The organism is Wolbachia endosymbiont of Protocalliphora sialia, from assembly GCF_053891855.1.
The window spans coordinates 1-57,671 of sequence record NZ_JAIUJX010000002.1; the positions used below are offsets into that span (position 1 = coordinate 1).

General features: G+C 34.1%; 54 protein-coding genes, 1 tRNA gene and 3 pseudogenes (1 of these 58 running past the window's edge). 40 read left to right on the forward strand and 18 right to left on the reverse strand.

Annotated elements, in window-relative coordinates:
- The first annotated feature begins 197 nt into the window (after nucleotides 1-197).
- From LB100_RS00955 to LB100_RS01010, 12 genes and pseudogenes are all read left to right on the forward strand, one after another.
- Complete coding sequence (locus tag LB100_RS00955) at nucleotides 198-1,616, forward strand: carboxypeptidase (protein WP_456201051.1); 1,419 nt, start codon at nucleotides 198-200, stop codon at nucleotides 1,614-1,616.
- A 20-nt stretch (nucleotides 1,617-1,636) separates the two neighbouring features.
- Nucleotides 1,637-2,704, forward strand: a complete 1,068-nt coding sequence (locus LB100_RS00960; protein WP_007302210.1) for a rod shape-determining protein — start codon at nucleotides 1,637-1,639, stop codon at nucleotides 2,702-2,704.
- 220 nt (nucleotides 2,705-2,924) lie between these two features.
- Complete coding sequence (gene mnmA / locus LB100_RS00965) at nucleotides 2,925-4,037, forward strand: tRNA 2-thiouridine(34) synthase MnmA (protein ID WP_456201053.1); 1,113 nt, start codon at nucleotides 2,925-2,927, stop codon at nucleotides 4,035-4,037.
- A 112-nt stretch (nucleotides 4,038-4,149) separates the two neighbouring features.
- On the forward strand, nucleotides 4,150-5,406 hold the full coding sequence (locus tag LB100_RS00970; protein ID WP_456201055.1) for a WD1261 family protein: 1,257 nt from the start codon (nucleotides 4,150-4,152) through the stop codon (nucleotides 5,404-5,406).
- 80 nt (nucleotides 5,407-5,486) lie between these two features.
- Nucleotides 5,487-5,993, forward strand: a complete 507-nt coding sequence (gene ppa / locus LB100_RS00975) for an inorganic diphosphatase (RefSeq protein ID WP_264336379.1) — start codon at nucleotides 5,487-5,489, stop codon at nucleotides 5,991-5,993.
- Nucleotides 5,994-6,323: 330 nt separating this feature from the next.
- Nucleotides 6,324-6,414 (forward strand) — tRNA-Ser (locus LB100_RS00980).
- A 118-nt stretch (nucleotides 6,415-6,532) separates the two neighbouring features.
- Entirely contained in the window at nucleotides 6,533-7,660 is a 1,128-nt protein-coding gene (locus LB100_RS00985; protein WP_143689898.1) for a SurA N-terminal domain-containing protein, read from the forward strand.
- 33 nt (nucleotides 7,661-7,693) lie between these two features.
- Nucleotides 7,694-8,323: a ferredoxin reductase domain-containing protein gene (locus LB100_RS00990; RefSeq protein WP_017532354.1), complete on the forward strand. Its 630-nt coding sequence runs from the start codon at nucleotides 7,694-7,696 to the stop codon at nucleotides 8,321-8,323.
- On the forward strand, nucleotides 8,307-8,834 hold the full coding sequence (locus LB100_RS00995) for a 5-formyltetrahydrofolate cyclo-ligase (RefSeq protein ID WP_264336377.1): 528 nt from the start codon (nucleotides 8,307-8,309) through the stop codon (nucleotides 8,832-8,834). Before LB100_RS00990 ends, LB100_RS00995 begins: the two co-directional genes overlap by 17 nt.
- A 120-nt stretch (nucleotides 8,835-8,954) precedes the next feature.
- Nucleotides 8,955-9,296 (forward strand): annotated as a pseudogene (locus LB100_RS01000) (IS4 family transposase); the annotation flags it as partial.
- Between the two features lie 87 nt (nucleotides 9,297-9,383).
- Nucleotides 9,384-10,132 (forward strand): annotated as a pseudogene (locus LB100_RS01005) (IS5 family transposase).
- Nucleotides 10,133-10,247: 115 nt separating this feature from the next.
- Complete coding sequence (locus LB100_RS01010; RefSeq protein WP_456201057.1) at nucleotides 10,248-10,649, forward strand: hypothetical protein; 402 nt, start codon at nucleotides 10,248-10,250, stop codon at nucleotides 10,647-10,649.
- On the opposite strand, the gene trhO is transcribed toward LB100_RS01010, so the two are convergent.
- On the reverse strand, nucleotides 10,646-11,491 hold the full coding sequence (gene trhO / locus LB100_RS01015; protein ID WP_456201059.1) for an oxygen-dependent tRNA uridine(34) hydroxylase TrhO: 846 nt from the start codon (nucleotides 11,489-11,491) through the stop codon (nucleotides 10,646-10,648). The two genes, LB100_RS01010 and trhO, sit on opposite strands and share 4 nt — an antisense overlap.
- A gap of 130 nt (nucleotides 11,492-11,621) precedes the next feature.
- Between trhO and LB100_RS01020 the strand changes: the two genes are divergently transcribed.
- Nucleotides 11,622-13,220: an ABC transporter permease gene (locus tag LB100_RS01020; protein ID WP_264330844.1), complete on the forward strand. Its 1,599-nt coding sequence runs from the start codon at nucleotides 11,622-11,624 to the stop codon at nucleotides 13,218-13,220.
- A 202-nt stretch (nucleotides 13,221-13,422) separates the two neighbouring features.
- On the opposite strand, the gene apaG is transcribed toward LB100_RS01020, so the two are convergent.
- The gene (apaG, locus tag LB100_RS01025) at nucleotides 13,423-13,827 is read right to left on the reverse strand and encodes a Co2+/Mg2+ efflux protein ApaG (RefSeq protein WP_039950787.1); all 405 of its coding nucleotides are present in this window, start codon (nucleotides 13,825-13,827) and stop codon (nucleotides 13,423-13,425) included.
- Nucleotides 13,828-13,933: 106 nt separating this feature from the next.
- On the opposite strand from apaG, the gene LB100_RS01030 reads away from it, so the two are divergent.
- Nucleotides 13,934-15,010, forward strand: coding sequence for a 5-(carboxyamino)imidazole ribonucleotide synthase (locus LB100_RS01030; RefSeq protein WP_017532205.1), 1,077 nt, complete (start codon nucleotides 13,934-13,936; stop codon nucleotides 15,008-15,010).
- Between the two features lies 1 nt (nucleotide 15,011).
- Here the strand turns inward: LB100_RS01030 and LB100_RS01035 are convergent, their stop codons facing one another.
- Nucleotides 15,012-16,034 carry an aspartate-semialdehyde dehydrogenase gene (locus LB100_RS01035; protein WP_143689894.1) on the reverse strand — a complete coding sequence of 341 codons (1,023 nt, stop codon included), beginning with the start codon at nucleotides 16,032-16,034 and terminating at the stop codon, nucleotides 15,012-15,014.
- 138 nt (nucleotides 16,035-16,172) lie between these two features.
- Here LB100_RS01035 and LB100_RS01040 point away from each other — a divergent pair, with 138 nt between their 5' ends.
- The gene (locus LB100_RS01040) at nucleotides 16,173-16,598 is read left to right on the forward strand and encodes a hypothetical protein (protein ID WP_264336372.1); all 426 of its coding nucleotides are present in this window, start codon (nucleotides 16,173-16,175) and stop codon (nucleotides 16,596-16,598) included.
- A 28-nt stretch (nucleotides 16,599-16,626) separates the two neighbouring features.
- On the opposite strand, the gene LB100_RS01045 is transcribed toward LB100_RS01040, so the two are convergent.
- The 3 genes and pseudogenes from LB100_RS01045 to LB100_RS01055 form a co-directional block, all read right to left on the reverse strand.
- The gene (locus LB100_RS01045) at nucleotides 16,627-17,913 is read right to left on the reverse strand and encodes an APC family permease (protein ID WP_456201061.1); all 1,287 of its coding nucleotides are present in this window, start codon (nucleotides 17,911-17,913) and stop codon (nucleotides 16,627-16,629) included.
- A 70-nt stretch (nucleotides 17,914-17,983) separates the two neighbouring features.
- Nucleotides 17,984-19,258, reverse strand: coding sequence for an APC family permease (locus LB100_RS01050; RefSeq protein ID WP_264336370.1), 1,275 nt, complete (start codon nucleotides 19,256-19,258; stop codon nucleotides 17,984-17,986).
- Nucleotides 19,259-19,679: 421 nt separating this feature from the next.
- Nucleotides 19,680-20,057 (reverse strand): annotated as a pseudogene (locus tag LB100_RS01055) (IS110 family transposase); the annotation flags it as partial.
- A gap of 56 nt (nucleotides 20,058-20,113) precedes the next feature.
- On the opposite strand from LB100_RS01055, the gene LB100_RS01060 reads away from it, so the two are divergent.
- Nucleotides 20,114-21,265, forward strand: coding sequence for a hypothetical protein (locus LB100_RS01060; protein ID WP_456201062.1), 1,152 nt, complete (start codon nucleotides 20,114-20,116; stop codon nucleotides 21,263-21,265).
- A 311-nt stretch (nucleotides 21,266-21,576) separates the two neighbouring features.
- A complete protein-coding gene (gene surE, locus LB100_RS01065) occupies nucleotides 21,577-22,347 on the forward strand; it encodes a 5'/3'-nucleotidase SurE (RefSeq protein ID WP_264719703.1) in 771 nt (256 codons plus the stop codon).
- On the opposite strand, the gene hisS is transcribed toward surE, so the two are convergent.
- Together hisS and LB100_RS01075 are read right to left on the reverse strand one after the other, a co-directional pair.
- Nucleotides 22,344-23,567: a histidine--tRNA ligase gene (hisS, locus tag LB100_RS01070; protein WP_264336367.1), complete on the reverse strand. Its 1,224-nt coding sequence runs from the start codon at nucleotides 23,565-23,567 to the stop codon at nucleotides 22,344-22,346. The genes surE and hisS overlap by 4 nt on opposite strands.
- Nucleotides 23,564-24,136 (reverse strand): NifU family protein, encoded by a 573-nt coding sequence (locus tag LB100_RS01075; protein WP_006015115.1) that lies wholly within the window; start codon nucleotides 24,134-24,136, stop codon nucleotides 23,564-23,566. Before LB100_RS01075 ends, hisS begins: the two co-directional genes overlap by 4 nt.
- Before the next feature lie 169 nt (nucleotides 24,137-24,305).
- Between LB100_RS01075 and LB100_RS01080 the strand changes: the two genes are divergently transcribed.
- The 14 genes from LB100_RS01080 to LB100_RS01145 all read left to right on the forward strand — a co-directional run bounded on the left by LB100_RS01080 (nucleotide 24,306) and on the right by LB100_RS01145 (nucleotide 40,865).
- Nucleotides 24,306-24,557, forward strand: a complete 252-nt coding sequence (locus tag LB100_RS01080) for a DnaJ domain-containing protein (RefSeq protein WP_236607909.1) — start codon at nucleotides 24,306-24,308, stop codon at nucleotides 24,555-24,557.
- A gap of 95 nt (nucleotides 24,558-24,652) precedes the next feature.
- On the forward strand, nucleotides 24,653-25,819 hold the full coding sequence (locus tag LB100_RS01085; protein WP_456201064.1) for an ankyrin repeat domain-containing protein: 1,167 nt from the start codon (nucleotides 24,653-24,655) through the stop codon (nucleotides 25,817-25,819).
- Nucleotides 25,820-26,077: 258 nt separating this feature from the next.
- Nucleotides 26,078-27,259 (forward strand): ankyrin repeat domain-containing protein, encoded by a 1,182-nt coding sequence (locus LB100_RS01090; RefSeq protein ID WP_264719706.1) that lies wholly within the window; start codon nucleotides 26,078-26,080, stop codon nucleotides 27,257-27,259.
- A gap of 254 nt (nucleotides 27,260-27,513) precedes the next feature.
- Entirely contained in the window at nucleotides 27,514-29,133 is a 1,620-nt protein-coding gene (locus LB100_RS01095; protein WP_456201066.1) for an ankyrin repeat domain-containing protein, read from the forward strand.
- 130 nt (nucleotides 29,134-29,263) lie between these two features.
- A complete protein-coding gene (locus LB100_RS01100) occupies nucleotides 29,264-30,490 on the forward strand; it encodes a cytochrome b (protein WP_211907500.1) in 1,227 nt (408 codons plus the stop codon).
- Nucleotides 30,490-31,251 carry a cytochrome c1 gene (locus LB100_RS01105; protein ID WP_264336362.1) on the forward strand — a complete coding sequence of 254 codons (762 nt, stop codon included), beginning with the start codon at nucleotides 30,490-30,492 and terminating at the stop codon, nucleotides 31,249-31,251. Before LB100_RS01100 ends, LB100_RS01105 begins: the two co-directional genes overlap by 1 nt.
- A gap of 86 nt (nucleotides 31,252-31,337) precedes the next feature.
- Complete coding sequence (gene uvrB / locus LB100_RS01110; protein WP_264330858.1) at nucleotides 31,338-33,272, forward strand: excinuclease ABC subunit UvrB; 1,935 nt, start codon at nucleotides 31,338-31,340, stop codon at nucleotides 33,270-33,272.
- A 1,109-nt stretch (nucleotides 33,273-34,381) separates the two neighbouring features.
- On the forward strand, nucleotides 34,382-35,578 hold the full coding sequence (locus tag LB100_RS01115) for an MFS transporter (RefSeq protein WP_264336360.1): 1,197 nt from the start codon (nucleotides 34,382-34,384) through the stop codon (nucleotides 35,576-35,578).
- Nucleotides 35,579-35,616: 38 nt separating this feature from the next.
- On the forward strand, nucleotides 35,617-35,916 hold the full coding sequence (locus tag LB100_RS01120; RefSeq protein ID WP_063630779.1) for an integration host factor subunit alpha: 300 nt from the start codon (nucleotides 35,617-35,619) through the stop codon (nucleotides 35,914-35,916).
- Entirely contained in the window at nucleotides 35,913-36,239 is a 327-nt protein-coding gene (locus LB100_RS01125) for a MerR family transcriptional regulator (RefSeq protein ID WP_010402982.1), read from the forward strand. Before LB100_RS01120 ends, LB100_RS01125 begins: the two co-directional genes overlap by 4 nt.
- Before the next feature lie 52 nt (nucleotides 36,240-36,291).
- Complete coding sequence (locus LB100_RS01130) at nucleotides 36,292-36,882, forward strand: murein hydrolase activator EnvC family protein (protein WP_264336359.1); 591 nt, start codon at nucleotides 36,292-36,294, stop codon at nucleotides 36,880-36,882.
- Nucleotides 36,883-36,886: 4 nt separating this feature from the next.
- Entirely contained in the window at nucleotides 36,887-39,346 is a 2,460-nt protein-coding gene (gene leuS / locus LB100_RS01135) for a leucine--tRNA ligase (RefSeq protein WP_456201069.1), read from the forward strand.
- A 120-nt stretch (nucleotides 39,347-39,466) separates the two neighbouring features.
- Nucleotides 39,467-40,024, forward strand: a complete 558-nt coding sequence (locus LB100_RS01140; protein ID WP_456201071.1) for a hypothetical protein — start codon at nucleotides 39,467-39,469, stop codon at nucleotides 40,022-40,024.
- 103 nt (nucleotides 40,025-40,127) lie between these two features.
- Nucleotides 40,128-40,865, forward strand: coding sequence for a cell envelope biogenesis protein OmpA (locus LB100_RS01145; protein ID WP_456201073.1), 738 nt, complete (start codon nucleotides 40,128-40,130; stop codon nucleotides 40,863-40,865).
- 99 nt (nucleotides 40,866-40,964) lie between these two features.
- Here LB100_RS01145 and folD read toward each other — a convergent pair whose 3' ends face one another.
- The 6 genes from folD to ndk form a co-directional block, all read right to left on the reverse strand.
- Entirely contained in the window at nucleotides 40,965-41,852 is an 888-nt protein-coding gene (gene folD, locus LB100_RS01150; RefSeq protein WP_264719715.1) for a bifunctional methylenetetrahydrofolate dehydrogenase/methenyltetrahydrofolate cyclohydrolase FolD, read from the reverse strand.
- Nucleotides 41,836-42,411 carry a UbiX family flavin prenyltransferase gene (locus LB100_RS01155; protein ID WP_264336354.1) on the reverse strand — a complete coding sequence of 192 codons (576 nt, stop codon included), beginning with the start codon at nucleotides 42,409-42,411 and terminating at the stop codon, nucleotides 41,836-41,838. Before LB100_RS01155 ends, folD begins: the two co-directional genes overlap by 17 nt.
- Complete coding sequence (locus LB100_RS01160) at nucleotides 42,404-42,661, reverse strand: DUF2312 domain-containing protein (protein WP_006014634.1); 258 nt, start codon at nucleotides 42,659-42,661, stop codon at nucleotides 42,404-42,406. Before LB100_RS01160 ends, LB100_RS01155 begins: the two co-directional genes overlap by 8 nt.
- Before the next feature lie 9 nt (nucleotides 42,662-42,670).
- Entirely contained in the window at nucleotides 42,671-43,948 is a 1,278-nt protein-coding gene (locus LB100_RS01165) for an HlyC/CorC family transporter (RefSeq protein WP_456201076.1), read from the reverse strand.
- Nucleotides 43,949-44,016: 68 nt separating this feature from the next.
- Nucleotides 44,017-45,195 (reverse strand): aspartate aminotransferase family protein, encoded by a 1,179-nt coding sequence (locus LB100_RS01170; protein WP_416647821.1) that lies wholly within the window; start codon nucleotides 45,193-45,195, stop codon nucleotides 44,017-44,019.
- A 122-nt stretch (nucleotides 45,196-45,317) separates the two neighbouring features.
- Nucleotides 45,318-45,737, reverse strand: a complete 420-nt coding sequence (ndk, locus tag LB100_RS01175; protein WP_456201078.1) for a nucleoside-diphosphate kinase — start codon at nucleotides 45,735-45,737, stop codon at nucleotides 45,318-45,320.
- A gap of 114 nt (nucleotides 45,738-45,851) precedes the next feature.
- Between ndk and LB100_RS01180 the strand changes: the two genes are divergently transcribed.
- From LB100_RS01180 to LB100_RS01190, 3 genes are all read left to right on the forward strand, one after another.
- Complete coding sequence (locus tag LB100_RS01180) at nucleotides 45,852-46,676, forward strand: hypothetical protein (RefSeq protein WP_264336351.1); 825 nt, start codon at nucleotides 45,852-45,854, stop codon at nucleotides 46,674-46,676.
- Complete coding sequence (hemH, locus tag LB100_RS01185) at nucleotides 46,673-47,626, forward strand: ferrochelatase (RefSeq protein ID WP_264336350.1); 954 nt, start codon at nucleotides 46,673-46,675, stop codon at nucleotides 47,624-47,626. The genes LB100_RS01180 and hemH overlap by 4 nt, the downstream gene beginning before the upstream one ends.
- 61 nt (nucleotides 47,627-47,687) lie before the next feature.
- A complete protein-coding gene (locus LB100_RS01190; protein WP_456201081.1) occupies nucleotides 47,688-48,488 on the forward strand; it encodes a hypothetical protein in 801 nt (266 codons plus the stop codon).
- On the opposite strand, the gene gshA is transcribed toward LB100_RS01190, so the two are convergent.
- Nucleotides 48,485-49,639 (reverse strand): glutamate--cysteine ligase, encoded by a 1,155-nt coding sequence (gene gshA, locus LB100_RS01195; RefSeq protein WP_264336348.1) that lies wholly within the window; start codon nucleotides 49,637-49,639, stop codon nucleotides 48,485-48,487. The two genes, LB100_RS01190 and gshA, sit on opposite strands and share 4 nt — an antisense overlap.
- 82 nt (nucleotides 49,640-49,721) lie before the next feature.
- On the opposite strand from gshA, the gene hslV reads away from it, so the two are divergent.
- Together hslV and hslU are read left to right on the forward strand one after the other, a co-directional pair.
- Nucleotides 49,722-50,276, forward strand: a complete 555-nt coding sequence (hslV, locus tag LB100_RS01200) for an ATP-dependent protease subunit HslV (protein ID WP_026092657.1) — start codon at nucleotides 49,722-49,724, stop codon at nucleotides 50,274-50,276.
- 1 nt (nucleotide 50,277) lies between these two features.
- Nucleotides 50,278-51,729 (forward strand): ATP-dependent protease ATPase subunit HslU, encoded by a 1,452-nt coding sequence (hslU, locus tag LB100_RS01205; protein WP_264330724.1) that lies wholly within the window; start codon nucleotides 50,278-50,280, stop codon nucleotides 51,727-51,729.
- Between the two features lie 70 nt (nucleotides 51,730-51,799).
- Here the strand turns inward: hslU and LB100_RS01210 are convergent, their stop codons facing one another.
- Together LB100_RS01210 and LB100_RS01215 are read right to left on the reverse strand one after the other, a co-directional pair.
- Nucleotides 51,800-52,681, reverse strand: coding sequence for an FKBP-type peptidyl-prolyl cis-trans isomerase (locus LB100_RS01210; protein ID WP_264719718.1), 882 nt, complete (start codon nucleotides 52,679-52,681; stop codon nucleotides 51,800-51,802).
- Nucleotides 52,674-53,456 carry a polyprenyl synthetase family protein gene (locus tag LB100_RS01215; RefSeq protein ID WP_006014603.1) on the reverse strand — a complete coding sequence of 261 codons (783 nt, stop codon included), beginning with the start codon at nucleotides 53,454-53,456 and terminating at the stop codon, nucleotides 52,674-52,676. The genes LB100_RS01210 and LB100_RS01215 overlap by 8 nt, the downstream gene beginning before the upstream one ends.
- Nucleotides 53,457-53,583: 127 nt before the next feature.
- Between LB100_RS01215 and acpP the strand changes: the two genes are divergently transcribed.
- The 4 genes from acpP (at nucleotide 53,584) to thyX (ending at nucleotide 57,469) form a co-directional block, all read left to right on the forward strand.
- On the forward strand, nucleotides 53,584-53,844 hold the full coding sequence (acpP, locus tag LB100_RS01220; RefSeq protein ID WP_108784289.1) for an acyl carrier protein: 261 nt from the start codon (nucleotides 53,584-53,586) through the stop codon (nucleotides 53,842-53,844).
- Between the two features lie 6 nt (nucleotides 53,845-53,850).
- Complete coding sequence (gene fabF / locus LB100_RS01225) at nucleotides 53,851-55,122, forward strand: beta-ketoacyl-ACP synthase II (protein ID WP_456201084.1); 1,272 nt, start codon at nucleotides 53,851-53,853, stop codon at nucleotides 55,120-55,122.
- A 228-nt stretch (nucleotides 55,123-55,350) separates the two neighbouring features.
- Nucleotides 55,351-56,637 (forward strand): UDP-N-acetylglucosamine 1-carboxyvinyltransferase, encoded by a 1,287-nt coding sequence (gene murA, locus LB100_RS01230; protein WP_456201086.1) that lies wholly within the window; start codon nucleotides 55,351-55,353, stop codon nucleotides 56,635-56,637.
- Nucleotides 56,630-57,469 carry an FAD-dependent thymidylate synthase gene (gene thyX, locus LB100_RS01235; RefSeq protein WP_456201088.1) on the forward strand — a complete coding sequence of 280 codons (840 nt, stop codon included), beginning with the start codon at nucleotides 56,630-56,632 and terminating at the stop codon, nucleotides 57,467-57,469. The genes murA and thyX overlap by 8 nt, the downstream gene beginning before the upstream one ends.
- Nucleotides 57,470-57,493: 24 nt before the next feature.
- On the opposite strand, the gene LB100_RS01240 is transcribed toward thyX, so the two are convergent.
- Nucleotides 57,494-57,671, reverse strand: the 3' portion of a protein-coding gene (locus LB100_RS01240; RefSeq protein ID WP_456201089.1) for a hypothetical protein. 992 nt of this gene lie beyond the right edge of the window; only the last 178 of its 1,170 coding nucleotides appear in the window; the start codon falls outside the window, past its right edge; the stop codon is at nucleotides 57,494-57,496.

The window sequence follows — 57,671 nt, forward strand, 5'->3', positions numbered from 1 at the left end:
AAGAGTTTCTTTTTGGTTTTACAGATTTCGTCTGTTCAGGCTTTCAATTAACTTTCTGATAAGATGCTCAGTTCTTAGCAATGAGGTACAATAAAAGAATAAAATACAATTTTTTATTGTACTTTAAGCAAATATACTTTTAACTTTATTATTAATCTATTACGATATTAAGCAGATGTTTCAAAGCAATGATAAAAATGGAATCTTATAAGTTTTTAGAGGAAGTATTAGATAAGGTAAGGAATATCGAAAACATACTAGAACTAGTAAGTAAAAGCCAATTGAATGTAGAGGACAAAGTTGAACAAATGTGTCTTCTAGGGGAAATCAAACATGAAATTATCTCTCATAATGCAATAAAAGAATCATTAGCAAATGCTCTTAGCAACAAGAAGAGTGCGAACACTCAGCAGCTAAAGTTAATAGAGAAAATACATAAAAGCAATAGTGCTATTCCTGTTGATTTAGTAAAATCTTTGCTCAAAGCTAAGATTGAATGCCAAAACTTACGGAAGATAGCTAATTCTGAAATCAGTAATTTAGAAAAGCTGAAAGAACGCTTTGCTGATCTAATCAAACTCGCTCGTGAAGTAGCTTCTATAAAATCGCAGCAATTAAAGTGCTCAAAATATGACTCACTGCTTGCTGATTATGACTCTAACATCACAGAAAAGAATATAAAGGAAATATTTCCTAAATTAGGCAAATTTTTTAGTGAAAATGTAGAGAAAGTAATTCAAAAGCAGAAGAAGGATAAGGTTACTAATATACAAAAAGTTACGGTTCAGAGACAGATTGAACTTAGTTCCTTATTCTTACAGCAAATGAGTGTTACACCAAATGAGATTTCCATTTCTTATTACGATCCTATCGATTATGATGAATCTGACCTTTGTTATGGTTTATTTTTACTTTTACGGCATACTGGTCATGCAATTCATCAAAAATGTTTAGCGCAAAATTCTATAAAGAGCTCAATTACTAAACATATTATGTATGAAACTCAAGGATTATTCATGGAAAGGATCATTGGAACATCCAGAGAATTTATTGAGTTCATTCAACCACACATAAAGGAGAAACTTTCTACAAAAGGCAAAATTAATAGTAGCGTTGAAAATTTGTATTTGATTTTCAATAAAGTAAATCTTTCATCTTTTTTGAAGAATGCAGATGAATTTAGTTTATTGGCTCACATTATGCTAAGAACTAAATTAGAACAAGATCTAATAAATGGTACGTTAGAAGTTAAAGATCTACACGATAAATGGCTGGAAGGTATGAAGCATTACAAGATTTCAGTAAAAGCTAAAAATGAGCTAGACACTTATTTTCAAGATGAGTATTGGATAAGTGGTGTTATAGGCTACTTTCCTATTAAAGTCATAGCGTTAATCGCTGCTGTGCAGTTTTTTTCTTTCATTAAGAAAAATCATTACGAATTTTTAGATTCTATAGTAAAAGGAGATTTCAGTTTACTTATCGATTGGTTCTCTAAAAATGTATATAGTGCAAATTATGGCTTTTTGGAACAGCTAAAAAAGGTAACAGGTAGGGATTTAGATATTGAGTGCTACACTAGTTACTTATCTGAAAAGTATAATTTGTCTCAATAAATGGTTTTCTTGAGTTGTGTATGAGTTTTGTTCAGAATTTAATCAGAAATTTTTTTACTTTCAAAGGTTTATTTGCTAGCGATATTGCTATAGATCTTGGTACTGCAAATACTTTAGTTTATCAGAAAAGTCAGGGGATAGTGCTTGATGAACCCTCAGTTGTAGCAAGAGTAAAAGAAAAAGGAAGTTACGTTCCTTATGCTTTTGGCAAAAAAGCTAAGATGATGCTCGGAAAAACACCCGGAGAAATAGAAGCGATAAGACCCTTGAAAGACGGAGTTATTGCTGATTTTAAAAGCGCGGAAGAAATGTTAAAATATTTCATACGCAGCGCAAACACAAGATTCACTGTTAATAAGCCTAGTATTATCATATGTGTTCCATCTGGATCTACCCCAGTTGAAAGGCGTGCTATACAAGATGCAGCAGAAAGTGCTGGTGCAAATGAAGTATTCTTAATTGAAGAACCAATGGCTGCAGCAATTGGGGCTGGACTTCCAGTTACCGAACCTGAAGGTTCTATGATTGTTGACATAGGAGGTGGTACAACTGAAGTTGCAATTATTTCTTTAGGTGGAATTGTTTATTCACGTTCTGCCAGAGTAGGTGGTGATATTATGGATGAGGCAATAAAGTCATACATTCGTGAAAATCATAAGTTATTGATTGGCGAAACAACTGCTGAAAAAATTAAGAAAAACGTCGGTTCAGCCAGTCTGCCAGTTGAAAACAACAAAGAGGGAATGATAATTAAAGGCAGGGATTTAGTGAGTGGTATGCCAAAAGAAATGCTTTTATCAGAATATCAAGTTGCAGAGAGCCTAATAGAGCCTGTACATCAGATAATTTCTGCTATTAGAACTGCACTGGAGAGTACTCCACCTGAACTTTCTTCTGATATAGTTGATAGAGGAATAATTTTATCTGGTGGAGGTGGGTTATTGCGCAACTTGAGTAAAGTTATTAGTGAAACAACAAAATTACCAGTTCGTGTTGCAGATGATCCACTTTGTTGTGTTGCCCTGGGTAGCGGAAAAGTACTTGAAAACATGGACTATTTTGGCCATGTTTTATTCAAGCAAGATTAAATTGTTTTTGAAGATCGAATTGTTTTTATGGAATTATGTAATATAAATGAGATCCCAGTGTCACGCATCAAGTAATTTAAAGGCAACTTCCAGCAGGAAGGGGTGTCATCCCAGCGCTTGACACTGGAACTTGACTACAAATAAGTACGCTGTTTCGATGAAATTGTGTAATAGAAACTGGATTCCAGTGCTTGACACCAGGTTTGTGTTTATAAATTATATGCTAAAAGAATTTGAAATTGAACCTTTATTAAAAGATAAAGCTCCGCATCAAACTAAGGCTATTGTTGCAATGTCCGGGGGAGTTGATAGCTCCGTTGCTGCAGCACTGCTGTATAACCTTGGGTACGAAGTGATAGGTGTGACTCTTCAGCTATATGGCACTGATGGCAATGCTAATGCAAGAAAAGGTGCATGCTGCGCTGGACAAGATATTTATGACGCCAAACGCGTAGCTGAAAGTGTTGGCTTTCCTCATTATATTTTAAATTACGAAGAAACCTTTAAAAAGGAAGTAATAGAAGATTTTGCGAATACTTACATGCGTGGGGAAACCCCCATACCATGTGTAAGATGTAACCAAACAGTAAAATTCCGTGATCTATTGCAAGTCACAAAAAATCTTGGTGCGGATGTGCTCGTAACAGGACATTACGTAAGAAGATTAGAAGAAAATGGTGAGGTGAAGTTGTGCAGAAGTATTGATAAAAGTAAAGATCAAAGTTATTTTTTGTTTGCTACAACTGAGGAGCAGTTAAAGCTTTTGCGATTTCCACTAGGTGGGTTCTATAAAAGTGATATAAGAAAATTAGCAAAATATTTTAGCTTACAAATCTCTGAAAAGCCGGATAGTCAAGATATATGCTTTGTTTCCGAAAGCTATAGTAAAACAATAGCTAAATTAGCTCCACAATCTGTACAGAAAGGTAAAATAGTAGATATTCATGGAAAAGTGCTAGGTGAGCACAGCGGCATAGTAAATTTTACAGTGGGGCAGAGAAGAGGCCTCTGCATTGCACACAGTGAGCCTCTTTATGTAGTAAGAATTAATACAGAAAATAATGAAGTTGTAGTAGGCCCGATCAATGCTCTAATGCAAAAAAAGATATTGGTCAAAGAGTTAAATTGGTTAGAACAACCAAAAGAAGGCATGGAAGTAACTGTGAAGCTCAGGTCATCACATGCAGGAAGCTCAGCGACAATATATTCAACTGACGAAAAGAACAAAGCCTGTGTAATTTTAAACGACGATTACTTTGGCATCAGTCCAGGTCAAGCCTGTGTAGCATATAAGGGCGAACAAGTTATCGGTGGAGGGTGGATATGCTCCTAACTTGGTGGTTTAATTTTTTAATGCAGAATGTAAACATACAATAAAATTTATTGCTGTTTTATCCTATATTCTTTATACTATAAAGATAATTATTATATTGTGGACTAGAAGGATGGTTAAAGAAATTGAGGAGCTAATAAAAATTGTTGGTAAAGGCAATTTATTAGAGGCCTTGTTTATTTTTTTAGGCAATTTTCAACATGCTAACTTACATCATTGCATGGATTACAGAAATCATATAGGTCTATCCGAATTCATTAATAAAAAAGAACAAGAGCCATTAGATAAATATTTTAACTTAAAATTTAGTCTACAAGGGTTGTTCTTAATTTATACTCAAGCTTATAAAATTTTAAGCGGAAGTAATAATCCGAGCACTCAAGATATCATAGATGAAATATATAAAGTTATTAAGGAGTCTGAGTTAGGTAAAGACATACACGAAATAGTAGATGGAAGAAAATTAGATTTACTTAACGCTTTGGCAAATCCAAAGAGAGAATCAATATTTAAAACAGTAGAAGATTTTGAAAGCAAGGTACTAATTAGTGTTAGAAAGTTACTAAGTGAAGAAAATGCATTAAACGAATATGACAGAGAATTTGCATTAAATAAATGCATTATTGACTTATATTATTCTATTCATCAAGACATAAAAGTAGACAGTGGTGTAGTATTGTTATTTTCTATACTTGGTAACTATCATAAACTTTCTGAATATCACAAAGAGTCTATAAAAAAGGAAAATTTACCAATAATAGATAACATGGTTGTTCTCACATATATAGTGAATTTAGCTGTATTACTGCAAAGTATTAATTTGAAAGATCAAAATAGAGCCATTAAATATACCCTGGATTGTGGAAAGATAGGTACTCTAAACAGAACATTCAATATATCGGCGTCTGCACGTTATAATGATCAAGGTTTTTTATTCTTGAAAAGAGTTGGACCAATTTTGAAACAGCTGTTAAAGGAGCAAAATAGCAATAAGTTTGAAGAGAGGATAATAAACAACACACATTATTCAGCACCGCAAGAAGAGAATGAATGTAGGCCAAATTTCATCCTCAGCAAGCAAAATCACAAAAATACATTCTGTAAACTTATTTTAGGTATGTTTGTATTGTCTGTTGGGTTATATGTTGCTGATTATTTCCTTATGGAGCAAAAATTATTTAATCCAATAAAAGGTGTCCTACCACAGGATAATTTTGCTAATCTAGTAATTGCTGCAATGCTTACTATCGTAATAGTATATGCCTTATCTCAATTATTGAAACCACCACAGGAACCACCACTTTCAACAGTCGATGGTGCAATTATTAATGATCTTACAAATGGTCCTATACAGTCCAGGCGTTCATGAATCTCTACTTATAAATGATAAATGTAGCACTTTTAAAGTGTATGCTATATAATATCTTCTCTTGAATAATGAGGTAATCCATGGATTTAAGCAAAATAACAACAAAACCAGATGCAATAAGTGTAGTAATTGAAATAAGTGCAAATGCTGAGCCTGTAAAGTATGAATTTAATAAAGAGCTTGGGTTGTTACAAGTTGACAGATTTTTGTCTACCTCAATGACTTATCCTTGCAATTATGGGTTTATACCAAATACCTGCGCAGGTGATGGTGACCCTGCGGATGTTTTGGTGCTAACTCAATTTCCTTTAGCGCCTGGAGTTTTGATATCGGTGCGTCCAGTAGGTGCATTACTTACCAAAGACGAGAAAGGAGAGGATGAAAAAATATTAGCTGTACCTATCTCCAGTGTTGACAGCTATTATGAGAATATAAAAAACTATTCTGATTTATCTAAAAACTTACTAGATAAAATAGCTCATTTCTTTTCTCATTATAAAGATTTAGAAAAGGGAAAAACGGTGACAGTTGGAGAATGGGCTAATGTGGAAAAAGCAAAAGAAATCATTGAAAAAAGTAGAAATTAGTTTGCGTTGATTTAGCCTTAAATTACAGTTATTCGGAAAAATGTTGTTGTTTTTAATGGGTAAATATTGGTATCCGTTCAGGATAGCGGTAAGGTAGTATAACCATAGAGTAAAAGTGAGTTTACAACAAATGGTGTCATCCCAGTGCTTGACACTGGGATCCAGTCCTTTCGCACAAAAAACGTTGTAAAGTAACTTAGTTGGATCTAAGTGTCAGCTACTCTGATGACAAGACAGGTTTCAATATTTGCATGCATCTGAACAGATACAAATATTGCAATTAAAAGCATTAGACAGGCAGTAAAGGTCTTGATATTATAGTAATAATTTGGAAGGGTGGCCGAGTGGCTGAAGGCGGCGGTTTGCTAAACCGTTATACGATTGAAAAGTCGTATCGAGGGTTCGAATCCCTCTCCTTCCGTATATTATTGTTTAGGTATTCATTACAGTAATTTCACCCTCTTTTTTAATTATTAAAAAGTTAGCTAGCGTTTATTCAGTATTTATTATAGAATTAGTTATTAGCTAAATAATTTTATATGCATAAAATACTAATTTTGATATTAATAATGCTGCCGCTTAGGTTACTTGCAACTGAGATTGAAATTGTTGCAGATGTAAATGGTGAGCCAATTTCAAATTTAGATATCGAAAGACGTATAAACTTCATAAATTCATTGCTTGGCACTCAGAAGATTAATCAAAAAGAGGTAAAATCTCAAATTCTAAGACAGTTAATAGACGAAATTATCATTGTCAGCGAAGCACAGAAGATGAATATAGAATTGAGTAACGAGGAGTTAAATAATGCTGTCACGTTATTCTTAACTCAAAGTTTAAAACTTAAGGCTGATGAAGTTGATCAATACGTAAAAAAGCATAATATAGATCTCAATACCCTAAAAAAACAAGTAAAGTGTCAGCTACTGTGGAACAAGATTATTGAAGTAGGAGTTGTACCGCTTATTAATATCAGCGATCAAGAAGTGGATGATGCAAGAAAGCAAAAAGAGAAGTCAGATTACCTTATTACGTTTCAGGAGTTCATAATTCCCGATCAGAAGATAGCTGAAGACTTAGTAAAAAAATTACGTACCAGTAATAATCCAGAATCTTCAATAAAGATGCGCAAAGCAACAGTTAATTTAAGTCAGCTAAAAGGTACTCTCAAGGACGTTTTGGAAAGATTAGAAATCAGTGATGTAGCAGGTCCGGTTAGTTTAAGCGAAGGTTACTCTGTTATAAAAGTCATAGATAAGGTACAGCTCGATCATACACTGCTGAAAAGTACTTTAAAACTGAAACAGGTTGTAGTTGAAGGTTCAGAAAGTTTACTCTCTAATTTTAAGGAGCAAAAGGTCAGTTGTTTAAATTTTGAAAAGTTAGCAGATGATTTCAAGTTGCCAAGCGTAAAAGAGTTTGAAATAAAAATGCGAAATTTAAATCCTGATTTACAGATTTTATTTAGTAAAACAAATATGAATGAAATAGTAGAATTAAGAGAAAATAGCACTGCAAAGTTGATGATGTTATGTGATATCAAAAATAATGCAATGGATATAGAAGCAATCAAACAGGAAATGTATCAACAAAAGATTATGATACAAAGCAACCTGTTATTGGATAATATGCGTAAAAATGCAGCTGTTAGTTATCAGTTTAATTGAAGTTAGAGAGGTTTTCTACTCCATAAAAAGTTTATGAAGAATATAATGCTCATTGGCGGTGGAGTTGGAAATGCAGTGTTATTTTCGATAGGCAAAGCTTGTCTTGAAAACAATCATAAGGTTTTATATTTCGCTGGCTATAAGAAATTAAGTGATGTATTTAAACGAGCACTGATAGAACGTGCATCAAACGTGACAGTTTGGGCATGTGAAGAAAGATTGATAGAAACAAGCAGAGAACAGGATAAATCCTTTCATGGTAATATAGTTGATGCAATAATCTCATATCAGCAAGGAAAGTTAGGTAAAATTACTATTAGTTTAAACACTATAGATAAAATCATCACTATTGGTTCTGATAAAATGATGAAAGCTATAAATGAAGCTAGAAAAACAATTTTAAAACCATACCTAAAACCAAATCACGTAGCAATATCATCTGTTAACTCTCCTATGCAGTGCATGATGAAAGAAATCTGCGCTCAATGTATTCAGCAACACATAAATAAGGAAACAGGAGAAATAAGTTTTGTTTATAGTTGCAGTAATCAAGACCAGGATATGGAGCTTGTTGACTTTGATTTTTTAAGTGAGCGCTTGAAGCAAAATAGTTTACAAGAAAAGCTCACTGCAAAATGGATAGAACATGTTCAAAGACACTAAACAGCACAAAGAGGAACTAAGGAAGCAATATAGAACCATAAGAAAAGATATTGATGAAAGTTATTCTAATTATGCAGCAAATTCTCTTATTAATCTTTTTAGTCAAAACTTAAGTTGCGTTAAAGGTAAAACAATAGCAGCGTACATTCCAACAGACGGAGAAATTAATGTTGTGCCTTTGATGCATCGTTTGCTTGATTTAGATTATAAAATAGCAATTCCTAATAAAAATAAGTTATTAAAATTTGAGGAATGGAATAAAGCAGATGAAGATATAATACCCGATACAATCATTACTCCTGTTATTGCTTTTGATGATCATTTTAATAGGTTAGGTTTTGGCGGTGGTTGGTATGATGAAATGATAAAAAAATTACGGCCACTTGGAAAAATATTTATAGGTGTAGCCTATGAGAAGCAATATTGTAAAAATTTACCTGTGGAAAAACACGATCAAAAATTGGATATTATAATTACTGAGATGTGTGTTAGATTGAAAATGGAAAAGTAGGGATCTATTCGGGAACGTTTAAAAAAGGATAGGCATCAAGTTAAGGAAATAAAGGTATGAAGAAGATAGGATAAGAAGATATAAAATTCTCTCGGATATATTTTAGTGAGAGAACTAATGATGAATAAAATAACTTGCTTATCAAATTACCTCAACAAATTTTTTAATGAAATGGCAAATAATTGAAACAGAAAAGGAAGAGAAAATTGAGTAATTGATGATTCATAAAAGCTATAATTTTGGGTAATATAGGGGTTACAAACTGCAGCATAGATACAATGTGTCGATTATTAAATGAAGAATCTGTGATAATAACGAAACAGGGTTTAGATTTCAGGTTTACTAAAGAAGCAGTAGAATTTATGAAAAGAATGTACAATGGCTTTATTTTAAAATACCCTGCAAATTGATTGTAGAATCTTGCAGCAATTTAAAAGCGTCAAGTTATTGGATAGTAGCTTTGCCTAAGAACCTGTTAAGAATCTTGGAGAGATGAGGTAAAATAGGCATAGATTTAAGAAAGAGGTATATCTATGCAAAACAAGTGATATAAGTCGAAAGCAATTTGAAAAAATCAGAGCAATTTTAGAAAATAGTAGAAAGAGAACAAAACCAAGAAAACTTGACTTATATCATGTGTTTTATGGAGTGCTATACGTCCTAAAAAGTGACTGCCAGTAGACCAAAGAACTTTCCAAGGTATATATTACTATTTTCAAGCTTGGAATAAAAAGAATGGAGAGGAATCAAGTTTACTAGTTAAAAAAAATTAGTTGGAGAGCAACAATGGTCGAAAAGAGAAAACCAGTTTCTGTATAATTGATGCCCAAAGTGTTAAAAATACAGATACCGCTGAAAGTAAAGGCTATGATGCTGGTAAAAAGATTTCAGGCATAAAACGCCATATTGCAGTTGATACCCAGGGTTTACCACATGCAATTTATGTAACAACAGCAGACACAACTGATCGCAGCAGTGCTATGAAAATGGTTGAAAGTGCGCAAGAAAATCTCTCTGAGGTCAAAAATGTACTTGTTGATGCAGGTTACACCGGAGAAAAATTTGCAACTCAAATAAAAGATATTATCGGTGCAACTGTTGAGGTTATAAAGCGCAATGAGTTATATTCTTTTGTTGTGCTTCCAAAGAGATGGGTTGTCGAACGCTCTTTCGCTTGGTTAGAAAAATGTAGACGATTGTGGAAAAATTGTGAGCGTAAACTTAATACTAGCCTACAGATGATTGTTCTCTCCTTCGTTTCTCTCCTAATTACGAAGATTTTAAACAGGTTCTTATAGCGCTTTAGTCCCACCTATAGTAGTAAGATTATCTACTTATTATTGTATGGGAATTTACCAATTATTAAGATAATCAGTGTAGTAAAAACATATTCTAATAGTATGGAAAAATAAAATGACATTTGAACAATCTATAAAAAATGGCGTTATAAATTTACATAATTTGCGTAGCAAAACAATAGGTGAGCTTATCGATTGTTTAAAAACAAGAGACGATATCAAAGAATTTGCTTTTCAAGGTGATGATACTGATCATAGTATACAATATAGGAAAGGTAGAAATATTAGTAATAATATGAAACTTAGGTGTATAGGTGCAGCAATTGGTTTAGTTGCTGGTCTAGTTGCAGCATGTTATTTAGGGCAAGAAACTTTAACTCTTATCGGTGTTTCTGGTGTAGTGTTGATTGCATTTGCTATAGTTGGTGCGTTACTTGGAGCTGGAGCGGGTTATGTTGTAGGTAAATGCCTTGATAAAATTAAGGTTACAAATATGCAAAGAGAAATAAATTGTTAAAGGTTCGTGTTGTATTCTGAATTTCTTTCAATACTTAAAGGTTTACAATCAGAGCAAACTACCTGGCCACGTGGAACTGATTTCAGCTCATCAGTTGAAACTTTACTTGAGCAGAATATGCATTTTATTTTATCACTTGGGGCGAGTGAGTGATCAACAGCAATTCTATCATCAAAAACAAAACACTCGCCTTCCCAATTACCACTTTTATTACCAGTTTTTTCAAGATAGGAAAGAATACCGCCTTTAAGATGGTAAACATCTTTAAATCCAAGGCTTTTCATATATGCTGTAGATTTCTCACATCTGATTCCACCAGTACAGTACATAGCTACTTTCAGGTCTTTACTCTCAGAAAATGACTCTGCCCACTGAGGAAAATCGCGAAAACGTTGAGTATGTGGGTTAATTGCATTTTTAAACTTGCCTAGTTTTACTTCGTACTCGTTTCGTGTGTCTATTACTAAAACATCAGGTTGAGAGATAAAATCATCCCAATGTTCTGGATCAACGTACTGGCCTCTAACGGAAGTACCGAGATTACTTACACCAAGATTCACAATTTCTCTTTTTAATCTCACTTTCATCTTACTAAATGGTTGATATTCTGCCGAGCTCTCTTTCCAAGTAAGACCTTTTAGCCTGTCATCAGAACGTAGAAAATCAAGTATTTTATCAATTGCGTTTCTTTCTCCAGATACAGTTGCATTAATACCCTCTTCTGCAAGGAGTATAGTGCCTTTTAATTCAACGTTGTCGCATGCAACTTTTATTTCGTCTTTCATGTCATAATAATTAGAGAGTTTTACAAAATGATAGAAAGTTGCAATGACAAAACTCATAATTAATTAGTTTATCGATTTAAAACATAATATATAAAATTATGAAGATATTCAATAGGACGGCTGTTAATTACTGGATATCTTTAGTTTTTGCATATAACATTTCAATATCAAATATAGATTCAAGTTAATGTTTCTGAGAGTATTTAAAAATATATTCTTGTTTTTAGTAAGTGTATTATTTGTCTGCCCTATACTATCGTTAATATCGATTCTATTTACAGAATCAGCAAACTCTGGATGGGTAATTAGTAGACTTTTTCCTGAATATATACTCAATACGTTGATTTTGATGGTAGGAGTGGGGTTAATATCCTTTATATTTGGAGTAATTCCAGCTTGGCTTACTACATTTTTTTCGTTTCCCGGAAGTAGAATTTTTGAGATTGCCTTATTCTTTCCGATATCAATTCCTGGATATATAGTATCGTTTGTTTATGTAAACACGTTAGAGTTTTCAGGTCCAATTCAGAGCTTGTTAAGAGATACTTTTCAATTGAGCAAAGGTAACTATTGGTTTCCCGAGATCAAATCCCTAGGTGGTGGAATACTAGTAATGGGATTTAGTCTATATCCATACGTTTATATGTTGGTCCGCTCAAGTCTAAAGAGCGTTAGTAACTCAGTCACTATTGCATCAACACTTGGGTTCTCCTCATTACAGAGTCTGTTTTCTGTCATCATACCCTCCATACGTCCATCAATTATAGCTGGGTTATCCTTGGTACTAATGGAAGTAATTACAGATTTCGGCACACCACAGTTTCTTGCTATCGATACTTTCACGACAGGAATATACCGTACTTGGTTTTTATTGCATGACAAATATTCAACTACTGTTTTGGCAGTTGCAGAACTGATTTTCGTTGCAACACTAATAGTTATCGAGAAAAAACTACAAAAAAGAGAAATATCTTACTCTTCAATCAATACTAATGCAGATTATCACAATAAACGTAGTATAAACGGTTCTATATCGTTGATCTTTTCTTATCTTATGTGTTTATTGCCGATATTAATAGGCTTTATTTTACCAATGATTCCACTTATATATTGGAGCATAGAGAAAGGCTTTTTCATATACGAAGCAAGATTTTATAATATAATAACAAACAGTATTAGTTTATCATTTATTACCGCGCTAATCTCGATCAGCATTGCAATAATTATTGGATATACAGCACGTAAAAATAAGGTAATAAGCAATATAGCACGTCTCATTTCTCTTGGATATGCAATTCCAAATGCAATTATTGCAATTAGCATAATAATGTTTTTAAGCAGAATATCTTCTTTCATTACTCAATATATTGTAGAAATTAGCTTGGTAGGAACTATTGGCGCATTAGTTTACTCATATTTATTTCGTTTTTTTGCTATATCTTTCAAGGCGATAGAGTCGGGACTCAAAAAAACACCAAATGAAATTGAATGGACTGCATATACTATGGGTCATGGGCCTATTTCCACGTGCCTGAATATTCATATTCCCCTTATCAAGAAAAGCATACTATCGGGATTTCTGCTCGTGTTTATGGATACGGTAAAAGAACTCACGGCAACACTAATTATCAGACCATTTAATTTTGAAACTATATCAACTAGAGTATATGAACTTGTCAGCGATGAGCGTTACAGAGAAGCTGCCCCATTTTCGTTAATGATAGTTATTATAGGTTTAACCTCTACAATAATCTTATTCACACTTGATGATAAGAATCAAAAATAAACTATTTTGCATCTGTTCAGCAGAGTAACAAAATAAGATAGACGAAAAAAGACAACTATAGAAGCAAATGGTCAGTGCTTTCGTGTTTATCAACTTAGTTGGATCTCAGTATCAGCTACTCGGATGACATTATGGAAGCTCAAATGACAAAACAAGAAGAATTGGTTTCAGATGCACTTGAACAAATACACTATCTTGATAATCAATGAGGTCTAGTGTTAACGTATGGACTGTCTAAGGAAAAGGGTGGTATCATAACATCAAAGGTTTTTATGCTCTCTTCGTTCAGAAATTCATATTTACCCTGCATTATTCCTGATGGTGTATTTAAGTATGTTCCACTTGTATATTTGAATACCTCTCCAGATTTTATTACAGGTTGTTCTCCAATAACACCAACTCCGGCAATTTCATTTATTTTGCCCTTATGATCTATTATTTGCCAATAGCGACTTAATAATTGAATGGTTGATGAGCTTTTGTTTTTTATCTTAACATTATACATCCATACGTAACAATTTTCATAAGGAATGGATTGCTCTTCAATGTAAATTGGCAAAACTGTAACTTCAACAGAATTAGTAATAAGTGTGTATTTCATGGTCATCGTAAAGTGTTCATGATAAAAGTTTAACACACTTCAATTATACACTTTTTTCATAGATTTTCCAAGCATATTATCGTACTCTAACTAGGAAATATTAATCTACATGATGAACAAAACAGATCCACTGGATAAAAAAGTGATAGGAATAATAGGAAGTGGGCAATTAGGTAAAATGACTGCTATCGCTGCAATAAAACTTGGGCACAAAACGCATATTTTTGCCAGTACTAAAAACGATCCAGCTTGTTCTGTTGCTGATGATTTAACAATAGCAGACTTCTGTGATAAGAGGGCACTTGAATCTTTTGCACAGAGTGTGGATTTAGTCACTATTGAGTCTGAAAATATTCCATGTAGTGCAATTGATATTGTGTCACAGCATACAGATTTTTATCCAGGTAAAAAGGCGTTACACATTTCGCAAAATAGGCTGAGAGAGAAAGATTTTATTAGAGATTTAAGCATAAAAACTGCTGATTACAAAAGTATACAAAATTATAATCAGCTACTAGAAAGTAGTGAAACTTTTAGCTATCCAGTGAGGCTAAAAACAACAGAAATGGGTTATGATGGAAAAGGACAATATGTGATTGAAAATGATTCTGAACTGAAGCAATTTGCTTCCTTCGATTGGAATAAAGAGTACATTCTTGAAGCAAGTGTTGATTTACTGAAAGAGGTTTCAATAGTCGTTGCAAGAGATAAAAACGGTAAAGTAGCTTTTTTTCCTATAGCAGAGAATCACCACGTTGACGGAATACTTAATACTTCAATAGCACCAGCTAAAATAGATAATAAATTAGCCCAAGAGGTACAAAAAACTGCAGAGAAAATAGCAACTGCACTTGATGTAGTAGGAATTCTAGCTATTGAATTTTTCATCACTCAAAATCATGAATTACTAGTTAATGAACTGGCCCCAAGACCCCACAATTCTTGCCACTGGAGCTTGGATGCATGCAACGTTAGTCAATTCGAGCAGCTAGTTAGGATAATATGCGGTCTATCTATGCAGGAAGTAGTATTACGCTTTCCTTGCATGACAAAAAATATAATAGGTAATGATATATATAATTCTCACAAATATTTGAGCAACGAAAAAGCTAGTTTAACCATATATGGGAAAAAAGAGGTTAGGGACAAGCGTAAAATGGGACATGTCAATATAGATTTAAGTTATTGAGCTATAAATGCTCTTTGATCAAGATCTCCAAGATCTGCACTATATTTAGTGCTGCACCTTTGCGTAGATTATCAGCTACTATCCACATATTTAATCCGTGTTTAACGGTATCGTCTTGTCTAATACGCGATATGTATACGGCATCCTCTTGCACAACATCAACCTGAGTCATATATCCACCATCTTCGCGCTTATCTTGCACTAAAACTCCATCGTCTTCACTGAGCATTTCACGAGCTTCTTCTTCAGTTATATGCTGATCAAATTCTACATTTACTGCTATAGCATGACCAACAAGAACAGGTACTCGGACACAAGTTGCAGTTACTTTTATATCCTCTTCTAAAATTTTTTTTGCCTCCTCTTGCATTTTCCACTCCTCTTTTGTAGAACCATCTTCCATGAACTCTCCTATATGAGGAATGCAATTAAATGCTATTTGCTTAGGAAATATTTCAGGTTTTTTAGCTTCATTCATAAAGATTTTTTTTGTCTGATTGTAAAGCTCATCCATTGCTGCTTTACCTACACCAGAAGTTGATTGATAAGTTGAAGCAACGATTCTCTTTATTTTTGCTTTTTGGTGTAATAAATGTAATGCCAGCAACATTTGTATTGTAGTACAATTTGGATTAGATATTATGTTATGGTTTTTATACTCCGTAATTTTATCTTTGTTGATCTCTGGAATAACTAGTGGCACGCCTTCTTTCATCCTAAAATGAGAGGTATTATCTACGACAATACATCCAGCTTCAGTTGCAATCGGTACGTATCTCTCGGAAACATGAGACCCAGCACAGAAAATTGCTATATTAATTCCAACAAAATCGTAGTTCTCAAGGTCTAAGACAGTTAATTCTTCATCGCCGAAACTTACCTTTTTTCCCTCTGATTTTTTTGATGCAAAAGCAACAACAGAATCTATTGAAATTTTTCCTTCGTCTTGAAACTCGGCAAGCGCGCTTAATACCTCACGCCCTACTCTTCCTGTTGCTCCAATAACTGCAATCTTACATCCCATATAAATAAACCTTTGATTTTAAAGCTATATTATATTTTTACTGATAAAATTTACAATTACTTTAATATTTTTACCTTGCAATTAACCATAATTTAGTTATAATTATAAGATACTAGTAATATTGCATGGTAGAATGAAATGAGTAAAAAACATGATGACACTAAGGTCAAATCTGCAGTATCTGCATTTCAAAAGCCTGAAAAAGTCAATAGATTAGAGATTCAAGATGTTCTTTCGAAAAAAAGCAAGCCAGCGATAAATTTTGATGATAAAAAGTATGGTGTAAAAATTCCTAAGACAGATCAGTATCTATCAAATAAAAAGCAAGAACCTTTCAGACTAAAGGATTTTTTAAGTTCAATACCAATAATAGGAAGATTTTTAGTGAAAATTTTCACGCCTGAAAAAGAAGAGTATAAAAAACTTCAATCGCAAATAGGTCTTTCTAATAAAGCAAAAAATGAGATCTACATAGATAATAAACGAACAGAAGAAGTAGGTAGCAAACTTGAGAATGGTAATATTGAACAAGTAGATAAAGAGAAAAAAAACCTTGGCCCATAAATATTAACCATTTAAAGTGCATCTCTCACTACTGAATTTGTTGCACAGAAGTCTTGCAGTACCACAATAAATAAATGGGTATGCCACTTGCAGTAAACAGGCTCGGAATCAGCAGAGTACTTACAGGGGTTTCTAATATCACCCAACAACAAAAGGTTGTTGCTATGCTACCAATTAAAAACTTATAACAACTCCTCTCCTTTATAATAACCTTTAGAAAGGCAAAACAGCATGTAAGATAAACGAACAAAAATGAAATTACAGAAAAGTCAATAATCGACGTAATCTGCTGGGCAAAATTGTTGTTTGAAGTGAGAATTAGTAAAACTGCAGTTCCAATTGAACTAACTGTTATTCCCCAAAAAGGAGAGCCATGCTTGTTCCTTTTAGCAAAGAATTTTGGCATTAGTCTATCTTCTGCAAGACCAAAAGCAACTTGTCCACTAGATAAAACCCAAGCGTTTAGACTGCCAACACAAAAAATGAATGCAACTATAGAAACAATTAAATGCCAATTACCAGAAAACATAATTTTTATCGCATCAACATATGGTGCTCTTGAACTTGCTAAATTGTTGCCATTGATCAATCCCATAATTGCAAAATTGTTGATAAAATATATAACAGCAACACAAACTGTGCCAAGCACCACAGCTTTTGGTATAGTTTTAGCTGGATTATCAACTGAACCTGCAGGTGCTGTTGCCAATTCAAGTCCAATAAAACACCATAAAGTAAGGAGTGTAGAGCGGGCAAGAATTTGCGATGTTGTAAGACTTAATATTTCTTCACTTATGATAAAATTATTTCTATCGAAAAAAAACAACGCTGCTACAGGTATTGCAAGCAATACAGCAACCTTCACAACCGTGAGCAGAAACTCAACGTGCCCTGCAGTAGCTATTCCCCTTAAATTTATTAATGTAATGATTGTAAATAACAACAGCTCTAAAAATAAACGCATACTTTTGATATCTTCATGGAAAAATGGTGTAAGATAGCCAACACCCACAACTATTAAAGCTGTTGTACTAACCCATGAGATTACCCAATATGTCCAACCAACAAAGAACGCTGCAGCAGGACCAAAAGTATGTTTCACATAAACGTGAGGACCTCCTGTTTCTGGAAACTTTGCACATAGCGTAGCAAAAACTAGCGCAAGAGACACAGCACCAGCTCCTGATATCATCCAACTTATAAGGCTATAAGCGCCATATGGAGCAAGGCTAATTGGAAGCATAAAAACCCCAGAGCCGATCTGACTACTAATGACTAAAGCAAAAACAGCCCAAAAACCTATTTTATTTGACACAATACCTCTTAATTCTATTAATGTAAGCCAGTAGTATAGCTTAAGAATTTTAGCAAATAAAAAATTTAAGTTAAGTTTTTAGTTTATGATACCAAAGTAGATAAATAAGTGTTCCGCTCAAAGGGAATAGACTTGATATTAACAATGTTTTTATAGAAGTCTCGTATATTATCCAACAGCAAAAAGATATAGCCAAACCTCCAATTAAAAATTTGCAGTAGCTTTTCTCTTCTATATTAACTTTGAGAAAAGCAAGACTACATGCTAAGTAGATAAATAAAAATGACACTACAGAGATATCAATTATTGAAGTCACTTGCTCAGCAAAACTTTTGTTTGATGTTAGAATAAGTAAAACTAGCACCCCCAAAGTACTGAGTATTATTCCCCAAAAAGGAGCATCGTGCTTATTTTTTTTGGCAAAAAATTGCGGCATTAACTTATCTTCTGCAAGGCCTAAGGTGACCTGTCCATCAGCTAAAAACCAAGCATTTAAATTACTTACAGAAACGATAAAGGCAACAACAGAAACAATTAAATGCCAATTACCTGGAAGCATAATTTTTATCGCATCAACATATGGTGCTTTTGAACTAGCTAGTTCATTACCACTTATCAATCCCATAATTGAAAGACTATTGATGAAATATATCACAGCAACACAGACTGTTCCAAGCACTATAGCCCTTGGTATTGTTTTAGAGGGATTATTGACAGATCCTGCAGGTGCCGTTGCTGATTCAAGTCCAATAAAACACCATAGAGTAAGGAGTGTAGAGCGCGCAAGGACTTGAGACATCGTAAAGTTTGATACTTCCTCACTTACAACAAAATTATTTCTATCAAAGAAAAATAATCCTGCTATGGGTATTGCAAGAAGTGCGATAATTTTAACAATGGTCAGAAGAAGCTCAACATGCCCAGCAGTAGTTACTCCCCTTAAGTTTATTAGCATAATAGCTAAAATTAATGTTATTTCTAAAAGCAAACGTATATCTTGTATATCATTATGAAAAAGCGGGGCTAAATAACCGATACTTGCAATTGTCACAGCTGTTGAGCTTACCCACGAGCTTACCCAATATGTCCAGCCAACAAAAAAAGCTGCTGTAGAGCCAAAGGCATGTTTCACATAAATATGAGGACCACCCGTTTCTGGAAATTTTGCGCAGAGTGAAGCAAAAACTAAAGCAAGAGATATAGCACCAAATCCTGATATAACCCAGCTTATGAGGCTATAAGCGCCGTATGGTGCAAGGCTAATTGGGAGCATAAAAATTCCAGAGCCGATTTGGCTACTGATCACCAAGGCGAAAATAGCCAAAAAGCCTATTTTATTTGACACGACAATGTTTAATTTTTATCTGAATATATTAACAATATAGCTGAAGCTCGAAAATTTCAATTGATCTTTTTTGTATAAAAATTTGCATTTTTTTAATTTAAGCATATAATGAGAAGTATATTAATAGGTTATTAAGAAGTGGTTTATGAATCCGAGGTTAAAAACATTTTTGGTTGTTTGTGGGTATGTTCTATTAGTTGGTGCTGCTATTGGAGCAATTTTTTTATTTGACTACTTACTTGAGATCTTTATTGATGCGCTTTATGCATTCCTTCTTGCCAAAACTTCAAGTGAGATGTTAGCTGTTTTTGGAACACTTGCAGTTTTACTTGCCACTTGTGTTTTGTGCTACGGACTGCATAAGCTCTGTTCTATTTTTACAGAAAAGATTACAAGTAGCTATCAATCTTCTAACAAACTCCTAAGAACCTTTTTCATCTATCGGCTCCTCTTTCATTAGTATATAACCAAATTCCTTTGCTTTTTTAAGCAAATTTTTGACTACTCTCTCTTTGTAAAGTGTTTCATAATAGTTCATTCCTTTCTCTACATATTCTTGTCCATATTTCAACATTTGATAAAAGATACATGCTAATTTCCTTGCTGTCGCAGTTATTGCTTTTGGTGCTCCTAGCCTTTTTTTCAGCCTTCTACTATATGCACCTATTGCACTTTTGCTTCTCAACACACAATGGGCAGCCATTCGAAATGCATTCGCAGCGCGGTTAATAACTTTACGAGTTCCTGTTCCAACAATTTTTCCTCCTGTAATTTTATTAGCAGGTCTTAATCCAAGCCAGATGGCTTTACCGTTTCCCCCAAAACCATGCTTTCAAACGGGCATTTATAGCACCATTGATTGTTTCGGTTATAGCTGCAGAAGCGCTTCTTCGTAAAACTATATCCAAAAAACATAAAGTAAAGAGAAAGAGTTTCTTTTTGGTTTTACAGATTTCGTCTGTTCAGGCTTTCAAAAATGAAAATAGTGATGATAACATTTTTTCTGAAGTATATAATGACCCGACAATAGGGTTGAAAGATAAGATTTTATTTTTTTCTATATACTCAATATATTGTATCCAATTACCATTTTTGTATTGTTCATCGAAGATATCAGAGCTTAGCAGAACATTATCAAATAGTAGAGCGTTGGGTCTTAGAATATGTTTAGTGCTTATTAATACTATATTATTGATCCCAGTAGGACTTCTTGAGTTAATAAAGTATCCATTAATAAAGCTCTTCTTGCCTCTGGGTTTAAGTGTAAAGCAAATGAGCTTTTTGTTTAATGTAAGTGATGTAGGCACCGGCAGTCAGAGTGTTCATACGAGTAGTTTTGAATACAGCATTCTCCAATGCGCTCAAGACTTAAAGCAGAAATTCGGAAATCAACCAAATATGCTCAATAAAGAGTTTGCAGACTACATAAATAATTCAGATGAGCTTACACCTCCACAAAAAGAGCAATTAAACCTTTATCTTAACTTTAATGGCTCCAATAGAGCAACTTATAGAGAATCAAGAACTGGATTAACGCTAACGCAAGCTGCAAACTTAGTTTTAGCTGCAGCTAAGAATCAGAAGTTAGATGTAGACTTACTAAAATGCATGTTACTCATGCGTTTACAAGAAGGAAGTGGTGCATGTCATCTTGGAATGTTTAATCGTATTATTTATTCACTTAGTTGTCTTGAAGCAAAAAACAACTTTACAGTCGAGGTAAATGCTCAAGTATACGAAAGAATGCCGAGCATTACGGAAGAGTTTCTTAAGCATTGTAAAAGTAAAAAGATGAAGATTTTAAAGGATAATTTTGATAATTTCTACTCTGAGAATGATATGGATCTTGAAGTAAAAGATAGTATGGGTAAGTTGATGGAAGAGGCAAAGCAATTTGTCTTTAATAAATTGTATATTGATTACTATAATAGATATGGTCAAGAAGTTGGAAGGGGCCCTATAAAGCAGAAATTGAAAGAACTAATTACAGATGAGGATATCAAGTAAGCAGTAAGTGCTGTAATAGATAATATAGAAATCCCTGAAAAACCATCTACTTATCTTGAAAAGATGAAAGCATTTTTTGCAGGGCATACAAGATTCTCTGCTGCTTAGAGCTCTGAGACTTGCCTAAGCTTTGATTGTGAGTTAGGCGTGAAGCTAAAATTGGTATTTACAATTAACTCACAGCAAACTAAACAATGGCAACCTAGAAACACTTCTAATTTTTCCTTATTGATTTGTAGCAGGTTCTTTGTTATGGTTATGAAAAGAAACTTCAAACCTCATTAGTATACTTTGATAGGTTAGTATTACATATGATAATATTGATAACAAACGATGATGGTTTTGAAAGTGAAGGAATAAAATTACTTAAAAAGATTGCACATAATTTTGCATCAGAAATATGGATAGTGGCACCAGATACTGACAGGAGTGGATCTGCAAGATCTCTTGACTATCCAGTAAAGCAATTTATTAAAATAAGTCAACATAGTGAAAGGGAGTTTAGTGTGTCTGGTACTCCCGCAGATTGTGTCATTATTGCACTAAATAAGATTATGAATAAAAAACCAGACTTAATATTATCTGGAGTAAATATTGGATCAAATGTCGGAGATGACATTTGTTATTCAGGCACAATCGGTGCTGCAATGGAGGGTGCTGCAAGGTCTATACCCTCTATTGCACTAAGTCAAGTTTATCATGATAAAATAGACTGGAACAATACAAAAGTTTTTGCACCAAAGGTTATCAGCAAGCTAATGAAAGTTGGTTGGCCTAAAAATATAGTGATGAGTGTAAATTTTCCTGCTACAGAAAAAGTGAAAGGAGTAGAATTTGCTGAGCAAGGTGAATACAACATTGATGGGGATTTAACTTTTACTGAAAATTCGAATGGTTCTTTGAGCTTAAATTGGTCTCGAGAGCACTCAGGCAGTGGTAGTATAAATAAAATAAAAGGAGGTTTTATTACTATTACACCGATAAAATTAGATTTTACAGATTATGATATATTAAATGCTATGAAAAATTCTTGTGCAGAGGAATTTTCTTCTATAGCTAACACTCCTATTGCTTCTGATTAGATATTTTCTACGATTTTATCGCGAGTAATCATTTTTTCTTCACCCGTGTCCATGTTTTTAATTTTTAAAGTTTTACTGCTTAGCTCTTCATCACCAAAGATTAATACAACTTTTGCATTTGCTTGATTTGCTTTTTTCATTCGGGTTTTTAGAGTTCCACTATATTCGTAAATCACATATAAACCATTTCTGCGTAATTCACTTGCAAGTGTTAGAGCATGTTCTTCAGCTTCTCCACCGATTGGAATTATATAAATAGGCCTCTCTTTTTTTTCAGCATAGTTGATTAATTCCATTATACGCTCAATCCCCCCTGCAAATCCTATTGCTGGAGTGTGTTTTCCACCTACTGAAGATACTAGATTATCGTATCTTCCACCGGCAAAAACTGCTCCTTGTGCACCTAAATCTTCTGTGACAAATTCAAATACTGTGTGACAATAATAGTCTAGACCTCGAACTAATTTGCTATTTACAGTGTAAGGTATGCCAAGAGCTTGCAGTCCATTTAACACCTGGTCAAAGAAATATGAAGATTCTTTTGTATAATAATCACTGATTTTTGGTGCGTCAGAGATTATTTCTTTATCTATCTTATCCTTAGAGTCTAATATTCTGAGTGGGTTTTTAATCAATCTATTTTGACTATCTTCTGATAGGTCATTTTGAAACTTTTTTAAATACGATATCAAAGCCTCTCTATACTTACTTGTTGTTTCACTCTCACCCAAAGAGTTGATTTCCAGTCTTACATTCTCATTGATGCCAAATTCAGTGAGTAAATGCTGAGCAAGTGATATCAATTCAATATCAGCTTTCGGATCTTCTATGCCAAAAATCTCAAAATTTATCTGATGAAATTGCCTTTGTCGTCCCTTTTGTGGTCTTTCATAGCGGAATGCAGGTCCTGTTGAGAATAATTTTATCGGTGTTTGCAGTTTTTTTTCAATGAGTAACCTAACAATAGCTGCAGTGAATTCAGGACGCAGAGTTATGCTCTTTCCTCCTTTATCAATAAAAGTATACATCTCTTTATTTATGATATCTGAACTATCACCTAAAGTCTTTGTAAAGACTTCTGTGTATTCAAATATCGGAGTTTGAACAGGTAAAAAGCCGTATAAACTTGAGATTCTATTTGCTGTTTGCTCTATGTATTTAAATTTATACCATTCATCAAACAGAAGATCTTTCGTTCCTTTAACTGTTTGATTAGTCATAGCATAGTCTCTATACCTGAAACTTCTGGTATGTGATAGCTTAGCATATTCTGCACTCCTTGTTTTAAGGTAATTGCAGCACTTGGGCACCCAGAGCAAGCTCCTTGCAGTTCAACGTAAACTATTCCGTCTTTATAGCCACGGAACTTGATATCACCACCATCTTGAGCAACTGCAGGTTTAATATAACTTTCCATCAATTCTTTTATTCTATTTACAATTTCTATATCATTTTCATTAAAGAATTCTTCCTCTAGCATTTTATTATCACTTACTCCTTCTTTATCAAATGCTTTTCCACCAGAAGTAAAGTGATCCATAATTGTAGTTAAAATTTCCACCTTTACTATATCCCAATTCATTCTATCTGATTTTGTTACTGAAATAAAATCATGACCAAAAAATACTCTTACAACATGTTCTATTTGAAAAAGATTTACTGCTAGTTTAGAGTTCTTTATTTCATCTGCATTTGAAAAATCAGCTGTTTCTCCTTCGCTCAGAATTTCAAAACCAGGAAGAAATTTCAGCGTGTTTGGGTTTGGTGTTTCTTCAATCTGGATAAACATGTTATTTACCATGACAATTATAATTGTTACTATTTAATCATAAAATGATAAAAAAATATACATGTCATTCATCTTCTTCCTTTTTTTGATATTCACAATAATCACGTTTGTTTTACCTAGCGTTGTTGTATTTTTTCTCTTTTTGGCAAAGAGAAATAACATAAGTTTTATGATGAACTCTATATTAAGTAAGTTTTTGAACGAATTTAACAGTAGTAAAAGTTACACCAAAAATTACACTGGTGATAATATGTCCAAAGATGAAGCATTAAAAATACTGGGGCTGAATTCCGAGGCAAGCCAAAATGAAATCAATAAGGCATACCAAAATTTAATGAAACTGGTCCATCCAGACAAGGGAGGATCGGAATATTTTGCACAAAAGTTAAACGCAGCACGTGATAGATTGCTGAAGACCTAATTTTTAACTATTGAAATTTTTCTCTGTAAATTTTGCTTGCACATATTAAGTTGCATGATATAAAGCCGGGAGCATTCTCTTTTAGGAGGTATTTGATGGAAAAACAAAAAATAATTGAGATTTTAGGAAGAAAATTAGTTTCTGCTATAAGCAGAGGTGATTTTCAGAAAGTTAAAGAATGTATTAAAGAGATAGAGTATAAACAAATAAAAAATGAAGTTTTGAATTATGAAAGATACTATATGAAACCTATACATCATGCTACTCTCTTGGGTAATTTAAAGATATTAGAGTTTTTATGTAACAGCGGTGCTGATGTTAATACTACTATTAGTAATCGATATTTGAGTACTCCCTTGCACATTGCTGCTAGACATGACAAACTAGAAATAGCAAAGTTTTTACTTGATCGTGATGCTAACATCAATGCTACAAATTATAAAGGTTTTACACCTTTGTACTTAGCATCTAACGATTGTCATTTAGATATGGTAAAACTCCTACTCTGTAGAGGTGCTGATGCTAGTATTCAAAGTCGTTACGGCAAAACAGCATTAGATGTTGTTGGAAATGCTAGAAAAGATGAATGTAGTAGTAGTGAAATTCAAAAAATAGAATCTGTATTGAGCAGTGCTACTGAAGCTGACTGTGAAGCAAAATTAACTTCTATAAAAGCAGGTATTAAAGACGCTAACGACAGCACAGATTTTGTAAGTAGTGCAGCGAGTCTTCAATTATCCCCTACCAAAGCAATTAAGATAGAATTGGAAGTTAGTAATACCAAAAACTTGGCAAGTAGCACAGTGAACTCTTCCTCCACTCTTATCAGAGAAAATTTTGAAGAAGTTAGCAGCACTGCAAGCAATGCTGTAAAACCTTCCTCTTTTATTAATAGTATATTTAGTGGGATAACTACTACCATCAGTAGCTTGTTCAGCAGTGCTCCTGCCTTACCTCCTGCACAGCAATCTGTTGATCACTTGGCTGTTAGCCCTATTGGTTCTTCACAAATTGACTGTAATGGAACAGTTCTCCTAACTGCTATAGCAATAAGTAAATTCACAGGGGAAAGATATTCAATGCCACTGGATGATTCACTTTTAACGATAAGACAGGTTAAAGAAAGAAAACTTAATTCTCTAGAAAGAGATGTCAAGATGGCACTTAGCAAGTGTGACAAACTTTATCAGTATCCTGAAAGCTCACTGAGCAACTTCACAATATCTAAAGGCGTGCACCAAAAATCCCTTTCAATCAGTTAAAATAAGCACTCAAGCTTGAGTGCTTATTTTCGTATAATCCTCTTTAAGTTAAAGCTCTTATATGTTGGGAATAAGCTGCTACGAAATTTAAGTAAATTAAGGAGGCTTATAGTATTTTGTACAAAAACTAAATGTAGCACGTGATGAAATAACAATCTCTTACGTTGTAAATTTTTTTTAATTTTACATATAAATTTTACTAGCATATGCCCAAATTATGTGGTATAAAGGTAAAAATTTTATCCTTTAGGAGGGGTTATGGTTACAAAAACAGAAGTTGAAAAATGGAGAGATGGGCTACGTTCTGCAGTAAAGGAACGTGATTTTCAAAAAGCTGAGGAGTATATTAGAGAAGGAAAGACACATACTACTAACGTTATTAACTCTAAAGATAGAAATGGTAACTCACCCTTATCGATTGCTGTTAGTAAACAAGATTTAGAAATGATGGGTTTTTTAATTGAGAATGGCGCAGATGTTAATATTGAGGACTTTTTTCGTGTGCCTCCTATATACTATGCTGTTACAAAGGGCACCACAGAAATGATAGAGCTTCTAATCGATAAAAAGGCTAGCATTAGTGGTTATTTTTCATATGCTGGTGAAAAACGCACTCTTGTAGGCTGGGCTATAGATGAAAATAGTCCGGAAAAAGTTGAGGTCCTGCTTAAGCATGGTGCTAGTCCAAATAGCAAATTTGACTTTTACGATGATTCACAAGATTCGTGTCTACATGCTGCTATCCGAAGAGATTACAAAAAAATAGTTGAACTTCTCGTTAAATATAAAGCTGATGTCAATGTTCAAAACGAACGGGGGGAAACACCTATATATTTGGCTATTAGTTCAAAACGTCCAAAAATAATTAAGCTGTTATATGATAATGGTGCCGACATTGATAATGTTAAGAATATAAGGAACGAGACACCATCAGATTATGTTAAGTTATTTTATTCCGGCAAAACGATAAAAGAAATTGCTGCAGAAGCAGAGAGTGCCAATGTAAACTCAGAAGATATTACTCCTGCACCAAGTAGTGCAGTAAGACCTTCTTCTTTTATTAATAGTGTATTTAGTTGGATGGGAACTTCAACAACTGCTGCACTCAGTAGCCTATTTCAGAGTGCCCCTGCTTTACCTCCTGCAAAGCAATCTGTTGCACATTTGACTGGAAGCCCAATTGATTTTTCGCAAGTTGATTTTAATGGAACAGCTCTGCTAGCTGACGTGGTAATCAGAAAGTTTATCGGGAGAAAATATTCAAGACCATTGGATGATTCACTTTTGACATTGGAGCAAATTAGAGAAAGAAAGGTTAGTGCTATAGAAAGGGATATCAAGATGGTAATTAGTGAGTTTGAAAAACTTGATCAATGTCCTCGAAGTTTATTAAGCAATTCAACAATATCTAAAGGCGTAAGTCATCAAAAGCACCTCTAAATCAGTTAAAACAAGCACTCAAGTCTGAGTGCTTGTTTTTCTATCCCTTATCTCCTCTTCTAAAGCAGATTGCTTATTATCAAGTAATAAAAATTTTGAATTAGGGGCTTAAAATATTTTGCAAAAAAGTTGCGTGATAGGTTGTTGAAAGACCTAATTCTTCACTATTGAAATTTTTTCTCTATAAATTTCACTTGTGCATACTCAATTACATGATATAAAGCCGGGAATGTTATTTTTTTAAAGGTGTTTTTATGCCAATAAGTGTTGAGAAATTAAGAAAAAAATTACTTGCTGCTATAAGCATAGGTAATTTTCAGAAAGTTGAAAAATGTGTTGAAGAGGCAGAGAGTGAGCATGTAAAGAATGAGATTTTGAATAGTAGAGAGCACGTCACAAATCCTCTGCGTCTTGCTACTCAAAAACGTAACTTAAGGATATTACGCTTTTTAATTGCCAAAGGTGGCGATATTAATGTTACTATTAGTACTGTATATTTGAGTACTCCCTTACATATTGCTGCTGCTGCCAACGAAGCAGAAGTAGTACAATTTCTACTTGATAATGGTGCTAATATCAATGCTACAAATTATAAAGGTTTTACACCTTTGTACTTAGCATCTTTCTATTGTCACCTAGATATGGTAAAACTTTTGCTTTTTAATAATGCCGATACTAGTATTAAAGATGTAAATGGCAAAACAGTATCGGATGTTGTTGGAGGTTATAGAAGAAATATGTGTGATAGCGATGCAAGACGAAAAATAGCATCTATGCTAGAACATACTGCTAAAGTTAGCTCTATAGGAACTATACAGACAGTGTTAGAAATGGGTAATAATTATAGTACCACAGATGTAACAAGCAAAAAAGCTGAACTATTCATAGATGAATTATTTGCTGCTATAAACATAGGTAATTTTCAGAAAGTTGAAAAGTGCATTAAAGAGGCGGAGAGTATAGGTATAAAAAGCGAAATCTTGAGTAGTGAAAGGCATGGTATAAAACCTATACATTTTACTACTGACAAGTGCGATTTAAAAATATTGCAGCTTTTGCTTAATGAAGGTGCTGATATTAATGCTACTAATACTGAATATTTTAATACTTCTCTGCACATTGCTGCTATTAATGGTAAACTGGAAATAGCACAATTTCTAATTGATAGTGGTGCTAATATCAATGCTACAAATTATAAAGGTTTTACACCCTTATACTTAGCGTCGTTTCATTGTCAATCAGATATGGTAAAACTCTTGTTTTGCAACAATGCTGATATTAGTATTAAAGATGTAAATGGCAGAACAGCATCGGACGTTGTTGGAGGTTACAGAAGAGATATGTGTAATAACAGTAGTGCAATGCAAAGAATAGTATCTATATTAAGTGGTGCCGTTTCAATTGATTGCAAAGCGATATTAACTTCTACTAGAGTAAGTCTTAAAGAAGAATTGGAAGCTAGCAGCGTGGCAAGTAACGCAGCAAGCAGTGCAGTAAAACCTTCCTCTTTTATTAATAGTATATTTAGTTGGACAACTGCTTCTACATTGGGTCGAAATACTCCTGCTTTACCTTCTGCACAGCAATCTGTTGCTCATTCGGCTGGAAGTCCCATCTACTCTTCACAAGTTGATTTTAATGGAACAGCCATGTTAGGTTATTTAATGTTCAAGAAGTTTACAGGGGAAGAATGTTTAGAACCATTGAATAATCCGCTTTTTATAAAAGAAGGAATTACAGAAAGAGAGCTTAACGCTATGGCAAAAAATGTTGAGATGGCACTCAGTAAGTATGAAAAACTTTATCAATGTCCTGAAAGTTCATTAAGCAACTTAACAATATCCAAGGGTGTACGTCATCAAAAGCACCTCTAAATCAGTTAAAACAAGCACTCAAGTCTGAGTGCTTGTTTTCGTGAAATCTATTATTTAAATTAAACTTTTTATTGTGCGTTGTAGGTAAGTTGTTACAATAAAATGAGTTGAGATGAAAAAACTTTAAGTTATGGAAGATGACAGCAAGAAAGAAATAACAGAAGAAAAAGGTATATTAGGTTGGATAGAGTATAGACTGCCTATATTTTCTTTTCTAAAACATACTGCTTCTTATCAAGTACCAAAAAATTTAAATTATGCTTGGAATTTTGGTTCTTTGGCTGGTATAGCATTAATTTTGCAGATAATAACAGGTATATTTCTTGCCATGCACTACACTCCGCATGTTGATCATGCATTTAATAGTGTGGAGCGTATAATGCGTGACGTAAGTTATGGATGGCTGATACGTTATACTCATGCTGTTGGGGCGTCACTCTTCTTTATGGTGGTCTATGTTCATATCATGCGTGGATTATATTATGGATCCTATAAAAGACCGCGAGAAATGGTGTGGTTTATTGGCATATTTATATTTTTTGCAATGATGGCAACTGCCTTTATGGGATATGTTCTTCCATGGGGACAAATGAGCTTTTGGGGTGCAACAGTTATAACTAACTTATTTTCAGCCATACCTTTAATTGGCAATAAAATAGTTATATGGTTGTGGGGTGGTTTTTCCGTTGATAACCCAACGCTCAATCGTTTTTTTGCACTTCATTATCTTCTTCCTTTCATTATTATTGCTTTAGCTATGTTGCATGTTGTTGCTCTGCATAGATTTGGCTCTAATAACCCAAGTGGAATAGAAGTAAGGTCAGGTAAGGACACTATTCCTTTTTATCCTTATTATATAGCAAAGGACTGCATAACTTTTGGTTTATTTTTTATAATTTTGTTTGGATTTGTTTTTTATGCCCCTAATTATCTTGGTCATCCTGATAATTATATAGAAGCTGATCCTATGGTAACTCCAGTACACATAGTACCAGAGTGGTATTTCCTACCTTTTTATGCGATGTTGCGCTCAATTCCAAATAAGCTTATTGGTGTACTTACCATGTTTGGATCTATTTTAGTTTGGTTTCTTTTGCCTTGGCTTGATAAATCAAAAGTTAAAAGTGGTGCTTATCGCCCATTATTTAAGAAATTTTTTTGGGTTTTTGCAATAAATTTTGCATTTCTTGCTTGGCTTGGGGGGCAGGAAGTTAAAGAGCCTTACATTACTTTAAGTAGACTCTCAACTCTTTATTATTTTTCATATTTTGTGATAGTTTTACCTTTACTTAGTAAGTATGAGAAACCAAAAAAATTACCAAAAACAATAAGCGATTCCGTTCCGGAGATGAAGTGATGCTGTTGGTTAAAGTTGCTCTATTTTGTGTATTATTTCTCACTAATTCTCTTTCTGCAGAGGAGTTTAAACCTTTACCAAATAAGAAAATCGACTGGAGTTTTGATGGAATTACTGGATCTTTCGATAGAGAGTCAATTCAGCGTGGCTATAAAGTATACAAGGAAGTCTGTGCTGCTTGCCATTCAATGAATAGAATAGCGTTTCGTAATTTGCAAGATGTTGGTTTTTCTGAAGAGGATGTAAAACAAATTGCAGCCTCTTACCAAGTTAAAGATGGTCCGAATGATTTGGGTGAAATGTTTGATAGGCCGGGAGTGTCTTCGGATTATTTTATTGCACCTTTTGATACAAAAGAAGCAGCTGCAGCAAGCAACAATGGAGCAATTCCACCGGACTTATCATTAATTGTCAAAGCAAGACATGATGGTGCAAATTATATCTATTCACTACTAATTGGTTATCAAAACGGTGAACATGATGAGAACGGTTTATATTTTAATCCATATTTTTCAACAGGCAGGTTAGCTATGGCACCACCACTCTCTGAAGGAATGGTAGAATATGATGGTACAAGGCAAGCCACAGTTGAAAATATGGCATATGATGTGGTAAATTTCTTACAATGGGCAGCAGAGCCAGAACTGGAGCGCCGACATAAACTTGGGCTAAAAATAGTGACATATTTTATAATTTTGACGGTGTTTTTTGTTCTTACTAACAATAGAGTTTGGAGCCAACTCTATAAAAAAGGAAAATAGAACTTCATTTACGCTCGTTTTTATACCTTACTCATAATATCATGTGTATTATGTAATGATAAATATATTATGAAAGTATAGGGATTATGGCATTTCAAATAGTTACAAATTTTCAGCCAGCTGGGGATCAACCACAAGCAATAGATAGTTTAGTTGAAGGACTAAATAACAAAAAAAGAGATCAGGTTTTACTTGGAGTAACTGGCTCTGGAAAAACTTTTACTATGGCAAATGTTATTGCAAGAACAAACAGGCCTGCGTTAATTATGGCGCATAATAAAACTTTAGCGGCACAGCTTTACGAGGAGATGAGAGGATTTTTCCCCCACAATGCTGTTGGATACTTCATTTCTTATTATGATTATTATCAGCCTGAGGCTTATTCGCCACAAACAGACACTTATATTGAAAAAGACTCTTTAATAAATGAAAGAATTGATATGCTACGCTATTCTGCTATATGCTCTCTTTTGGAGCGTAGGGACACGATTGTAGTTGCGAGTGTTTCTTGTATATATGGTCTTGGTTCGCCTGAGAGCTATCTCAGCATGACCTTGACTTTAAGTGCTGGAGATAAGATTCATGTTAATGACTTTCTGAATAATTTAGCTAATCTCCAATATAAACGTTCTGATGTCAGATTTGAGCGAGGATATTTCAGAGTGCGCGGCGATATTATTGATATATTTCCTGCTTATTATGAAAATAAAGCTTGGCGTTTATCATTGTTTGGTGATGAAATAGAAGAAATTTCTGAGATTGATGCCATGAACGGCAATATTATCAGACGCATAGATAAAGTCACCATTTTTCCAAATAGCTATTACACTACATCACGTGAGACTCTTTTGCAAGCAGTTCAACTGATTAAAAAAGAACTACATGAACGCCTGGATTATTACTATTCACAGAACAAAATTGTTGAAGCAAAACGCCTTGAGCAGCGTACTAATTTTGATATTGAAATGATGATGGCAACGGGAGTGTGTAAAGGTATTGAAAATTATTCGCGTTATCTTTATGGAATGAAAGCCGGAGATCCACCGCCTACATTGTTTGAGTATTTACCTAAAGATGTAATTTTATTTGTTGATGAAAGCCATGTAACCGTTCCCCAGATAGGTGCAATGTATAGCGGTAATGAAGCACGTAAAAAGAAATTGATAGATTATGGTTTTAGGCTACCTTCTGCTTTTGATAACCGTCCATTAAAATTGGAAGAGTGGGAGGCAATACGGCCCCAGACTATTTACGTTTCGGCTACTCCAGGAAAATATGAGTTAGAAAAGACTAACCACGCATTCATAGAGCAAGTTATCCGCCCAACAGGACTGACAGATCCCATCTGCACCATAAAACCAACAGAGAGTCAGGTTGATGATGTGATTCACGAGGCGCAAGTAACAATAAAAAAAGGATTTTGTATTCTAATTACCACATTGACAAAAAAAATGGCTGAAAAGCTAGCTGAGCATATGAGTGAGCTCAGTATGAAAGTAACTTACCTACATTCAGATATTGGTGCACTGGAAAGAATTGAAATTATATGCAAATTAAGATCTAAAGAAATAGATGTTCTTGTTGGCGTTAACTTGTTGCGGGAAGGTCTTGATATTCCCGAGTGTGGGCTGGTTGCAATTTTAGATGCTGACAAAGAAGGGTTTTTACGATCAGAGACTTCGCTCATTCAAACGATAGGTCGTGCTGCACGCAATGTTGAAGGCAGAGTAATTTTATATGCAGACAAAATTACTAATTCTATGGATCGTGCACTGAAAGAAACTGAAAGGAGAAGAAAGAAACAGACAGAGCATAATACACTGAATAATATTGTACCAAAAACTATAATAAAGCCTATATCAAATACTTTACAGGAAAAAGTGGTAGTTGAGAATTTTAGTAAGAATGATCTAAATAGTTTGAAAAAGCAAATGTTGAAGCATGCTGAAAATTTAGAGTTTGAAGAGGCGGCAAAAATAAAAGGTATTATTGAAAAATTTAATAACAGACCCGTTACATAACTAGAAAAAAGATAAATAATTAATAGTTAAGCTGACTTTGATTTACCAAAGATTTGAAAAACTATTATCTAAGAACATATCTTGAAAGGACTTAAGTGGTTAAATATTAAAGAGTTCTTGAAGTAAGGAGAGCACACTCATACGTCAAGCAAACAACGTTTACCTAAAATTCTGTGACATTAGCAGCTTTCTTGGCCCGTTTTCAGTAAACAGTGATTTTGTAATTCTTCTATATATTAGAAAAATTTTTATTTTAATTAGCCAGAGGCGCCTATTGTTTTTTAGCTAAAGTAAAGATCAAGTATCTGGAATTCTGGACATAAAATCCCCCTATGTAAAAAAGATTAGAAAAAAGTGCAGCGCACATACAACAGATACGCACTAAAGAAGATACGCTACGCTTTTTGATTAAAAATTTGACTGAACAGTCTGCAGACAAAGATAGATTTTGAGCTCTTAAAATATCTCTAACTGTGATTATAATCAGATTTAAAATATATGGAAGCAATTTTTTACGTTAGCTATTTAATATTTTAAATTAGGCCTCTTGCATAACTATATTAAAGGTTAGCACCAGCAACTACTCCTCATTACATATTTTATCGCATTAATAATTGTTATGTTTTTGCTCTCCCTATTCTATTGCTCCTTGTGCAACATTTGGCCTTGTCACTTATATCACTTGTTACCCTCCTATTTCTTGCTTTATTCTTTTTTTTCCCTTTCAAGACAGGTTCTGAGTGGCAAAACATAGGTCCACTTTAATGTGTATTAAACAAGATTTTGTAACTCTAATTGTCTTTGCTTGTGCTGTTCAACTGTGACATCAACCATTACATTCAATGGAAGATGATCTGAAGGGTATCTCTCTTGTTGGAATTATATCATCTTTACCCAGGCCTTTCACCGTACGCTGTATACTCCTTTATAACAGGGGATAAAAAGCAAAAATCTATTCTTTTTTTGAGATCATATACAGATTCTAACAATTAAAATCTCACAACAAATTTGTTGTTTCATAGCTTTTATATAATCTATAATTGCAACTGTTTTAACATTAATCAGAACCTAAAAGAGGCTTGTTATTAATGGATTACTTATAAAATCTTATGGAAAGTAGAGCTTGGTTCATTTGGCTGATCAGCAACTTAATTGTTATATTCAGCAATATGCAAATAATCTACACCTTTATAAGTGTGGATCTTGAAAAAGAACTTGGGATCACGATTGCGCAAGTTGCACTGGCTAATTCAGCATATACTTGGACTTTTGCTATCTCACAATTTTTTAGTGGGGCAATGTTTAATGTTTTTTCCAGCAAAAAAATTTATTTTCTCTCATTATCGATTATGATCTTTGGGTTTTTTATCCTTATTAGTAGTGACAGTTTTGTCCATCTAATTTTATCTCAATTCTTGATTGCAATTGGAGCATCATTTGGTTTTGTTGGAGCTGCTCATATAAGTAGCACATATTTTCCCATTACCCAATTTGGACTGATGTTCTCACTAGTGCAGACAATTTCAAGTCTTTCCGCTTTGATGATTCAAATGTTGTTCTCTAGCTTCCTTGCTGAAGGTATGGATTGGAAGAATTTGATTGTATACGTAATATTATTTGGCGTATCGATATTTGTACTTATGTTTTTTTATCCGAAAGGACTTTCAAAAAAAAGTTTGGAAAAATGCACAATAAAAAGCTCTATAAAAACAGTAATATGTTCTATACTAACGGTGCTAAAATTAAGAGATATCTGGATAACTTCAGTAGTAGGTGCTATTACTTTTGGAACATTTTTAGCGCTTAATATGCTGTGGGCACCAAGGTTACTAAGCAACTTAGAACTAAATACAATGGAGTTAGGTGTGGCAACTGCAATATTGTGGCTTGGTCTTGCAGTTGGTGCTCCAATTGCAGATTTAATCTCAAATCTATTTAAAAATAGAAGGCACGTAATCTCTGCTTTTGCCATATTGCAAGGTATTTCAGTTATTATTTTACTATACGGCAATTTAACAGTTCATATTATATACTTTTGTATGTTAATGTTTGGTTTTTTTGCAGGCGGACATATGCTTAATTTTACTGTTGGCAGTGAGATTGTTGAGCAGAAGTATATTAGCACATCATCATCCATTATCAATGGATTTATGTTTGTTATGAGTGGAATTTTAGTGTCAATTTTAGCACTTTTTTCAGATCATCAAATGGCGCTTTTCACAATATTTGCAATGTTAACATTTGCTAGTATTTTTAATTATGCTACAAAAGAAACATACTATAAAAATAAAGTAGCTGAATCTTGAGTCGACTGTTATATTATATTAACATACTATAATAAATTATGACAACAAAAGACACAACAGTAACTAAGGCAACAATAGCTGAATGTATAAACCAGAAAATTGGATTATCGAAAGAAGACTCTATTGCAATAATAGATGATATATTGGATGAGATAAAAACGAGCTTAGCAAAGGATGGGATAGTAAAAATATCTTCATTTGGAACATTTTTGGTTAAAAACAAGAAAGAAAGACCAGGAAATATACCAAAGACATTGGAAAGGGTAGTAATTCAAGCGAGAAAATCAATTTCTTTTAGACCTTCAAAAATGATGAAGAAATTAATAAATAACCGATGAATAAGGAAAAATTATTTTACACAATTGGAGAAGTAGCTGAAGAACTACATTTGGAGCAGCATGTTTTAAGATTCTGGGAAAGTCAATTCCATCAAATTAAACCCATAAAACGGAAGGGAAGAAGACTATATGATCATAAGTGTATAGAGGCAATAAAGAAAATAAAATATATGCTATATGACAAAGGATATACAATAAAAGGAGTACAAAAGGAATTTGGTAACGATGTAAGAATTGATCATTATTCAAGAAATTTGTTGCAAGAACTTACCGATTTAAGAGACTATTTGACTGATAAAATAAATGAAGAAAGTAATAAATAGACGAAAAATACTATAAAGTTTTGTGAAAGTTGATCTATCTAGAGATAAGTTTATGTGTCGTATAGCCTTGTTCTTTATATTATCAGCAATACTGATAAGCTGTGGCCTGCAAAAACCTGCACCTGTACTACTTAAAGGCGAAGAATTTTATGGAAAAAGAGACCTAGAGTACACAAGGGAGTATCATTTGATTAAAGAAAATGTTGATTCTTCGCTGCAAAAAGAAAGTAGAAAAGCCTTCGTAGATAAGGTATATAACAATAATGCACAAAGCATGTGTAAATTTGTAATACCGGTTAAAGGTGCAGTTATCTCTTCTGATAAAATATGTCAAGATGGCATAAAAATTACTGCTCAAAGTGGAACAAAGGTTATTGCTTCTGCACCTGGCAAAGTAATATACGTAGGCAAAGGCCTGAGGTGGTACGGAAATTTAATTATAGTGGAACATAAAGATAATTACATGACTATGTACTCCTACTTAAAAAACATACAAGTTGAAATTGGTGATAAAGTAAAACAAGGTCAAGTAATTGGATCTGCAGGTAAATCAAGCACACAAGATAAAGATCCGCAGATGTGTTTCACAATAAGGCATAATGGTCAAGCAGTCGATCCTTTAGTACATATAAACTGTGATTGAATTTATGAAATATGATTTTAAAAACGTTGAAAAATTCTACCAAAATAAGTGGGATTTTTCTGTAAGCAAAGATAGTAAAAAGAAGAAATGTTACGTGTTGGAAATGTTTCCATATCCATCTGGTAAGATTCATATGGGGCACCTGCGTAACTATGCAATAGGAGATGTTATAGCACGTTACAAGAGAGCTCGTGGATTTGAGGTTTTGCACCCAATTGGCTGGGATGCGTTTGGATTACCAGCTGAAAATGCAGCAAGGGACAATAACATTAACCCTGCAGCATGGACACAAGATAATATAGATAATATGCGTGCGCAGCTAAAATCTATAGGTCTTTCATACAATTGGGATCGTGAGCTCTCCACATGTGAGCCTGATTATTACAAACACGAACAGAAATTTTTTCTGGATTTTTTAAAGCATGGTCTTACCTATCGAAAAGAGTCGTGGGTTAATTGGGATCCAGTGGACCAAACAGTGCTTGCAAATGAGCAAGTGGTTGATGGAAAAGGATGGCGATCAGGTGCAGTTATTGAAAAACGTAAGTTATCTCAGTGGTTTTTAAAGATTACTGATTTTGCTGAAGATTTGCTTCATTGTTTGCAAAGTTTAAAAAATTGGCCAGAAAAAGTCAAAACTATGCAAGAGCGCTGGATAGGAAAATCTGAAGGGGCAACTATAGATTTTGAAATAGTTGGCCTGAATAAGAAATTAAAGATTTTTACAACTTCTCCTCATACTTTATTTGGAGCTTCTTTTCTTGCAGTAGCAGCAGAGCACCCTATTGTACAAGACCTTAAGGACGAAGAAATAAGAGACTTTATTGGTAATATGAAGGCAAAGGGGGAGAATGATGAAAAAATTGGAATTTACACTGGACTGAACGTCAGGCACCCATTTCTCGACAAGGAATTACCAATTTATATAGCGAATTTTGTGTTGATGGAGTATGGAGAAGGTGCAATTTTTGGATGCCCCGCACATGATCAGCATGATTTTGAATTTGCACAGAAGTATGGTTTACCGATTATTCCTGTAATTTGTGAAGAGACCACAGAGATATTAAAAGAACCGTACGTCGGTGATGGAGTGATATTCAATTCTGAATTCTTAAACAGACTAACGGTTAGCGAGGCAAAAAAAGTAATCATAAAAAAACTTGAAGAAAAAGGAATAGGTAAGAAAACAACAAACTATCGTCTACACGATTGGGGAATTTCAAGGCAACGTTATTGGGGATGTCCTATACCTATTATATATTGTAAAGATTGCGGAACTGTGCCAGTTCCAGAAAAAGACCTCCCTGTTGTTCTACCAACGGATGTAGAATTTACAAGTGGTGGTAATCCCCTGGACAAGCACCCAACCTGGAAATTTGTTGATTGTCCAAAGTGCGGAAAGCAAGCAGAACGTGAAACTGATACATTTGACACTTTTTTTGAATCTTCTTGGTATTTTGCTGCATTTTGCAGTGAAAATAAATCGATTAATAAAGATACTTGTAATCGTTTTATGCCTGTTGATTATTACATAGGTGGAATAGAACATGCAATTCTACATTTGCTTTACTCAAGGTTTTTCTGCCGTGCTTTAACTAAATGTGGCTATTTTGACATTAAAGAGCCTTTCTCTACTTTAATCACTCAAGGAATGGTCTGTCATGTAACTTATAAAGATGAGAATGGCAAATGGCTCTTTCCCGAAGAAGCAAAAGAGTTGATTGCGAAGGGTACTAAGATCCAAGTTGGAAAAGTCGAAAAGATGAGCAAGTCGAAAAAGAACACAGTTGACCCAAACTTTATCATAGAAAAATACGGTGCTGATACTGCTCGTTTGTTTGTATTATCTGACACTCCTCCGGAAAAAGATATGGAATGGTCTGATGATGGAGTGGAAGGTTGTTTTCGCTACATAAATAAATTGTGGCGTATGGTAGTGCAACTTAGGCCCGTAAACATACACTATGATAATGAAAACATTGTAGGTAAACTCCTAGAGTACAGAAAAAAAATCCATAAACTATTGCAAGGACTTACAGATGACTTGGAAAACTGCAGATTAAACTGTGTGGTAGCAAAGTTTCGTGAAATGACAAATTTAATAGCTGAAATAGATGTAAAAACTGGAAAATCTCTTATTGATGAAGGTATATGCATACTAATCAGAGTAATTGAGCCATTCATGCCACACCTGGCTGAAAATTTATGGCAAGAAATAGGAGGCGAAGGTATGCTATATCTAAAGCCTTGGCCAAAAGCTGATGAATCACTACTAATTGATAATATGGTGACTGTAGCAGTGCAGATCAATGGAAAGTTACGTGCGACCATTGAAGTGGCAACTGATTTACCTCAAGAAAAATTGAAGAAAATAGCAACAGATTCTGTATCTAACAAAATCGATCAAAGCAAAATTCGCACTATATATGCTGTACCAAATAAGATAGTAAACATAGTTATATAAAAATTTTGAGTAGCATGTCGCTAATTTCGTAGGTATACTTTTTTTGATATGAGGTTATATCTTTTTTAATATAAAGGATATATACTTGTGCATTATATATTTTTTTGTATGGGTAGTTATATGAAAATAAAAGGATTGTGTGTTTTAGCTGTGTTGCTCACTTCATCTCTAGCAGGTGCAGCTAGTAATAAAGCAGCTAGTAATAGTGCAAAAGAGCAGTACTACGCAGGTTTAAACTTTGGTGGTGGATGGGGTGCTGGCTTAAAAATAAAACCTGGCTTAGTTTTTGGTTATAATTATGATAAAAGCTCTAAGTTTGAACTTGAGATTCTCACTGACGTAAGTGATATGTTTGGTGCAGAAGATAAGAAAATGGGAGCTAGTTTATTAGCTAATTACCGTTATTATCCTGACGTTGACATTGATCCTGTGAAACTATATGTCAGTGGAGGTTTAGGAGGACATCTACAAGTAATGCCTTTTTCTCTTGGCGAAGGTGAAACACTAGATAAAATACTTGGTGCTATTTCCTACAAACTGAAGGTTGGTGTTGATTATGAAGTTGCTCCACAGATAGTTGGTACAGCTGCTTTAACCGTAGGCGGGCAACTGAGTGGTTTAAAAGCAAAACAAATACCAGATGCGATGCTGGAAGTAGGAGTACGTTATAGTTTTTAATGCTGGATGGCATTGTGTACATGTTTAGGTGTAACCATAAGCAATGCTCAAAACTTGCTGCTAGCATGTTTGAACACTTATTCCAGTCTGTTTTAAGGAAGTAATGTGTATGAATTATATGAGAACGATGAAAGTGTTCGCTGTGTTGATTGCTTTAGCAAGTACAGCTAGTAATGGTACAAGTGAGTTAGAAGATCAGTACAAAGATCGGTATGAAGACCAGTACAAAGATCAGTATGAAGATCAACACAAAGATCATTGTGAAGATCAATACGAAGATCGATATGAAGATCAGTACGAAGATCAGTACTATGTAGGTTATGTAGGTTTAAACTTTGGAACTCGATGGGGTGAAAGCTTTCAATTGAAACCTAGCGTTGTTTTTGGTTATCATCATAACCAAAATTCTAAGTTTGAACTTGAGGTTCTTGCTGACATAAGTGATATAACTGATAAAGCAAAAAGAAAAGTAGGAGCTAGTTTATTGGCAAATTACCTTTACTATCCTGATCTTGAAATTGATCCCATTAAATTATATGCTAGTATAGGACTGGGTGGATATATTCGAATATTGCCATCTTTTGGTCTTGGTGAGGATACAAATGCAGTTAACACTTCAAATTCAGCTGCAACTGTAGCCGCAGCCGCAGGTCAAAATGAAACACTAGATAAAATACTGGGTACTATTGCCTATAAAGTAAAGTTAGGTGTTGATTGTGAAATTATTCCGCAGATAATTGGCACAGTTGCTATTGCTGCAAGCGGTCAATTAAGTGGCTTTAAACCACCGATGAAAAAACCAGATGCAATCATAGAAGTAGGTATACGTTATAATTTTTAAGCTATGAACACTTTGAATCCTTATACACAGTTATATGCTCGGTGCTATATATGTGCTATTTGTAAAGGTATTCTGTTTATGCTAACATTAAGCTAAACCTTAAGCAATAAAATCAGAAGGATCAACTTCCCGCTGTAAGCAAGCAGCAACTACAGTGTTTATCATAAGAAATGCTATTGTCATCGGGCCAACTCCACCAGGCACTGGAGTAATAGCTTTGACTTTTTCTTTTACTCCCTCAAAGTCAACATCACCCACAAGCTTACTTTGACTTCCTATGTTAATGCTATTTATGCCAACATCAATCACTATTGCACCTTTTTTTATCCAATCTGATTGAACAAAATTTGGCTTTCCAACTGCTGCAACTACTATATCCGCCTTAGAGCAATAATCAGCTAAATCCCTACTTTGTGAATGCAAGATGGTAACAGTGCAATTTTCTTGCAACAATAGGTGAAACATTGGCTTACCCACAATATTTGATCTGCCAATGATTACCGCATTTTTACCGGACAGATTATTTTCAACTGACTTAATTAAATGCAAAGAACCTTTGGGAGTACAAGGTATCAGACAATTTTTTTCACCTTTAACTAACCTGCCAACATTTTCATCATGAAAGCCATCTACATCTTTTTCAACACTTACTGTATTAATTATTCTGCTTGCACTGATGTGCTTTGGTAAAGGTAACTGCACTAAAATTCCATGCACAGATGAATCTTCATTTAATGTATTAACTTTTTCAATCAATTCGTCTTCTGAGATACTATCAGGCAAAACAATAGTTTCAGAACTTATGCCTATTAATTCTGCTTTTCTTTGTTTATTACGAACGTAGACCTGACTTGCTGGATTGCTACCCACAAGAATTACTTTAAGACAAGGAAAAACATTATACTCTTTCTTTAAAATATCAATTTTTTTTGATAGCTCCTCACAGAGATCATTTGCTATTTTTTTACCGTTAATAATAATTGACATTTCCTTGCCACTCCTTGAAGTCAGGTAATGCAATATCAAATAAATTCAATACTTTACCAACAGCATGATTTACAATATCATCCAAAGATTTTGGTTTAATATAAAAAGCAGGCATCGGCGGAGCAACAATTGCTCCCATCTCCGTTAGTTTTAACATATTTCGGAGATGTCCAAGATGTAGTGGAGATTCTCTCACCATAAGAACTAATTTTCTTCTTTCTTTTAGAGTTACATCTGCAGCCCTTGTTAATAGATTGGAAGTCACCCCCGATGCTATTTCAGACATTGTTTTCATAGAACATGGAGCAATAACCATACCTGAGGTTTTAAATGAGCCGCTTGCTATTTTTTCTCCTATTTTTTCTTCAGAATAGTAAAAATCTGCAAGCGATATAATATCTTCAAGTTTTTCTTTAATCTCATGAGCTATAGTTATTTTTCCAGCACTGCTGATCACTAAATGAGTTTCATGATTGGTATTTTTTAGTGCTTCTAGAATCCGTACACCGTAAATAGAACCAGATGCTCCACTTATTCCAATTACAATCCTACTATTCACCTTCGTAATTCATTCCCAATGCACGTTTGTAGGTATCAAGTAATATTTCCTGTTCCTCCCTGTCATCATCATCCATCTTTCTTAGCCTAATAATCTGTTTCATCACTTTTATATCCCAACCTTCATCTGCAGCTTTTGCATATACATCACGAATGTGATCTTGCACATCCCTCTTTTCTTGTTCAAGTTTTTCGATTCTCTCTATATAGCTCTTCAAATCTTCAGCCGTTATTTTTACTGTATCTTCCATAGAACCCAACTAATTAATTGCTACTACAGTATTATCAGTTTTTACTTGTACTTCAATCATAGTAATAATATTTTTATCTTTTTTTAAAATCTTAAAGTAAAAACCGTACATGGAAAACTCTTCATTTTCTTCAGGAATGCGCTCTATCTCGTTTACAATCATACCTGCTAGAGTTGTAGCTTCTTCATCAGGAAGATCCCAATGTAACTGTCTATTAATATCCCTAATAGTAGATTTTCCTTCTATGTGATACATATTATCGGATATCTTTTTTATAAAATTCTCTGTGATCAAATCATGTTCATCTGAAATTTCTCCAACTATTTCTTCCAGTATGTCCTCAAGAGTAACAATTCCCTGAAGGGCTCCGTACTCATCAATAACAAATGCAAGGTGTTTCCTATTTTTACGAAAGTTGTGAAGTTGCACACTAAGCGGTGTACTTTCTGGTATAAACCAAGGCTTTGACATAACTTGGGTAATATCTATTTTATCACCCTTTTCACGTAAGGCATTTATTAGATTTTTTACGTGAACCACTCCGACAACGTTATCTGGTTCTTTTTGCCATAAAGGTACCCTACTATGACTACTAGTCAAAATCTCTTTTATTAACTCTTCTTTGTTTCGATCTATATCAAGAGAAAATAAGTTTCTCCTGTGGGTAATAATTTGCGATATCTCCGTCTCAGCCAAATCAAGTATACTACTTAGCATATCTAAATCCTGTTGTAACATAGTTCCTTCACTGCGATGAAGAGTAATCATATTACGCATTGCATCTGCTGCAGATATTACCTCCCTATTCTTATGAAGCCCACATAACTTCAGAATGAGATTGACAATAAACTGAATGCCTAATGTCAATGGAGAAAGAATCTTGACAAAAAACAGCATAAAATAAGTAGAAAGTAATGTAAATTTTTCAGGATTTTGCATGGCGTAAGTTTTTGGTAACACCTCGCAAAACAGCAAAATACAAAACGTCATCATAGCTGTTGAGAAAAAGATGCCCTCACTTTCAAAGAAATTTATAAATATTGCTGTAAATAAAGCGGAACAAGTAATGTTAATAATTGTATTGCACAGTAGTATTGTTCCTATTGTTAATTCTTTTGTATTCAATAAGCGGTCTATTATCTTAGCTCTTTTATTTCCATCTAGCTTTAGTTTATTAACTCGGGAGCGGCTAATTGAAGTTAACCCTGTTTCTGCTCCTGAAAACAAAAACGATAAAATCAATAAGAAAAAAATTGCTGACAATACTGAAATCAATAACCAATCCATTAAAGTATGATGTTATTGAGATATAGAAACAGAGTTGATTTTATATGTTGTAAGAAGCATTTGCAAGTCTATATATCTTTAATATAAAAAAATAAATCATGAAATATATCACACACTGCATTCACATGCATATTCTCAACAACAAGTGGAGGAGTTATTCTTATTACTCTATTATTTAAAATTTTAGTCATTATTAAGCCTTTGTCAAGAGATTGTTTAACAATTTTATCAGCCAAAGGTAATCTAAGCTCTATCCCTATCAATAAACCCTCCCCACGAACTTCTGAAACGATCTTCGGAAATTCTTCAGTCAAAGGCAACAACTTTTCTTTTAGATATTTACTGACCTTCTTAACATGGTCAAAAAAGCCTTCCTTTAGCATTACATCGAGTACTGCATTACCAACAGTCATGGCAAGTGGATTACCTCCATAAGTTGACCCATGAGTTCCTGGAGTGATTGCTTCTGCTATATAATCTTTTACTAAACATGCAGCCAGAGGAAATCCATTACCCATAGCCTTCGCACAAGTGAGCATATCAGGTTCAACTCCTATATTTTGATAGTAAAATAGAGAGCCAATCCTTCCATATCCGCATTGCACTTCATCAAAGCATAAAATTATTCCTTGAGCTTTTGTTATCTCTCTTACTTTTTTAAGATACTCTACGTCCAATGGATGTACTCCGCCTTCACTTTGTATGGGCTCTAAAAATATGGCAGCTGTTTCGCTATTGATTTTCTTTTCTAATGCTTCAATGTTATTTCTTGGAACTTTATCAAAACCAGAAAGGAGTGGAGCAAAACCTTCGCGTGATTTTTCATTTCCCCCAGCTGAAATTGCAGCAATACTGCGGCCATGAAAACCTCCTTCAATTGTAATGATGTGACTGCGCTTTTCTTGTCCATTTAAGTAGAAATAGCGGCGAATAAATTTAATTGCAGCTTCTGTTGCTTCAAGTCCACTTGAGCAGAAAAAAACTTTATCGGCAAAGGTAAGTTCTGTTAAACGCTGAGCAAGCCTTTCCTGCTGAGGAATAGTAAAAATATTAGAGCAGTGCCATAATGAATCCAGTTGCTCCTTCAGTTTATCTGTAATGTATGGATGACAATGCCCTAGAGAGGTTGTAGAAATTCCTGCAGCAAAGTCTAAATATTTTTTACCATCCTTATCGAAGAGATATACTCCTTCTCCTCTAACTATAGAAGCTTCAGATCTATTATAAGCGTTAACAACATGATCCATTTTAAATATTATCTATACTGTGCATGAAAAAGCTTTCCCTTAATATTGCTTAAACTAAAAATTGGGCTAATATTATACAGTTCAACATAAAATTCAGAAATTTAATATGTAAAAAAGTAAAACTACACCAATTCACATTCAGCAAAAAAGAAAGCTATTTCTCTATGAGCATTCTCTAGACTATCAGAACCATGCACTCTATTTTCACTAATATCATCAGCAAAATCACCCCTAATTGTACCTTTATCTGCCTGCTTTGGATCTGTAGCACCCATGATTTGCCTGTATTTACTGACTGCATTTTCACCGATTAAAACTTGAACTATCACAGACCCAGAAGTCATAAATTCAACCAACTCTTCAAAAAAAGGCCTATCCTTATGAATTTCATAAAACAGCTCTGCTTGTTTTTTTGTCAGCAGCATCATTCTTTGTGCTATAATTTTTAGTCCAGATTTTTCAATGTAAGAATTTATACTGCCTGTAATATTATTTTTTACTGCATCAGGTTTTAATATCGAAAGTGTTCTCTCAATTGCCATATCATTTCCTTATATTAAGATCGTATATTTATAGATTTATTTTATTATAAACTTTGATTTGATAAAAGCAATTTTTCACTTATAGTTAAGAATAAACCATCAAGGAGGTGTTTTATGGGGTGTTGTAATAAAAAAAACAACAAACCAGTCGATCCTAATGTTAAACAATCAATTGAAACTACACTTACTGCTAAAGAATGGGTTAATCAATTCAAGTCATCAATTTTTTGTGGGACAAAAGGATTTTTAACTTTTAATTTGGCATTTTTGAGTTATTTAGAGTATAGCTTACACAATAATACAAAATTAAAAGAAGGCGCTGTTTTTGCAATAAAAAGGAATACTATTCCATTTTTCGAAATGGCTATCATAGTGCCATTTGTTTGTCTTGCATTACCATCTATGATAGGTGGGATGAACCTCATGCATTGTGCGCTTATATGTGCTGCACTGATGGTTGCAACATGTTTTGTTGTGAGAACCTTTTACTTGCGTGAAAAGTTATTGAAAAAAATGACTAATAATGAAAATTATACCGAGGAACAAATAGAGCAGGAATTTAAGAAAGACACTATAAAATTTCCTATCTTTGATAAAAACAGACAGCATATTGAATATAATTCTCCTAATCCAGGACAACTAATGAATGAAAGTCCTCCCTCTCTTTTTGTTAAGGTTTTACTTTTCCCCCTTACGATTTTTCTGAAGGCTCTACAAAGCTGCATAATGATATCTTTGGCTGCTGTTGAACTTCTTGAAGCAGTGCCAAGTTTTTGTGTTGATGTGGTTTTCGATAGAGGCTTTGCATCTACACAGAGTAACATGAAGAGATCTGCTCATCTATTGTATGCCAGTGTAAGAAATTTAGTGCCTGTAACTAAACTTGATGAGTGTGTAGCTGATTTTATAGGCAAACCTGAAGAAAGGTGCTGTCAGTGAAGAAGGCAGTAATCTTATTTAACCTAGGCGGACCTGATTCACTAAGTGCGGTCCGTCCTTTCTTATTTAATCTTTTTTACGATAAAAGAATAATAAATCTACCAAATCCTTTTCGCTTCCTTTTAGCAAAGTTTATCTCCAAAAGGCGAGAAAGTACTGCACAAGAAATATACGAGCACATTGGAGGTAAATCGCCAATCTTGGAGAATACAAAAGCACAAGCTGATGCTTTAGAACTAAAATTAAATGAAGATGGAAACCATGTGTATAAGATATTCATCTGCATGCGTTATTGGCATCCATTTGCTGATGAAGTTGTTAAAAGCGTAAAGCAATTCAACCCTGACGAAATCATTCTGTTACCACTATATCCGCAATATTCAACCACCACAACTCTATCATCCATAGAGAATTGGCAAAAAAATGCCAAACTGGAATGTAACACAAAAACAATTCACCATTATTATGACAATGAAGACTTTATTGAAGCTCATGTTAATCTGACGTCTAAATATTATAAATTAGCTAGCAAAATCGGTAAGCCAAGAGTCCTATTCTCGGCTCATAGCTTACCTCTTAGTATCATTAAAAAAGGCGACCCTTACGCTTCACAGATAGAAAAAACAGTAAAATTAATAGTAAAAAAATTGAATATTGAAGATCTTGATTGGGGAATATGTTATCAGAGTAAGGTTGGCCCTGTAAAATGGTTGGAGCCTAGCACTGAAAGTGAGCTATCACGCGCGAAAGACGATAATATACCTGTAGTTTTATCACCTATATCTTTTGTTTCTGAGCATTCTGAAACACTGGTTGAACTTGATATAGAGTATAAAGCAATTATCAAAGACGGATATTACTTTCGCGTACCAACTCTCAGTACTGATCTCTTATTTATCAAGTGCTTGGCCGATTTATGTTTAGATCACTCTCAAAGTACTGATTTATAGCACTTTTCTTTTTAGATTTTTATAGTATAATATTAAAAAGTTATTATTTTATTATCTACTTATGCCAAAAGGTAAGCCAAATACATTTATAGAAAGTATACATGATGTTCACAATCATGATATTAGAAAGATGTATTGTATTGCAGTAGGTTTAACAGGCATATTGTGTAAAATTTCATTGCAATTCTGTTGCGAGTTTATTGATAACAACAGATCCAATATTTGTACTATATTAGATATTTCTAAGTTCATAAAACTACCAACATCAATAATATTTGCTCTTCACTTTGGTCTCAATTTAGCTGGATATAAATCTAAAAAACTTCAGAATGGTAAAGGGGGAAATGAACCTGAAAAACCAATACAGGTTGTGGGTAGCTTAGCCTTCTTGGCAAACTGTGTCATAGGAATATTGATGCAGACAAAAATCATTCATTTCTTAGCTAGAAACAACAAGGATGTAATAAGTTATATTAGCTTAACATCAGCAGTTCTATTTCTATTTTCAGAATGCATAAACTGTTATTATACATGGAAGAAGTATCTAGATAATAAGGATTCTGAAAAGTCTGCTAAATATGGCAAAGAAGTTATTTTTAGCACATTCGCTTTGTCATTGGGCTTGTTAAGCTTCATATTAAAAAGAATGGAACTTCCAACCATACCAATAGACTTGGGTGGTGGCATAATCTATAATTTCAACTTAACTGTTACGGTCAGTTTGATACTAAGCATAGCATATCTAGTATCAAACATCGATAAGTTTGTCAATCAACCTAATAATGGTACTGATCCTTCTACTGGACTTGATGACGCTCACCATATTCAGCATAATGACAGCATTGTAGAAATTAATTATTAGAGATGAAAAGACTTAATTTCTACTGCCAATGCTAGCACTGCTAATTTGCTAACAATATTCCAAAGTGGCAAAGTTTTATTTTCTTGGCTGATGTCATAAAATTCACAGTCAGTGGAATTCAAGCTAGAATATACATCTTTCCTGCTATTACATCGGTATAAGTAACATGTTGGAGTATCTCCTATATAGTATATTAGCGGTTCTGCAGAACTACTTTTAAATATGTCAATAGTTGGTACACCTTCTTGTATAATAACACTATTGATTGCTATTCCTTCTTTTATCTTTTTCATTTTATGACGCTTTTTTTTATTGAGATTTAATATTTCCTTTCCACTTGTTGCTGTTATAATGCCCATTCCATATGTGCCATTGCTTGCTTTGATAAAAACGTAAGGTTGTGTTTTTATTTCATATTCCTCATATTTTTTTTGCACTAGAGATAATATTTGGTCAACTTTAGTCGCTACTGCTCCTAGTGATGAATCATCATTAAAGTCGACTCCATTACAGCTTTCTGTAAGCACAGAAATAAGCCATGGATCCATTTTAAATTCGCCACAAAATTCGGACACTAATTTTTGATAGATTTCAAAATATTGAAATTTCTGCCTACTGTGCCAGCCATATAATGGACTTGGCACTATCTCTTGTTTTACGTTTTCTAGTGTGTCTGGAATGTGGCTAGTCATATCACGGTTCAGTATAATAACATCAGGCACAAATCCTGAAGTTGTCTTCAGCAAAGAGTTTTCTTTCACAACAGTTTCATACTGTTCTATTAAATTGTACGTTTCATTATGAAAGAGGCCAATTCTAGTTTCAAAACCTGCGAGTTGCAGTACTTTCTCTATAACAAATACGTTTTCTATATACATTTTATTTCGTGTGTAATTCTCCGGTATTATAAGAGTCTTTTTATATTGTTTTGTTTCAAAATAACTTTTTATTAGTTTTGCTGCTGTTGCTCTTGATGTCTCACTTAGATTGTTGAACCCTGCAGGAAATAAATTAGCGTCCACTGGGGCAATTTTGTAGCTGGAGTTTCTAAGATCTATAGAGCTATAAAATGGCAATGTAAGGCCGTTAAATTTTGCCTCAAACCAATTATTTATACTTTTTTCCAAATCTGGGCGAATTATGTTTTGCATCTACACTTTAAATGTTATAAGAAAAGTACTATATTATAAGTTATAATCTTAATATAATATAACGAATTAAAATAACAAAAAAATGATTCATCATGACAGCAGTAAAATGTATGGTACTACTATACTATCAATTAGAAGAGACAAAAATGTAGTAGTAATAGGTGATGGGCAAGTCTCGCTAGGCCATACCGTTATAAAATCTGGAGCAAAAAAAGTTAGGCGTCTTTCTGGTGATTCCGTAATTGCCGGTTTTGCTGGAGCAACAGCTGATGCATTTACTCTCTTCGAAAGGCTAGAATCTAAACTTGATAAGCACCCAGGACAGTTAATGAGGGCATGTGTTGAACTTGCAAAAGACTGGAGAATGGATAAATATCTAAGAAAATTAGAAGCTATGATGATCGTGGCAGACAAGTCCATTTCATTGGTCATTACAGGAACGGGTGATGTTCTTGAACCTGAAGATGGTATTGCAGCCATTGGCTCTGGAGGAAATTTTGCTTTATCTGCAGCAAAAGCTTTGATTGACGTTGAAGGAATATCAATAGAGGAGATTGCAAAAAAGGCTATGAAGATAGCTGCCGATATATGTGTTTATACAAACCATAATCTAATTATTGAAAAAATAAAGGAGTAATATGTCAAGAACTTTGTGTACCAATTCTTCTGGTCAACCTGTAGTAGGTCAATCTGATAATAATGATGACTGCAATAAAAAAAACGGCCTCTATGAAAATGAAGGTACAGAAAGTAGCAGCATCCAAAGCTCACAAGCTTTATTAGATGATCTACCACCACAGAAGATAGTTAAAGAGTTGGATAGATTTATAATCGGACAGAATGACGCAAAGCGCGCTGTTGCTATTGCACTCAGAAATCGTTGGCGTCGAAATAAAGTCCCACTTCCACTACGTGAAGAGATTATACCTAAGAATATACTCATGATAGGCCATACGGGAGTTGGTAAAACTGAAATAGCTCGCCGTTTAGCAAAGCTTGCTGGTGCACCTTTTATAAAAGTTGAAGCAACGAAATTTACTGAAATAGGATATGTTGGACGTGATGTTGACTCGATAATACGTGATTTAGTTGATGCAGCAATAGTTTTAGTTAAGGAAAAAGCACGTAAAGCCTTAACTAAAAAAGCTTTAGGTTTGGCTGAAAAGATAATAGTCAACTCCATGGTTGGTGAAGATGCAACCGAGGAAAGCAAAAAAGTTTTCAGAGAAAGACTGAGAAATAAGGAATTTGAAGATGGAGAAGTTTCTATTAACGTCAGGGAGAGCAAGGGTATGCTACCCACTTTTGATATACCTGGCATGCCAGGTGGGCAAATTGGTGTGATGAACGTAACAGAAATCGTGGGCAAGATGTTTAATGGGAGCAAAAAAACAAAAACTATTACAGTTAAAGTGAAAGAAGCACGTGAAATATTGATTAATGAAGAAAGCGAAAGGTTAATGGATGAAGACAAGATAATCAAAGAAGCGATTGATCTTGTTAGCAATGAAGGCATAGTGTTTTTAGATGAAATAGATAAAATTGCAGCACGTACAGAAATAAAAGGTGAAGTCAACAGAGAAGGAGTGCAGCGCGATCTGTTACCATTACTTGAGGGAACAACTGTTTCAACTAAGTATGGCCCCGTAAAAACAGACTATATATTATTTATTGCATCTGGTGCCTTTCATTTATCTAAGCCATCTGATCTTTTACCAGAATTACAGGGTAGATTGCCAATTAGAGTGGAACTTAAGGCGCTTACTCAAGAGGATCTAATAAAAATATTAAAGGAACCAGAATCTAGTTTGTTAAAACAGTATATAGCGTTAATGAAAACGGAAAATGTAACACTTGAGTTTACTGATGATGGTATAGAGACTATAGCTGAAATAGCATTTACAGTTAATAGAGAAGTGGAAAATATAGGTGCAAGAAGACTTCATACTGTCATGGAGAAGCTTTTGGATGAAATAAGTTTTATCGCTTCTGAAAAAAATAGTGAAAAATTTGTTATAGATAGCAAATATGTAAGAGATAAACTAGAGTCAATTTCAAAGCAGCTTGATTTATCTAAATTTATACTTTAGAGGAAGCCTACTTTAAGTAATATAGAGCATTCAAGAGGTTTTATTTTTTCTTACTTCGTAATTCTTTAAGCTATTTTTCAATAGTAGAATTCAAACTTAAATCAATTATTGAGATATTTTCTTCATCAAAATCTATTTCTTTTATTAATATACCAGTTAAAAGATCAGGTGGAGAAAGAACTGTTCTTTTATTACCAGCTCTCATTCCCACAACTCCAAGTTCTATAGCAAGTGGTATTTTTTTGTCACCAACCTTAAACTGCACTATTTGATCTTTGATTATATACTCACCATTATGTCTCTTTATGCTATATTGAACTGATATCTCATCGCCACATTTTACTCGCTTTCCAGTTTTGTTAATTAAGTCATTAAAAATCATCAGGTTATTTACTGAATCGGGATATTTATCTTTTACTTCAATCAGTTTGATGTAATAAGAGTTAAAACTCATTTTGTTGTCATCAGCAGCAATAGTAACTACACGCTCTCCGCCTTCTTTCATACCTATTACCCCTAAACTCACTTCTTTTAAGTAATCCTGACCTATTTTCAAATTGACATCAGTCGGAAGTAGCGTTGCTAGGTTGTTGGAGACTTTGTACATTTGTAGCAGAACTTCTTGGCCACAGAAAACTTTACTGCCACTACCTTCAGTAATTTCATAAAAGTTTATCATCTCTTCTTCTTTTTGCTGTGTTATTTCTTCTAAATATTCTGCTAACCCATGCTTTTCAATATAACGATCAACAGCTGATTCAAGTATCGGCCTGACCAAATAACTTGCTATCATCTGTGTCAAACCACCATGTGTAGCATTTATTTCGTAAAGCTTTTCCCTTTTCTCTGGTTTATCTTTGTTTATATAAACAATCGTAATTATAAAAGCAGAAGCTAAAGTGAGAATCATTACTACAGAGATAAACATTTGTAATATAATTTTTCTAACCATCTTTTTTTACTTGATTCAATAAATCATATAAGTCACTAGTATTCCCTGAAAGCGTACTTAAATTATCTGAGGCCTGTTTAAAGAGACTATCTATATAGTTTTCCATTTCATTTTTTCCAAGCACGGACATTAAATTGTTTGTTTTATCTTGCTCATAATCTTCGATATCATCCTTGGCTTGAAAAATAAGCCCTAGATTTATTCCATAGTTATATAATGCTTCCCGCTCCTTGTCTGTAGCGCCTCCTATTATAGCCCCTATTTCACATGAAGCTGCAAATAGTTTTGCAGTTTTCATCAAATGAATTTCTTTTATTTTGTCAAAATCTGCACCTATATCTAAAATCTGCCCTCCCACCATTCCCTTCATTCCTATTGCTTGAGAGAGCACTTTTATGATCTCACAATTTAACAAAGATAATACCTCAAAAGCCAGGGTAAGTAATGCATCTCCGGCCAGTACTGCTGTTGCTTCACCAAATTTTTTGTGGCAGCTTGGCTGGCCTCTGCGGGTGTCACTGTTATCCATACATGGCAGATCATCGTGAATGAGGGAGTAAGCATGAATAAATTCAATTGCTGCTGCTGCTGTTATTGCTTTTTCAACCTTTATGTTGAATATCGACGAAGATGCTATAACTAAAAAAGAACGTATATGTTTTGCAGGAGCAAGAAGCACATAACGCATAGCTGATATAAGTTTATTCTCGCTATTTTCAGGTAAGAGCTTATTCACTTCTACAACAAGCAAATTTTTTGTTGTTTCGTCTAGCATTTTTAAATTTATTAACTATCGAGTGCTAAGAGATAGGAAGTTTTTAATAGTTTATATAATCATAAAAGCTATTGCAAACATCAAAATTTCTTATAACATCAGAGAATAGGTTATTTTTTAGTAAGAAATGAGCGAATTGGCAAAAACCACTAGGGAAGATATAGAAGAAAAAGTAAAGAAGATTATACTAGAGCACATCAGTAAGGATGTAGAGAAATTTGGTAATTCTTCAAAGCTGTCAGATCATGGCACAGATAGTTTAGATGCAGTTGAAATAATCATGGCAGTTGAAGAAGAGTTTGGTATAGAGATTCCTGATGAAGATGCGCAAAAAATGGAAACTATGGAACAGATAGTTGAATATATAGTAAACAAAGTAAACAATTGATGTTGAATGAGCAAAAGAGTAGTAGTTACCGGTGTTGGCTTAATTACTCCACTAGCAGCAGATGTTAATAACACCTGGTTAAAGCTGAAAGAAGGTAAATCTGGCATCAAAGCAATCAATACAGATAGGTTCGACTCTTCTGATCTTGCTTGTCAGGTTGCAGGGCAGGTGCCTGTGCAATCCGATAACGTTGAGCATTATTTTAATCCACCAGATTATATTTCTGAAAAAGACCTAAAAAGAACAGATCGTTTTATTCACTACGGAATTGCAGCAGCTGTTCAGGCAGTAGAAGATTCACTAATTTTGGAAAATAAAAATATTAATAAAGAGCGAATAGGTGTAGCTATTGGTTCCGGTATAGGTGGTCTTCCGTCAATTCAGGAAAATGTAATTACCATGCAGGAGAAGGGGCCTAGACGTGTTAGCCCATTTTTTGTTCCTGCAAGTCTAATAAATTTGATATCTGGTCATATTTCTATTAAATACGAATTTATAGGTCCAAATGACTCAGCGGTAACTGCATGTGCAACAGGTGCGCATGCGATTATAAACTCAGCAAGAGCTATAAAACTCGGTGAAGCTGACATTATGATTGCAGGCGGAGCAGAAAGTGCGTTATGCAGAGTTGGAATTGCAGGTTTTGCATCGATGAAGGCGCTATCAACTAAATTCAATGATAAGCCTGAAGAGGCTTCAAGGCCATGGGATGAAGAGCGTGATGGGTTTGTCATGGGTGAAGGGGCAGGTATATTAGTGCTGGAAGAATATGAATATGCAAAAAAAAGGGGAGCAAAAATATATGCAGAACTTACTGGATATGGACTCACAGGAGATGCGCACCACATCACAGCACCTCATCCAGAAGGAAGAGGTGCACTTAAGGCAATGGAGCTTGCTTTAAAGAGTGCACAAGTAAGCCCAAGTCAAATTGGGTATATCAATGCACATGGAACTTCAACAACACTTGGGGATAAAGTTGAAGTAATAGCAATGAAGCAGTTATTCGGTGACTATGCCTATAAAATACCTGTTTCCTCGACTAAATCTTCTATAGGACATTTACTTGGTGCCGCAGGAAGTGTTGAAGCAATATTTAGTATCCTTGCATTAAACAATGGAATTGTTCCACCAACTTTAAACCTACACAAACCTTCAGAAGGGTGTGATTTAAATTTTGTACCACTTAAAGCTCAAGAGCATAAAATTCAATATGCGCTTTCTAATTCATTTGGTTTTGGTGGTACCAACGCGTCTCTCATCTTTGGAAAGGTGTAGTTAATTATGCTATTTTGAATCGACTACGAAAATGTTATTCAAGTAGCTGAAACTGGAATCCAGTTAAATTGGTCAGCATAAAAGTAATGTTGAAATATAACATTTTGATGATGATGAAGAAATGGATCCCAGTGTCAGCTACTTGAATGACAGAAGAAGAAAAAGCAAAATTTTGCCTTTTACCGCTAACCTATTATACTTACTTGATAAGTTCTATCGCTTGATTAAATGCATAAAATATTAGTAAGAAGTAACCATAAGCCCTTGATTGGAAAAATCAAGATTAATGGTTCAAAGAATGCCGTCTTGCCAATAATGGCGGCAAGCTTGTTTAGTAATTCTTCAATAACTTTGCATAACGTACCTGATTTAATTGACGTGCATTTGATGTCTGAGCTGCTTAAGAGTCTTGGTGCAGAAGTAAATTTTATATGCAATAAAGACTATAAAGCAAATCATACTTTGGAAATTGACTGTAGCAATATCAATAACCATTTAATATCACATGAAATTGCAAGCAGACTGCGAGCATCTTTTTTAATGCTAGGTCCAATGCTCAGCAGATTTGGTAGAGTTTCAACAGTATTTCCTGGTGGATGTAATATTGGAAAACGTCCTGTTGACATTCATATCAAGGCACTTGAAGCAATGGGAGCTAAAATTGAAATTGATAGCTGTAATATAACTGCAACAACAAAGGGAAAATTGCAAGGCAAAGAAATAACATTTGAAAAAGTAAGTGTTGGCGCAACAGAAAACATAATCATGGCAGCAACACTTGCAGAAGGAGTAACAACAATAAACAATGCCGCAACGGAGCCGGAAGTTCTTGATTTAATAGAGTTTCTGAAGAGTATGGGTGCCAATATTGAAGTTAATAACACAAAAATCACAATAGAAGGTGTTGAAGCATTGAATGGGTGTGAGCATAAAATAATACTAGATCGCATAGAGGCCGGTACTTATGCTTTGGCTGCTGTCATTACCGGCGGCGAGCTAAAGTTAGAAGGAGTAAGTTTGTCTGATATAGAATGTATTGCAAATGAATTGAAGACTATAGGAGCCAGAGTTGAGTTACATGATGATGGTATTATTATTTCTAGAAAAAATGGCTCTATTAAATCTGCTCACGTTGCAACAAATCCATATCCCAACTTTCCCAGTGATATGCAACCACAACTAATGTCTGCTATGTCAATTGCAGGTGGAATATCAATCATTGAAGAGAACGTTTTTGAAAGTAGATTTGCACATGCAAATGAGCTAAGAAAATTAGGTGCTAATATTAGCATCGAAAAAAGTAAAGCTACTATAAGTGGAACAAAGAGCCTATCTGGAGCTAATCTGCATGCTAATGACTTAAGGTCAACAGCAGCTTTAATTCTCGCTTCTTTGGTAGCTAAAGGAGAAACTACAATAAATAACTCACATCATTTATGGAGAGGCTATGAAGCGATGGACGAAAAACTCAATTCGTGTGGAGCCGATATTTCCTTGAGGACATGTTATGAATAAGCGAACTACAGTAAAAGAGATAGATGAAATTCTATACGAAGAACATAAGGTGTTAGATCATGGATTTGTTCGAGTGATTGATTATATGGGCTCTGATAGCGCCATAGTTCAAGCTGCTCGTGTTTCTTATGGAAAAGGAACAAAACAGATAAATCAAGATGAAGCGCTTATAAAGTATTTGATGAGGCATCATCATACAACTCCATTTGAAATGTGTGAAATTAAGTTTCACGTGAAACTTCCAATTTTTATTGCAAGACAGTGGATAAGACACAGAACTGCAAATGTGAATGAATATTCTGGAAGGTATTCGATACTTGATAATGAATTTTATATACCAGAACCAAAACAGGTTGCAAAACAATCTGATAATAATAAACAAGGCAGCGGTGAAGCTTTTGATTCAAATACTTCCAAAGAAATAATAGATTCTCTAATAAATGATTCTAATTTAGTATATTCTCATTATGAGAAATTTATTGAGCAGGGCCTTGCAAGAGAAATTGCCCGAACTAATCTAACACTTAATTACTATACTCAGTTTTATTGGAAAATAGATTTACACAACCTTCTTCACTTTTTAAGGCTTAGAGCTGATCAGCACGCCCAATATGAAATTAGAGTCTATGCAGAAGTTATGTTGGACATAGTGAAGAAATGGGTTCCGCTGGCCTATAATGCTTTTGTTGAATACTCGCTAAAATCAGCCTGCATTTCAAAAACTGGTCTTGAAATAATTCGCAAGCTAATAAAAGGAGAAAATGTTACGAGAGAAGAAAGTGGCATTGGTAAAAGAGAATGGGATGAGCTAATGTCTATACTTGGTAAATAGCCAAAAAGATCAAGTTATGTTTTTTCACAGACTTGCAGGTGTGAGCAACAATTTATTCATGCCTTTATCAACTGATATATCAATTATTTTTGAATTTGTTCTTTCCGTTGTTTCATAAAGCTTTTCAGCTTTCTTTAACATCAGTGTTGCATTTCTAAGCGTAATAAAAATTTCGCAATAATCTGGAGAATTTTCAACATAC

Excerpts from the sequence above, each read along its gene's own strand:
- thyX (WP_456201088.1), top strand. The coding sequence starts at position 56,630 with ATGAATAAGCGAACTACAGTAAAAGAGATAGATGAAATTCTATACGAA.
- LB100_RS01160 (WP_006014634.1), bottom strand. The coding sequence starts at position 42,661 with ATGGAAGATACAGTAAAAATAACGGCTGAAGATTTGAAGAGCTATATA.
- LB100_RS01120 (WP_063630779.1), top strand. The coding sequence starts at position 35,617 with ATGACAACAAAAGACACAACAGTAACTAAGGCAACAATAGCTGAATGT.
- LB100_RS00990 (WP_017532354.1), top strand. The coding sequence starts at position 7,694 with ATGAAGAATATAATGCTCATTGGCGGTGGAGTTGGAAATGCAGTGTTA.
- LB100_RS01145 (WP_456201073.1), top strand. The coding sequence starts at position 40,128 with ATGTGTATGAATTATATGAGAACGATGAAAGTGTTCGCTGTGTTGATT.
- LB100_RS01085 (WP_456201064.1), top strand. The coding sequence starts at position 24,653 with ATGGAAAAACAAAAAATAATTGAGATTTTAGGAAGAAAATTAGTTTCT.
- LB100_RS01105 (WP_264336362.1), top strand. The coding sequence starts at position 30,490 with ATGCTGTTGGTTAAAGTTGCTCTATTTTGTGTATTATTTCTCACTAAT.
- LB100_RS00995 (WP_264336377.1), top strand. The coding sequence starts at position 8,307 with ATGTTCAAAGACACTAAACAGCACAAAGAGGAACTAAGGAAGCAATAT.
- surE (WP_264719703.1), top strand. The coding sequence starts at position 21,577 with ATGATAATATTGATAACAAACGATGATGGTTTTGAAAGTGAAGGAATA.
- LB100_RS00960 (WP_007302210.1), top strand. The coding sequence starts at position 1,637 with ATGAGTTTTGTTCAGAATTTAATCAGAAATTTTTTTACTTTCAAAGGT.
- fabF (WP_456201084.1), top strand. The coding sequence starts at position 53,851 with ATGAGCAAAAGAGTAGTAGTTACCGGTGTTGGCTTAATTACTCCACTA.
- LB100_RS01210 (WP_264719718.1), bottom strand. The coding sequence starts at position 52,681 with ATGGTTAGAAAAATTATATTACAAATGTTTATCTCTGTAGTAATGATT.
- leuS (WP_456201069.1), top strand. The coding sequence starts at position 36,887 with ATGAAATATGATTTTAAAAACGTTGAAAAATTCTACCAAAATAAGTGG.
- hslV (WP_026092657.1), top strand. The coding sequence starts at position 49,722 with ATGATTCATCATGACAGCAGTAAAATGTATGGTACTACTATACTATCA.
- hisS (WP_264336367.1), bottom strand. The coding sequence starts at position 23,567 with ATGACTAATCAAACAGTTAAAGGAACGAAAGATCTTCTGTTTGATGAA.
- LB100_RS01080 (WP_236607909.1), top strand. The coding sequence starts at position 24,306 with ATGATGAACTCTATATTAAGTAAGTTTTTGAACGAATTTAACAGTAGT.
- apaG (WP_039950787.1), bottom strand. The coding sequence starts at position 13,827 with ATGACCATGAAATACACACTTATTACTAATTCTGTTGAAGTTACAGTT.
- LB100_RS01170 (WP_416647821.1), bottom strand. The coding sequence starts at position 45,195 with ATGGATCATGTTGTTAACGCTTATAATAGATCTGAAGCTTCTATAGTT.
- LB100_RS01035 (WP_143689894.1), bottom strand. The coding sequence starts at position 16,034 with ATGGGATGTAAGATTGCAGTTATTGGAGCAACAGGAAGAGTAGGGCGT.
- LB100_RS01020 (WP_264330844.1), top strand. The coding sequence starts at position 11,622 with ATGTTTCTGAGAGTATTTAAAAATATATTCTTGTTTTTAGTAAGTGTA.
- LB100_RS01215 (WP_006014603.1), bottom strand. The coding sequence starts at position 53,456 with ATGCTAGACGAAACAACAAAAAATTTGCTTGTTGTAGAAGTGAATAAG.
- LB100_RS01125 (WP_010402982.1), top strand. The coding sequence starts at position 35,913 with ATGAATAAGGAAAAATTATTTTACACAATTGGAGAAGTAGCTGAAGAA.
- mnmA (WP_456201053.1), top strand. The coding sequence starts at position 2,925 with ATGCTAAAAGAATTTGAAATTGAACCTTTATTAAAAGATAAAGCTCCG.
- LB100_RS01075 (WP_006015115.1), bottom strand. The coding sequence starts at position 24,136 with ATGTTTATCCAGATTGAAGAAACACCAAACCCAAACACGCTGAAATTT.
- LB100_RS01180 (WP_264336351.1), top strand. The coding sequence starts at position 45,852 with ATGGGGTGTTGTAATAAAAAAAACAACAAACCAGTCGATCCTAATGTT.
- ndk (WP_456201078.1), bottom strand. The coding sequence starts at position 45,737 with ATGGCAATTGAGAGAACACTTTCGATATTAAAACCTGATGCAGTAAAA.
- LB100_RS01100 (WP_211907500.1), top strand. The coding sequence starts at position 29,264 with ATGGAAGATGACAGCAAGAAAGAAATAACAGAAGAAAAAGGTATATTA.
- ppa (WP_264336379.1), top strand. The coding sequence starts at position 5,487 with ATGGATTTAAGCAAAATAACAACAAAACCAGATGCAATAAGTGTAGTA.
- LB100_RS01040 (WP_264336372.1), top strand. The coding sequence starts at position 16,173 with ATGAGTAAAAAACATGATGACACTAAGGTCAAATCTGCAGTATCTGCA.
- LB100_RS00955 (WP_456201051.1), top strand. The coding sequence starts at position 198 with ATGGAATCTTATAAGTTTTTAGAGGAAGTATTAGATAAGGTAAGGAAT.
- hslU (WP_264330724.1), top strand. The coding sequence starts at position 50,278 with ATGTCAAGAACTTTGTGTACCAATTCTTCTGGTCAACCTGTAGTAGGT.
- LB100_RS01115 (WP_264336360.1), top strand. The coding sequence starts at position 34,382 with ATGGAAAGTAGAGCTTGGTTCATTTGGCTGATCAGCAACTTAATTGTT.
- murA (WP_456201086.1), top strand. The coding sequence starts at position 55,351 with ATGCATAAAATATTAGTAAGAAGTAACCATAAGCCCTTGATTGGAAAA.
- acpP (WP_108784289.1), top strand. The coding sequence starts at position 53,584 with ATGAGCGAATTGGCAAAAACCACTAGGGAAGATATAGAAGAAAAAGTA.
- LB100_RS00970 (WP_456201055.1), top strand. The coding sequence starts at position 4,150 with ATGGTTAAAGAAATTGAGGAGCTAATAAAAATTGTTGGTAAAGGCAAT.
- folD (WP_264719715.1), bottom strand. The coding sequence starts at position 41,852 with ATGTCAATTATTATTAACGGTAAAAAAATAGCAAATGATCTCTGTGAG.
- gshA (WP_264336348.1), bottom strand. The coding sequence starts at position 49,639 with ATGCAAAACATAATTCGCCCAGATTTGGAAAAAAGTATAAATAATTGG.
- LB100_RS00985 (WP_143689898.1), top strand. The coding sequence starts at position 6,533 with ATGCATAAAATACTAATTTTGATATTAATAATGCTGCCGCTTAGGTTA.
- uvrB (WP_264330858.1), top strand. The coding sequence starts at position 31,338 with ATGGCATTTCAAATAGTTACAAATTTTCAGCCAGCTGGGGATCAACCA.
- LB100_RS01190 (WP_456201081.1), top strand. The coding sequence starts at position 47,688 with ATGCCAAAAGGTAAGCCAAATACATTTATAGAAAGTATACATGATGTT.
- LB100_RS01095 (WP_456201066.1), top strand. The coding sequence starts at position 27,514 with ATGCCAATAAGTGTTGAGAAATTAAGAAAAAAATTACTTGCTGCTATA.
- LB100_RS01010 (WP_456201057.1), top strand. The coding sequence starts at position 10,248 with ATGACATTTGAACAATCTATAAAAAATGGCGTTATAAATTTACATAAT.
- LB100_RS01165 (WP_456201076.1), bottom strand. The coding sequence starts at position 43,948 with ATGGATTGGTTATTGATTTCAGTATTGTCAGCAATTTTTTTCTTATTG.
- LB100_RS01030 (WP_017532205.1), top strand. The coding sequence starts at position 13,934 with ATGAACAAAACAGATCCACTGGATAAAAAAGTGATAGGAATAATAGGA.
- trhO (WP_456201059.1), bottom strand. The coding sequence starts at position 11,491 with ATGAGTTTTGTCATTGCAACTTTCTATCATTTTGTAAAACTCTCTAAT.
- LB100_RS01130 (WP_264336359.1), top strand. The coding sequence starts at position 36,292 with ATGTGTCGTATAGCCTTGTTCTTTATATTATCAGCAATACTGATAAGC.
- LB100_RS01090 (WP_264719706.1), top strand. The coding sequence starts at position 26,078 with ATGGTTACAAAAACAGAAGTTGAAAAATGGAGAGATGGGCTACGTTCT.
- LB100_RS01140 (WP_456201071.1), top strand. The coding sequence starts at position 39,467 with ATGAAAATAAAAGGATTGTGTGTTTTAGCTGTGTTGCTCACTTCATCT.